Below are 56,318 nucleotides of genomic sequence, written 5' to 3'. Positions count from 1 at the left end.
GGCCGTGAAACCAAAGGTTTCACAGTACCCCCAACGGGATTTGAACCCGTGTTACCGCCGTGAAAGGGCGGCGTCCTAGGCCGCTAGACGATAGGGGCTAGTTCGCTGTATCGTGACCGGCTTTGTTTCCTCAGCCCGTCGCTCGAACAAGTAATACATTACGCGAGTTCAAACAGGCGCGCAAATCGAAAACCACCCATTCGGGGCATTTTGGGTCAAAAATTGGGTGCCTCGCACCACAAAATTCACGCAAAAGTAACCGGCAATACACATAAACAACCTAGCCAGAACCGATATTGCCGCAACAAGCGTCCGTACCAAAAATTTTTTGAACTTTTTTAAAAAAGACGGCAGGATAGCGCCGTCGGAGCCCTTTTCAGCCTGAAAAGGAGCTTCGGCGGGAGCTATCCTGCCTTGTCTTACAACCAGCCTACTCCTTGCGAGAGAAGCTGACTAGAGCGTGTTCACGCTGTGACTAGCCCCAGGTAACGCCAGCGTCGGGAGCCTGCTCAATGCGGGGGTCGTCAATCTGAGGAACAATCATGACCGGCACCTGGGTATTGTGCAGGATGCCCTGGGAGGTGGAGCCTAGCAGCATCCCGGCGATACCGCCGCGACCACGGGTACCGACCACGATCAGGTCGGCAGCCTTACCTGCTTCGAGCAGCACCTGCACGGGTGAGCCGTCAATGAGCTTGAATTCGATTTCCAGGTTGGGGAAGTAGCCACGGATCCACTCGGCAGCCTTACGCTGCAAATCGGCGATTTCGCGGTAGAGGGCCTCGAAATCTACGGCGGCGGGTGCCCAGTTCAGGGCACCGGTGTAGGGGGCTAGCGCGTTGACCAGGGTGAGTTTGACGCCGCGGCGGGAAGCTTCGTCGGCTGCCTGCATCATGGCAAGGCGAGCCTCATCGGAGCCGTCCGAACCAACAACGACCGACTTGCCGCTGCCCAGGATGCCGGGGTCAGCTTCAATCTTCTCAGCGTAGGAGTGGGGTACTGCAACGGTGGGGCAATGGGAGTGGGCAGGCAGAGAAGTGGAAACGGTACCCAGCAGACGGCCCAGGAAACCGCCGTGGGAGCGGGATCCAACCACCATCAGCTCGGCCTTCTTGGAGAGTTCGAGGAACACGGCGGTGGCGTCGCCGGTTTCGACAGTTGCGCGAAGTTCAACACTGGTTTCGCCCACGCGGGAATGGGCCTCGTCGAGAATCTGGGCCACACCGTCGGTCAGGGCCTGCTCGTCAACCATGGAGTAGCCTGCGTCGAAACCGGTACCGGTGAAGACGGGTAGAGAGTAGGCAGTGACCATGCGGACGGGCACCTTGCGGACTTCAGCCTCGTGTACGGCCCAGCGCAGGGCACCGTAGCTCTGTTCGGAACCGTCGATACCGACGATGATTTCGCCGGCTGCGTTGGCTACTTCTGCGATGTCGTTGCGGGCAGCTACTGCTTTTTCACCGAAGGTGAGAGCGCGTTCGGTCATGGTCATCCCCTTAGATTCATGATGACCCCGCTCTGCCAGCCGGGTTGCCGGCGCTGCTGCCGGGGCCTACTTCTAGTTTAGTCCTCGCCCGGTGAGTGGCGTGACTTATTTCGCATCATTACCGCACTTATTCATTTTTGAACTAGATAAGGTAAGGACGCCCCACCCCGCTCCCCTGCCCCGCGGCAGGGGGGGTGGGCGGCGGCGTCCTTGCTTACGCTAACCCAGGGGGCTAAACACAGCGCCGGAGGCGGTCACCGTCAGCACGCCCTGTTCGGTGTACAGCACCGATGCATCCCCTACCTGCTGCACCTCAGACACCGGGAAGCCAAAGGTATCTACAGCGCCGTGGGCATTGAAATAGTCCCCTGCCGGGGTGCCAGACTCAACAAAATGGGCGCCGGTAGCCTCAGACCAGAAGACGTTACCGCTAGCCAGACCCGGCTGGGCGAAGCTCTGGCGCACACCACTGCCTACCGGTTGCTCGTCGGTCACGGGAATCAGGTTGTACAGGGCAGAGCCCTCGCCCACCGTCACCGCGCCAAAACGCCACAGGTCATAGATAGCACCATGCACGGTGTGGATGCCAGTGACCTCGTTATAGAACACAGCCCCGTGGGTAAAATTCTGGCCCATGAAACCGGGTGATGTAGGTGTACCGGGAGCAATAAAGCCGTCATCGGTGGGAGCGCCCAGCCAGGTGTAGTCCTCAGGTACCCAGGGCAGGGTACCGCTGCTTGAGCTGGCCGCAATGGAAGGGCCGGTGGCCGCCGTTGGACTGGCCGATGCAGGGGCTAGCCCGGTGAGCGCGAGCGCCCCCAAGGCCACAGCGGCGGAGCCGTAACGGGCAAAAGTACGGAGTGAAGAGTTGTTCATGGTGGTTATACCTTCCTTTCTCCAGTACCTCCACACCATCACAGCCACCCCAGCCCGGGCAAGCAAAAACAGGCAGGTTTATCGAATTGTGAGCCAACTGTTACCGGGCTGTGACCGTACGCCCAGACTCTCAGCCAGCACCCACCTCTTCGTGGGAAAATAGGCATGTACGAGCAAGAATCGAGGTAGATTATGGCCGATACCCCGCAGACAAGCCCCTCGTGGAGCACCTGGGCCCGCCAACACACCACCCAGCCCACCGGCGTCCTTACACCCCGCTCAGTGCCTGAGCTGCAAAAGCAGGTTAAGGACGCCGCCGCGGCAGGTAGCAGAGTCAAGGTGGTGGGGCGGGGGCGCAGTGCGTCCGCTATTGGGCAGCCGGCAGGCACCCTGCTGACTCTGGAGCACCTGACCGGCCTGGTGCGGGTGAACCCAGACGAGCTCACCGCAACCTTCCTGGCGGGCACCACCGTGCGTGAAGCTAACCGCCTGCTGGGCTACTACAACCTGGCCTTTACCAACCTGGGGCGACTCGATGAGCAGACCCTGGCCGGGGCTATTTCAACCGGTTTTCACGGCACCGGTCTGACCTACGGTGTCTTCGCTACCCAGGTGGCTGAGCTCAAGCTGGTGGACGCGACCGGTGACCTGCTGGTCTGCTCCTCCCAGCAGAACCCGAAAATTTTCTCAGCGGCCCTGTGCGGGTTGGGGGCGCTAGGCATCATCGTGGAGCTGACCTTTAAAGTGGTGCCCCAGTTCCGCCTGCACGCGGCCGAACGCGGGCACACCTACCAGAGCATCGTGCACTCTTTTGAAGACCGCTCCCGCGGGGCTGACCACTACGAGTTCAGCTGGTTCCCGGGCTCAGGCGAGGTGCGCACCCGCAGGCTCACCCGCCTGGCCCTGCTGACCGACGGCTACATGCCCGCCAGCGCTGCCCTGAGCCAGGCCCGGCGCTACGGCGGTGATCATCTGCTTAACAACGGGGTGTTCTCGGCTCTTAGCTACGCTGGGTCCAAGGTGCCTGCGGTACAGCCGGTGCTGAATAAGGTGTCGAACTGGGGCAAGGGCAACCGGCGTTACGCCGACTACTCGGCCCGCGTCTTCACCATTCACCGCACCGTGCGGCAGAACAATATGGAATACGCATTCGATATGTCGCAGTTTGCCGACGTCATGCGCGATGTGCGCGCCCACCTGGCATCCTACCGCAGCCAGATGGCCTACCCCTTGGTCGTGCGCACCGCTGCCGCCGACGACATCTGGCTTTCCCAGGCCTACGGGCGCGAGACCTTCTATGTCTCAGCACGCGCCTACTGGCGCCAGCCCCACGCCGAACTGTTCGGTGTGCTTGAGGGGGTTTTCAAGGAGCACGGCGGACGCCCCCACTGGGGCCAGTACCACACCCAGGACGCGGACGCCCTCGCCCAGCTTTACCCCCGTTTCAACGACTTCGTGGAGCTGCGCGAAGAGCTAGACCCCGAGGGTCTCTTCCTCAACCCCTACCTGGACTGGGTGCTCATGCGGTAGGGGTAGCGGACGTCCGCCCTGGTCCGCGCTTCTGTAGGCCCGCTTTACCCAAGGGGACCTTAAAACCTAAAAGGGACTGCATATTATGCGGTCCCTTTTAAGTTTTGCGGTCCCCTTCTGCTGGAGACAGGGCCGGCGCAGTGAGATACTATTCGCCGCGTGAAATTGCGGTCATCTCGTCGCGGTCAACCACCTTGATGCGGGCGCGGGGCTCGCCGGCGGCGTCCTTGGCTTCTGCACCCAGGGCCTTTTCGTGGTCGTCCAGGCGGTGCCAGCCTTCCCAGGTGGTGTAGCGGACGCCCGCCTCGTCGAGGAAGGCCTCAATCGCTGCGGGGTCGGCGGCCTCGGCGGTGTAGAGGTTGTCGCGGTCTTCTAGCAGGTGGGTGACGGTTTCGAGGGCGTCTGACTTGGTGGAACCAATCAGGCCGACGGGGCCGCGCTTAATCCAGCCGGTAGCGTAGAGGCCGGGGACGGGCACATCGCTGTCGTCGATGACGCGACCCTCAACGTTGGTGATGACGCCACGTTCGCTGTCGTAGCCGACCTCGGGCAGTTCGGAACCGAAGTAGCCGATGGCACGGTAGACAGCCTGCACGGGGTAGTCGATGAATTCGCCGGTACCGGTAACGCCGCCGTTGCCGTTGAGCTCGGTGCGTTCCATCTTGATACCGGTGACCTTGCCGTGCTCACCGAGGATTTCGGCGGGTGACTGCAGGAAGTGCAGGTGCAGACGGCGGGAGGCGGTGCCGGGGTTTTCCTTCTGCTCTTCGAGCCAGCCGTTGAGGGTCTTCATCATGACCTTGGTCTGGGCGTTGGTTTCCATGGCTTCACGGGAGGCGTCGTCGAACTGGAAGTCTTCTTCGTAGAGCACGATGTCAACGTCACGGGAGTGGGCTAGTTCGCGCAGTTCGAGGGGGGTGAACTTAATCTGGGCGGGGCCGCGGCGGCCGAAGACGTGCACGTCGGTGACGGGTGAGGCCTTGAGACCTTCGTAGACGTTGTCGGGGATTTCAGTGACGAGCAGGTCGTCGGCGTGCTTGGAGAGCACGCGGGCGACGTCGAGGGCTACGTTGCCGTTGCCGAGCACGGCGATTTCTTTGGCTTCCAGCGGCCAGGTGCGGGGCACGTCGGGGTGGCCGTCGTACCAGGAGACGAAGTCGGACGCGCCGTAGGAGCCGGTGAGCTCAACGCCGGGGATGTCGAGGTCGGCGTCCTTGATGGCGCCGGTTGCGAAGATGATGGCGTCGTAGTGCTTGCGCAGGTCGGCCAGGGTGACGTCGGTGCCGTAGTTGACGTTGCCGAAGAAGCGGATGTCGCCGCGGTCGAGCACCTTGTGCAGGGCGTTGATGATGCCCTTGATGCGGGGGTGGTCGGGGGCTACGCCGTAGCGGATCAGGCCGAAGGGGGCGGGGTAGCGGTCGAAGATGTCGATGGCTACGGGCACGGCTCCGGTGCGGACTTCTTCGCTTTTGGTGAGGATGTCTGCGGCGTAGATACCTGCGGGGCCTGCACCGATGACGGCGACGCGCAGGGCGCGGGGGGCTTCGGTTGACACGGGTTTTCCTTTCGGCGCCGGGCGTAGGTGGGCACGGCGGGTTGGGACTTTGGTTCTGCTCTAGTCTACCGAGTTTGGGGCGGACGCCGTCGCCCCGGTTACAGAGTAAGTCCTGGAATTACCGGGGGTAGGGGCTGGTCGTAACAGAGGTAACAGATGCGGGCAGGGGTGCAGGGTGTTTTAGATGGCTCCGGCCTGGGACCAGCCAGCGTCTAGGCATTCTTGGGGAGCGGTGAAGATACTGGTTTTGTTTTTCTCGCTCTGGGCAAGCACTTCTGCCGGGATCTGGCTGTAGTGCTGCTGGTATTCTTCCTCGCTCATGTAGTCGCTGGCTAGTTCTTGCGCAGCGAACTCGGCGGGGTCGGCTAGAGTGCCTCCGAAGCACATGACGCCGGAGTAGAGCACGTAGACATTGCCGGTGTCGATGCCCCGCTGAATATCTTCGGTAGAGATGGTGGGGCCCTGGGTTGCTAGTTCTTCGGGGCTGGCGGTTGCTGTAGTGGCAGGTGGCGGCACAGTGGCGGTGCGGACGCTCGGGGTGGAGCTTGGTGCCTCAGCTGTAGTGGACGCGCCGCTGGAGCAGGCCGCCAGCAGCGGAATGAGTAGGGCAAGAGGAAGGGCTCGACGTTGCATGGTGCAATCTCCTTTGAATGCCAAGAATTGTAATCATTCCACCAGACACATCTGAAGTTTTCAAGAGGTAGAAGCACCTTCAGTACTTAAGTACTGACTTGTACTTAAAATCTTGACGCGCCACGTGCCTACGGATTATGAAAGATGGAGAAGCACCCCGTCTACAGGAAGGGAGAATCCAATGAAAGTCCTTGCCGCAGCCCTCCTTGCCGCCAGTTTTCTCTTCACATCAGCGGCCCCGAGCTACGCCCAAACAGAAATATATGCTCAGGAGACAACCCCTACTCCTATGCGGTTCTGCAAAATCCTCCAGCACATACCACCCTTCTGCAAGCAAGCACACCAGTGACCCAGCTACTACACACCCTACGGTCCCTGCCGACCGCACGTCCTTCCCGCGCAGTCCGGCTCACCACACTCATCCTTTCTCTAGCAATCGGCGCTACAGGCTTCTTCCAAGCCGTCAGCCATCCCGACAGCTACCTATCCCTGCATATCGTCTTCTTCGCGCTCATCACCCTCTGGGCGGCGCTCTACTACACCGCCTACCGGTACTCTGTATATGCCCTGTGCGCGCTCATGCTTCTCAGCTCGGCCTACTACGACCAGGAGTCCGCTCTGCTGGCCTTCTTCATTCTTGCCTGCACCTTTTTGTTCGTTCTTACCGGCCCCCTACCAGGTATTTTTCTCCTCGCCATCTCACACATAGCTGGAGAAATCATCACAGCTTACACCCTGCTGCGGCCCTTTAACCTGCTAACACTCAGCATCAGCCTTTTCCTCTTCATAGGCACCCCTCTAGCACTACGAATCTCCTGGGAGCAGAGAAGGACCCTGGCTCAGGAATACACCGACTACAAAGAACAGGTAGCTGAATCCAACCGCGCCCTAGCCCGCGAACTCCACGACACCGTAGCTCGGCACATCAGCGTCATCGGCCTCACCACCGGCCAAGGGCTCGATGCAATCACCCCCAGCGGCAAAGATGCCGCTCTGCACACCATCGAAGAACACACCCACAAAGCCCTCACAGACATGCGCCTGCTCATCCGTACCACCCGAGGCGACACCGACCCCACAGCCCTACCCCAGACGTCCGCCCCCACCATCGACCTCAGCCAAACCCTAGCCCAAGCCCGCAAAGACCTCACCGCCCACGGCTTCACCCTGCACGAAAACATCACCATCACCGAAGCCGACCTACCCGACGGAGTGCGCCCCACCTTCCACAAACTCATCCAAGAAATCTGCCACAACGCCAAAAAATACGCCCAACCAGGGTGCACCATCACCGTCACCGCCAAACCCAACCTCACCGGCGTCACCGTTACCACCTCCAACCCCACCGCCCCCAGCAACCCCAAAAAACACACCCGGGGCACCGGCTACGGGCTCGTCGGCATAGGTGAGCGCATCCGCGCCCTCGGCGGAACCATGCACTACGGAATAACAGACACAACCTGGAACCTCACCATCCACCTGCCCCTCGCCACCGCCTAGAAAGCACCCACCATGCACCAACCCACCGTAGCCCTCATCGAAGACGACCCCGACTTCAACGAACTCCTGGGCCTCTACATCAAAAACGACCCCGACCTCAACCTCATCGCTACAGGACGCAACGGGCAAGAGGCCATCACTATCGCCAACACCCTACGCCCCGAGGTCTTCCTTATGGACCTCAACATGCCCGTCATGGACGGCATAGAAGCCACCCAGCGCATCCTGGCAACCCACCCAGACGCTAAAATCATTGCCGTCACCACCTTCGATAGCTACAGCTACGTCAGCCAAGCCCTCGCCGCAGGCGTACACGGCTACCTCCTGAAAAACTCCCGCGCCAAAGAAATCAAACAAGCGGTCACAGCCGCAGTTGAGGGGCGGGCCATCATCGACCGGCGAGCCCTCGCCAGCCTGGTCATCTCCATGAACCTCACCCAACCACCCCAGGGCGACCCCTGGAGCGAACTCAACGCCACAGAACAGGCCATTACCAAACTCGTCTGCCTGGGGCACACTAATCAGGAAATCGCACAGGAACTGAACTACTCACTCTCAAACGTCAAAAACACGCTCTCACAGGTCTACAAAAAGATGGGCGTTACCACCCGCACCCAGCTCCTGGTGCACGCTGGGCACCACAACTTCCCGGTGCTGGATTAAATCTCTGATGTAATCAAAAGCTTCATCAGCATGTTCTTAGAACGCGCTGATGAAGCTTTCGATTACCTTGGGCGGGCTGGGGCCCGGCCGTCCGCCCGCTACCGCCGGTTAAGCCTTACGCCCCAGTGATTCCAGGCGCACCAGCACCGACTTATACACCGGAGTGTTCGAGCGCTTCGCCGCCGAATCCAACGGAACCAACACGTTACCCTCGGGCAGGTAGACAGTGCAGCAGCCGCGGGCGTGGTCGTACTCCACCACGCGGAAATTAGGGGCACGACGCTCGCCGTCCTCCCAGACCGACACAATATCCACCAGGGAGCCGTCCTCAAGACCCAGGGCGACGATGTCATCCCGGTGCATAAAGACCACGCGGCGTCCACCGCGCACGCCACGGTAGCGGTCGTCCAGCCCGTAAATCGTGGAATTGAACTGGTCATGCGAACGCACCGTCGACAGCAGCAGGTGCCCCTCGGGGACCTCCAGCACGTTGGTCTCGTTGACCGTCAGCCGGGCCTTGCCGGTTTCGGTGTTGAAGACGCGCTCACGCGGGCCGTTCGGCAGGTAGAAACCACCGGGCTTCTCGATACGCTCGTTGTAGCGCTCAAACCCGGGAATAGTGCCCTCAATAGCCTCACGAATCACGCCGTAGTCGTCGATCATGGGCTGCCAGAAGTCATCACCAAAGGTTTCGCGGCCCACCGAGCAGATAATCTCTACCTCGGACTTGAGATCGAGGTCGTCGTTAGCGGTGCGCTTGCCGATAGAAGCAGAGACGATACCGAAGGAGTTCTCCACGGTAATCTTCTGCGGGCCGGACGCCTGCACATCGCGGTCGGTACGAGCCAGGACGGGCAGAATCAGGGCCTTCTCGCCGGGGAAAGCGTGCGAACCGTTGGGTTTGGTCGAAAGATGGACGGTCATCTCCTGGCTGCTCATGGCCTTTTCGCAGGCGGTGGTATCGGAGGCAACGCGCACCAGGTTACCGCCCAAAGACATGAAGAACTGGTTCTTCCCGTCGCGCATCTGGCGCAGGGCGTCCACGGTGTCCAGGCCGTGCTCGCGGGGGACGGGGAAGCCGAAGTAGTCTTCAAGAGCCGCTAGGAAGGGCTCGGGCATCTTCTCCCAGATACCCACGGTGCGGTTGCCCTGCACGTTCGAGTGGCCGCGGAAGGGGGCTGAACCAGCCCCGGGCTTACCCATATTGCCGGTGAGGAAGAGGAAGTTCATCATCTCCCGCAGGGTACCCACCGATTCACGGTGCTGGGTGACACCCAGGGTCCACGAAACAATCGCGTTTTCAGAGGCCTCTACCAGATCGGCAACGCGCGCCACCTGGGCAGCCGAGATACCAGAGCCGCGTTCCAGCTCAGCGTCGTTCAGACCCAAAAGGTGCTCGCGTAGCTGCTCGAAGCCGTCCGTAAATTTCTCAATGAAAACGTGGTCAATGGCGTCGCGCCGAATCAGCTCTTTGTTGAGCTGCTGGAAGAAGGCGCGGTCGCCGTCCAGACGCACCTGCAGGTACTCGTCCGCCAGCTTCTCGGGCACAATCATGCCCACCGGCGACTGGGGTTCACGGAAGGCCATCAGACCGGTTTCGGGCATGGGGTTGAGCACCACCATCTTGCCGCCGTTTTCCTTCATCTTCTTGAAGCTGGTCAGCGAGCGCGGGTGGTTGGTGCCGGGGTTCTGACCTACAGAGATGAGCAGGTCGGTGGTTTCGAGGTCGCTCATGGTGATTGAGCCCTTGCCCAGGCCAGCGACCTCTTTGAGGGCGACGCCGGTGGACTCGTGGCAGAGGTTGCCACAGTCGGGCAGGTTGTTGGAGCCCAGACGGCGGGCCAGCAGCTGGAAGGCGTAGGCGGCCTCGTTGGAGGCCCGACCCGAGGTGTAGAAAACAGCCTTGGTGGGGTCGGTTTTCTTGAGCTGGTGGGCAATCAGCTCGAAGGCTCGCTCCCAGGTGACGGGGCGGTAGTGGTCATCCCCGCTAGAGCGGTCGTAGAGCAGGGGCTGGGTGATGCGGCCCTGCTTGCCCAGCCAGAAATCAGTTTTATCACGCAGCTCGGTGACCGAGTACTGCGCCCAGAAGTCAACTCCCGCGCGTTCGGGGGTGGTCTCCTCAGCGATGGCCTTGGCGCCGTTTTCGCAGAACTCCACCACGTTCTTATCCTTCTGGTGGGGTTCGGGCCAGGCGCAGCCGGGGCAATCAACGCCGCCGTGCTGGTTCATGTTAATCAGGGGCAGCAGGCCGCGGGCGGGGATAGCGTGTGCCATGGCGTGCAGTACACCACCGGGACCCGCCGCTACCTTAGTGCGGTGGCCAATCTTGGGATTGTCAAAGGCCGTAGCTTCTTCGCTCACGCGGCTGACAACAGGGACGTCTTCATGCTTGCTTACCGTGCTCATACACCCCAGTTTAGCGTGATGTGTGCCAGATTACTGAGCTAGCTGACCCGAGTACAGGTTAAAACGTCGTTCGCGGGCAAAAGCGACCAGGGTGAGGCCCGATTCCTTGGCAAGATCCACAGCCAGCGAGGACGGGGCAGAAACCGCCACAAGCGCCGAGAAACCGGCAAGTACTGCCTTCTGCACCAGCTCAAAGGACGCCCGGGAGCTGACCACCAGCGTCCGCCCCGGTAGGCCGGGGGCGGGGGGCTCCAGCCCGTCGTTCATGAGCAGGTGGCCCACTACCTTGTCCACGGCGTTGTGGCGGCCGATATCTTCGCGGGCAACCAACAGTTCACCGCCCGGCTCAAAGACGGCGGCGGCGTGAATACCGCCGGTTTTTTTGAAAATCACCTGGTGGTCGCGCAACCGGACAGGCAGTTCCAGCACCTGCTCAGGAGTAAGGGCGGTAGGAGGTATGGGGCGACTGGCCTTGCCCATAATGGAGTCAATCGAGGCCGACCCGCACACCCCGCAGGCCGAGTTAGTCACGGTCAGACGCAGGGGTGCAGCCTTCCCAAAGAGGGGTAGGACGCCGCCCGGCGGGCTGGGGTGCGTAGCTTCAGGGACTGCGCGGGTCAGGTCAAGCACGTTGTAGGTGTTGGCGCCGTCCGGCCCGGTCGCCCCCGCGCAGTAGCGGGCGGTACTAATCTCTGCGGCGCTCCTAATCAGCCCTTCGGCGTGCAGGAACCCGTGGGCCAGTTCAATATCATGCCCCGGGGTGCGCATGGTGGTGGTGACGGTCTGGCCATCCAGCTTGATTTCGAGGGGCTCCTCAGCGGTCAGGGCGTCGGCGCGGCGGTCAATAGAGAAAGTACCGTCGTCTTTGAGCACGTACCGGGTGGCCGGAGCAGTACGGTTGAGCCTACCCATCGGCCCGCTCTTTATATTCGTCAACCAGAATCTCGACCTGTTCCAAAGCCGAACGGACGCTCTCCACCTGCTCATCAGCGTCCTGCCCCGGGGCCTGAGCGGCAGCGTACCCCACCAAGAAAGCAGCCAAGGGCGCTGCCGGGCGCACCACCCCGTGCGCCACCTGTTTGGTCATGCCCAGAAGATGGGGCATAGCATTCTCCACCAGGGCAAGGTCAAGGTTCAGACGGGAAGAAAGCTCGGCTAGGAAATCGCGGGCAATCTCAAGGTCGCGGGGGTCTCTCTGACTCATAACGCTCCAACGGTGCAGCGGGGAAAAAATTTCAGTTTCAAACATACACCCGCCTGCGCCAAGAGCCTAGAGGGGCAGAAAAGTGACGCTAAGGCCGTCCTTCTCACCAAAGCGCTCCAGGTGGCGGCCCAGCACGCTCTCAAGGCGCTCACGCCCCTCAGCGGTTGCGGCGTAGGTCAACAGGACAAGACGCTCGACGCCGTCGACCTGCTGCACCAGCACATCGCCGTAGCCCCCGAAGTTACCGTCGCGGTTAAAGGTCAGACGGTGGCCGCCCTCAACCTCTTCAACCAGGATCTTGTGCCCAAAGTGGCTGGCCAGCTGCTTGGCATAGCGGGCGGGGCGGTCGGTGAGGACGACGGCGCGCGAGCGGGCAGTCAGAGTATCGATGGCGGGGTAGGACACTAAATCCACGGCAAGCCTTTCTTTAGGGTTAGGTTTACCTAAATTATACTCGGGGCACTGCCCGTGCACGCTTTCTTTTCGCAGTGTTGCTTCCTCCCATGGCGCCACCGCCTAGAACCATGCATACCCCGGCCTATAATTACACCCAGCAGGTGCCCTGCCACACACTCACACGCACACAATCTAGAGGTCTCTTATGCACCCCCGCCCAGAACTCAAGGTAAACCGCGCCCAGGCCATCACCCTCGCAGCATCAAGCCTAGCCATTTCAGCGCTCTCGACCACTCCGGCTTCAGCCAATATCCCGGTATCCGGCGGCATCTACTCCCTTTGGATAACCAACCCCGCCCGCTTCGGCCATCCCGTCGCCGCCGAGCAAGCCCTCAGCCCCGTCAGCGCCTACCAACCCTTTAGCAACGGCATCATCATCTGGGACGCGGCCTCCGGTTCCCATTTCTACCCCGGGAACCCCAACAACTTCGTCCGCACTGGCCCCGGCAACATGTTGCGCGATGCCAGCATACGACTAACCAGCTCAGATGCCCTGATTATCGGAGACTCCCAGGTGGGAGAACCCAACACCAACCACAGCTACTGGGTAGGCCAAGGCTTCACCCAGGCAGGCTACCGCCCCTACTTTTACAGCTGGGGTGGAATCGGTGTATACGCAGCCAACCAGTACCACCCCTCATACGTCGATAGCGTTATCAATAACGCTAGGGCCCTCCCCCTTGGCTCCCCCGGCATCGTCTATATTCAAGGATCTGGCAACGATCTGTGGACAGGCCGCAGCTACCAGGACACTGCCGAAGGTATGCGGGCAGTTATCAGAAAGCTGCGCGAACTCTACCCCACCAGCCTGATCATGCTCTCTGAGGTAGTTGGCCGCCGCATCTCCGAACAGACCAACCGTCACCAGCTATCAGAGCATCTTTCCGCAATGGGCAGGCAAGAAAATGTCAATGTAGTCCCTACCCGCTACTGGATTACCGATAAAGGTCTTGCCCACCTTCTGGCAGACTCCGTCCACCTCTCACCCACAGGCCACACTGCATTAGCTCCCCATCTAGCCGCCTGGATCCGCTGGTCCAACGGCACCGGCTTTGCCGATGTGCTCCCCACAGAAACCTTCTTTACTCAAATGAACTGGATGCGTACCAGCGGCATCTCCACCGGCTGGGAGGACGGCACCTACCGCCCCTACCAGTCAGCACTCCGCGGTGAAATCGCAGCCTTCTTCTACAGACTTGCAGGCTCCCCTGCCTTCACTCCCCCAGCAGTGAGCCCCTTCCGCGATGTGCCGACCACTCACGCCTTCTACCACCACATCACCTGGATGCAGGCCGCTGGCATCACCACAGGCTGGGCCGACGGAACCTTCCGCCCCCAGCAAACCGTCCTGCGTGCAGAAATCGCAGCTTTCTTCTATCGATTTAACGGTTCACCCGCTGCAAACTTGTCCGATATTTTTAAAGATGTGCCCGTCACCCACCCCTTCAACAGAGAGATAGCCTGGATGCACGCCAACGGCATCACCACAGGTTGGGCAGACGGCACCTACCGCCCGCAACAGCCCGTCCTGCGTGCAGAAATCGCAGCCTTCACCTACCGCAACGTCCACAGGAGTTAGCCCGCATGCTCAACAAGTTCCTCCGCAAGGACTCCCCCGCCCCACCTGCTCCAGCGCCTGCACCGGTAGAGCACAAAGAAGCGCCCGCGCCCGGCAAGCCCATCTATCTCATCTCCATGGCCGGCTACCCCAACTACGGCGACGAACTCATCACCCTGCGCTGGCTCCAGTACCTGGCAGCAACCCACCCCACCACCGAGGTCTGGCTCGATGTTCGCGAACCGGGCCATGCGACGTCCCTCTTCAAACACGCCCACCCCAAACTGCACGTCACCAACACCCTCTTCCGGGCAATTCACGAGCACCTCCACGGCGACCCCAGGACCCCGGCTGATAAGATTCGTGAGCTCGGCACACCCAACTACGACCTGGGCATCATCGACCTGCGGGAGGCAGGCACCCTGCACCTGCTCGGTGGCGGTTACATCAACTCCCTCTGGCCCGAAAACCAACTACTCGTAGACGCCATGCGCGCTACCCGTGATATCTCAGGAGCCCGCCTCTATGCCACAGGTCAGGGCCTCACCCCGCGCAACGACGAAACCTTCGAAGACTTCGATCACGTCAGCGTACGCGACTTACCCAGCGCAGAGGCACTCAGCCTAGAAACCGGCCTCGACGACGCCCTACTGCTCCCACCCGGTCAGTCACCCGCGTCCGCCCTTCAAACAGGACGCCCCGAAGAGCTCTACCTCTGCATACAAAATGACGCCCTCGAACCCGGGGCCCACGAGGCAATGCTCGCCTTCGCCCGCGCCCAAATCGAGCACTTCGGTATCCCCAAGGAACGCACCTACTATGTCGAAGCCATCCCCGGCAACGACTACGCAGGCTACGACGCCCTGCGCGACCTCGTAACCGACGATGGGTTCATTCCCTTCTCACGCTTCTGGCGTGAAAACTTCACCTACGGCCCCCACCAGGTATGGATCACCAGCCGCTTCCACCACCACCTCACCGGTGCCCTCCACGGGGCCCGCGGCATAGCCCTCAACGGGCAGCCCGGCTACTACGACGTCAAACACCAGTCGGTGCTCAATCTCGGCAGCAACTGGAAGCTCGTCAGCCCCCTCAGCGACCCGCAGAGCCCCCTTGACCTCACCGACCTCACGGCCCCCCCCCGAAGCTTCATCCACCACATCCGCGCCAAGCGGCAAGAAGCCCAGGAGCTCTACCCCAGCCGTCCGCTCTAAAAACAAAAGGACGCCCCGCCCTCCCTAGCAGGAGAAGCGGGGCGTTCGTGCCCTCCCCTTGCACAGCGTCACACCCGCCACTCTCGCCAGAAACTAGCCCACGGGCGTACACTAGACAGGTACATCAGCGCCGTCCGCACCAAAGACGGCGCACTTTCATTTCTGGGCCACACAAACCCACACGAGTATCTACGGATTTTCACGAATGTCTTCTGAGAACACCGCGGCTCACAAACCCGCACCCTCAGCGCCCACCAGCGCTATCGACCGCTACTTCAAAATCACCGAACGCGGCTCCACCCTCTCCACCGAAATCCGCGGCGGTCTAGCAACCTTCTTCGCCATGGCCTACATCGTGGTGCTCAACCCCCTCATCCTGGGCCTCGGCCCCGACGGCGCAGGCAACACCCTCGGCGTCGAGCGCGTTGCAGCGGCAACCGCACTGGTGGCGGGCGTCTTGACCATCATCATGGGCCTCTGGGCCAAGCAGCCCTTCGCCATGGCGGCGGGCCTGGGCGTCAACGCCCTGCTGTCCTCCACCATCGCAACCACCCCCAACCTGACCTGGCCCCAGATTATGGGCCTGGTCGTCTGGGCCGGTATCGTCATGGCCATCCTGGTACTCACCGGCTTCCGCCGCGCCGTCTTCGACGCCGTACCCGAATCGCTCAAGACCGCCATCGTTGTGGGCATCGGCCTCTTCATCTCCCTGATTGGCCTGGTCAACGCCGGTATCGTCCGCCGTATGCCCGATGCTGCTGGCACCACCGTCCCCGTCTCCTTCGGCGCGGGCGGCCACCTGCAGGGCTGGCCCATCTTCGTCTTCCTCTTCGGCCTCTTCCTCACCATCGCCCTCTTTATCCGCAACGTTCGCGGGGCGATTCTGATTGGTGTGGTTGCCTCAACCATCCTGGCGATCGTACTGGAAAAGGTCTGGCCCTCCGGCTCTTCCGTGGACTCCGCCACCGGCTGGTCCCTCATGATCCCCGGAATCCCCACCCAGTGGATCGGCCACCCCGACCTCTCCCTGCTGGGCTCCGTTGACATGGTCGGTGCCTTCTCCGGCTCCTCCCTGGGCACCCTGGGCGCAACCATGCTCATGTTCGCTATCCTGCTGGCAGTCTTCTTCGACGTCATGGGCACCTCCGTAGGCCTGGCCTCCGAAGCTGGCACCATCGACAAAGACGGCAAGATCGAAAACATCGACCGCGTCCTGCTGATTGACGCCGCCGGTTCCGTACTCGGTGGTGGCTCATCGTCCTCAGCCCACCAGATCTTTGTGGAATCCGCCACCGGTATCGGTGAAGGTGCCCGCACTGGCTTCGCCAACATCGTCACCGGCGCCCTCTTCCTGCTGGCTGTCTTCATCTCACCGCTGGTGTCCATCGTGCCCTTCGAGGCTGTCGCCCCCGCCCTGGTCGTCGTGGGCTTCCTAATGGTGCGCCAGGCCATTCACATCAACTGGACCGACTGGGGCCTGGGCATTCCCGCCTTCCTCACCATCATCATGATGCCCTTCACCTACTCCATTGCGGACGGTATCGGTGCCGGCTTCGTCGCCTTCACCTTCATCCGCCTGGCGCAGGGCCGCAGCAAGGAGGTGCACCCGATCATGTACATCGTCTCAGCTGCCTTCCTGGTCTTCTTCGGCATGGGCGTGATTGAGGGCTGGATGCACGCCTAAACCGCCTCCCTTCTTCTAAGTACCCCAGTTTGAGTGCAGTTACCCGGTTTTTACCTGGGGTAGCTGCACTCAAACTGGGGTATTTCTGTTAAGGGCGGACGGACGCAAGCAGGCCCCGAGGCACGGCAGGTTCGTGCAGGGCAGATTCGTGCAGAGCAGGCAGGCTCCCCGCTCACCTGTTTTAATGGAGACATGCTTGAACCCGATACCCGCTGCCCCTGCGGCACCGGCGAAACCTACGGCGCCTGTTGCGGCCGCTACCACACCCATTTTGCTCAGACCGGCGACCTGACAGCACCCACACCCGAGGCCCTCATGCGCTCCCGCTTCAGTGCCTTTGCAGTGGGCCTGCCCGACTACCTCCTAGCCAGCTGGCACCCCAGCACCCGGCCTGCGTCCTTGCACCTCGACGACAGCCTGCGCTGGTACCGACTCGACATTCTCAGCACGGCAGGTGGCCCCTTCGACAGCACCGGCGGGGTGGAGTTTGCCGCCTATTACCAGTCAGTGCCGGGCACGCCCGAGGACGAGCGGGTGCGCGGTGTGCAGACCGAAGTCTCCCGCTTCACCAAGGACGGCGGGGCCTGGTACTACGTGGATGGTGAGGTCAGCTAACCCCTGCAGACTTCTTCCCCCTATCCCTTTTCTCATGACCCTAGAGATTATCTCGGGGTAAAGAGAGAAGGAATAGGGCGATTACCTTATTGACCGGCGCGAAGTTGGGCGTCCAGCTGGGCTAGGTCGGCCTCTGGCTGGGCGTCGCGGCGCGGGGTAGCCGAGCGGGCGAAGTCGCGCACCCAGGCGTCGTCCTTGTACTGGGCGGGCACCCCACCACCTAGCAGGCGCTTGGTGATGGTGGCGGTGGCCAGGTCACCGGCCACCGGCAGGGGCGCGTGGGAGCCAGCGATGATGACGTTGCCCTTGCGTCGGCCCTTGAGCATGGCCGGGTCTGCCACGATGCAGGTGTGCTCAAAGACCCGAGCCATGGCGGCAGCCTCAGCGCGAGCCCCGGCTAGGGAGCGGTCATCGCCGCAGTTGATGATGTAGAGCCCGCCCGCAGTCAGCGAGCGCTCGGCCAGCTGGGTAAATTCGAGGGTGGTCAGTGGTTCTGGGGTGATGTAGCCGGCGAAGACGTCGCGGATGATGATGTCGCGCGATGCCGGGGCAAAACCTTCGGTGACGGCGCGGGCTTCGCCCACCCTGATTTTGAGGGTGGGGGCTTTGGGCAGGTCGAACCATTCGCGTACGTAGGCGGCAAGTTTGCCGTCGAGTTCGACCACGGTGTTGTGGGAGGCCGGGTAGACGTCGGCCAGGTAGCGGGCCATGGAGCAGGCCCCGCCGCCCAGGTGGGTGATGCGGAGCTTGGCCGGGTCGAGGTGGGCGTCGACGAAGGGTTCGATGACAGCCGCCAGCCAGCGCATGTATTCGAAGTCGAGTTCGCGGGGCTGGCCCAGCACGATATGGGAGGATTCCATGCCGTTGATTTCGAGTACCCAGCCGCCGGGGGTGTAGTCGTCTTCGATGAGTTCGGCGATGCCGGTGTCGATGGGGTAGGTGCCTTCAACGAGGGCTTCGGGGGTTTCTACCTGTTTTTTGGGGGTTCGTCTGCGTTTTGCCACCCCTCTAGCCTAGTGGGTGGGGCGGGCTCTGCGGGACTTGCTAGACTGACTTCCTCCCCTCCCTTACGGGAGAAGGGTCCAGGTATCACTACCAGGAGTTTCCTGTTTCATCAATGACAGCCCGCCCTTGAACCCCGCAAGGGGTTTCTTGGCAGGTCTTACACCATCTCCACAGGCGTACACCGCGAGCCCCGCGGCATGGATATTCTGTGCGGCGTTTATATCCCGATCATGCCGGGTGCCGCAGGCTTTGCACGTCCAAAAACGAGCACTAAGGGGTAGGTGCTCTCGCACTACACCGCAGGTGTTGCAGCGTTTAGAAGAGGGGAAGAACCTGTCGATAGCTACCACCTGTTTGCCGTACCACTCAGCCTTATATTCCAGTAGGGTGCGGAACTGGGCGAAGTTGTGGTCAAGGATTGACCGATTCAGCCCAGCCTTAGCGGCCCGGCCTTGACCCCGGGCTGCTTTGGTCATACCTAAGACGTTGAGGTCTTCGATGCAGATCACGTCATAGGTACGAACTAGGGTAGTGGTGGTTTGGTGCAGCCAGTCAGTTTTGGCGTCTCGGGCGGCAGCGTGGGCTCGGGAGAGCTTGAGTTTCGCTTTTTCCCAGTTCTTTGACCCTTTGACCTTGCGGGAGAGGGCACGCTGATAGCGGGTGACGCGCTTGTTCTTGGCGGGTAGATCATAGACGTCGGTGGGGTTGAGTCTTTGACCTGTTGAGAGCACCAGGGCGTCTTTGACGCCCAGGTCAATTCCTACGGTTTTACCCCTTGTAGGTAGGGGAGCTATTTCAGTTTCACACAAAGCTGAGATGAACCAGCGCCCTGCGCTATCACAAGTGACGGTGAGGCTAGAGGCGGCTTCCCAGGGGGCAGGGTTATCCCCTGCAGTAAGGGTAAGGGGTTCACTCATTTTGGCTAGGTAGATAGCCCCGTATTTGACCCTAAAGCCGCGCTGGGAGTAAGTCGCTGCAAGCCGTGATTTCCTACGGGTCTTACATTTAGGGTACTTGGCTCTGCCCTCGAAAAAGTTAGAGAAGGCGCTCTGCAAATGCCGTAGGGCTTGCTGCAGGGGAACGGATGAGACCTCGTTGAGAAAAGCTAGTTCAGGCTCTTTCTTCCAACTGGTCAATGCCTTGTCTGTTTGGGCGTAGCTCACGCGCTCACCCTGTTCATACCAGGTGTTGGTGCGGTAGTGTAGGGCTTTGTTATAGACCACTCGGACGCAACCGAAGGTACGCATCAGCTCTGCTGCTTGCGTTTCGGTGGGGTAGAAACGGCGTTTGTAGGCACGTTTCACAGTACGGGTAGTCATGTTCATGTTCTATCTGGTTAGTGTGTGAGTTTCTGGTGGTTGGGGGTGCGTTTCCTCCCCGCCCTCACGGACGGGGCCTCCACGCGCCATTCCAGGGTGAAAGGACGCGCGCCCGTGGGTTTTGTAGCTGATGGCAGGTACGTGGTGGCGCCGGTGGGCGCTGAGGACGCAGAGAAGTATGTTGACCTGCAGTTGCGGTGCCTGGCGGAGACCTATAACGGGCTGGTAGACCCGGGGTTTGGGGGCCGGCAGGCGGCTAACCGGGATGGCTGGCTGGAAGAGTTTGCTGAGAATATCGCAGCACCCGGTGCCCGCGCCTTTTTTGCCTACGAGAATCCGGCATGGACGCCTGCCGGTGGTCTGAGCTGCGCGGTGGGAGGCAAGATTGATTGGGACGCCCCGATCGGTTTTGCCTTATCCCGCCCCGGCCCCTTGGCTTGGGAGCTAGAAATCGGTCTGCCGCCGGTTGCTGAGGGTACCCGGGAGCTGACCCATCTTTATACCCTTGCCTCGACTCACGGCACAGGGTTGGGTGCGGCTCTTTTTGATGCTGTGCTTTACCCTGATGAGCCTGCCTACCTCTGGTACATCGTGGGTAATGAGCGGGCTCGGGAGTTTTATGGCCGCCGGGGCTTTAAGGACGAGGGGCTCCCCATTGACTGCGGTGGCGCCTGGACCCCCGCTCGAACAGCCCGTATGTACCGCGGGCTGACGCTGCCTTCGCAATAGAGGGGTTCAAGCTTTTCTCCAACCCTACAAAATACTTTACTTTGAAAGTATTATGTGAGAGGGTGGAAGCATGAGCACCACCAAACAGACCGAACACTCCACCCGCGGCTCCTACGTGCACGCCGGGGAAGAATACAATCGCGACACCACCTACATCGAAGACCGCATTGTTGCAGACTCCGCCGCTACTGCCCAGGTTGACCCCGACCACCAGCTCTGGCCGGTCAAGCCCGGCGCCTACCGCCTGGTAGCCGCTCGCGCCTGCCCCTGGGCTAACCGCACCCTGATCGTCCGCCGCCTGCTAGGTCTCGAGGACGCTCTTTCCGTTGGCTTACCCGGCCCCACCCACGACGCCCGCTCATGGACCTTCGACCTGGATCAGGACGGCAAGGACCCGGTACTGGGTATTGAACGTCTGCAGCAGGCCTACTTTGCCCGCTTCCCCGATTACCCCCGTGGTATTACTGTGCCCGCCATCGTCGATATCGAATCAGGTGGCGTTATCACCAATAACTTCCCGCAGATTACCGAGGACTTCTCCAAGGAGTGGAAGGCCTACCAGCGCGAGGGTGCCCCTGACCTCTGGCCCGCTGACCTCGAAGAGGAAATGCGGGCGGTGATGAAGCGTATCTACACCGAAATCAACAACGGGGTCTACCGCTGCGGTTTTGCCGGTTCCCAGGAGTCCTACGAGGCAGCCTACGACCGCCTCTGGGCGGCTCTGGATTGGGTTGAAGAGCGCCTGGCAACCCGTCGCTACCTCATGGGGGACCACATCACCGAGGCTGATGTGCGCCTCTTTACCACCCTGGTACGCTTTGACGCGGTCTACTACAGCCACTTCAAGTGCAACCGCCAGACCCTGGCCTCAATGCCTAACCTCTGGGGCTACGCCCGCGACCTCTTCCAGACCCCTGGCTTTGGCGACACCGTGGACTTCCAGCAGATTAAAGAACACTATTTTATTGTTCACGAGGACATCAACCCCACCGGCATCGTGCCGGTAGGCCCTGACCTATCCGGCTGGCTGACCCCGCACGGGCGTGAGGCGCTAGGTGGTTCCCCCTTCAATGCGGACGCTGGCGCCACCGCCCCTGCCCCGGTGCGAGAAGACGAGCGGGTAGCGTCCGGCCACAACCCCCTCTACCCGGCAGCTTAAGCACCTGCCGCTTCGTCCGCCTCGTAGCCTGGCTCCGCCCCGATACCTCACCCGGGTGGAGCCGAGCTAGCGGGCAAAAAGACTCTCACCCCCTCATCGATTGCTTCGTCACTGATGAGATCCCCCACCCCAGCTAGGTTGGTCAGGTTGCGCACCTGCTGCTGGGCAGTAGGCTCGTAGACCCGAATACCGCTATCGGGCAGGGGAGCAGATGGCTGCTCCCCCACAGCCGGCAGGGTGATGGTGGGGTTATAGAGCTGCACGCTACCAATTTCTACCTTGCGGAGCTGGGTATCGAGCCAGCGGTCCCCTTTCTGTATCACCTCGGTATCTAAGGTGCGCAAGGCTGAGTCGGCGTCCTGGTAGAGGTCAGAGGGGTTAATACTGGCGCTATTGATCAAGCAGTTGCCCAACCCTATTTTCTGAACCCCCGCGTGCACAGCGTTACCGACTCCCGCTATAGCCATCTGTTCCTGCTCGGTGCGAGTGATATCGGGCTTCTGGGCCGTACCGGCGGTAATCGTCGTTTTTACCACGCTGTAGCCACCCATCAAGCCCTGCAGCTCGGGTATTACCCGCTCCGTGCCGGGGTTTGCGCCCGCGATCTTCACGTAGTCCGCAGCCCCGTGAACCGAGGCGCCAGCAGGCCTGTGCTGCATCACGGTAGATGCATCGGGCGCGTAGTCAGGGCGGTCGCCCTGAAGGTAGGGGACGGGGTCACTCTTATACCGGGTATCAACGTGCGTGACCGAAGCCGGAACCTTAATCTCGTCCACCGGACTACCCTGGGTGATGAGCCCCTTGACCCGATAGCGGGAACCGAAGGACGTATTGGCCGCGAGCGCACCGGCAGTCAGCCCGCCCTGGCTAAACCCGGCGAGAATCACCCCGCTCCCCTCGGTGGCACCGGCCTGCTCTAGTGCTCGCTCTACCTGGGTCATCAGGGCCGTGTACTGGTCAGGGGTGAGGTCGGCCCCGTAACCAGAGATAGCACTACCAGCTGTGCCGGCCCAGGTGTTTGTGCCCCCGCGCCAGGGTTGCAAGAAATCCTCGCGCTCGCCGTCGCCGTCCGTCCCGGGAATGGTAACCAGGTACTGGGTTTCACCGGTTTCTGGGTTGTAGAGGGTTTGAACCATGACGTGGTCCCATGCCCCCTGGTAGTGGCCAGCTTCAAAGAGCTCATCGCCCCGGTTCTCTATGCCCTCCATGCGCTGGAAGTGCTCGGCGATTCCGCGGGCGCTCAGGGGTAGCTCCTGCCCGGTGCCGTTGGGTTCAAGCCGGGGAATGCTCTTACCGGGGTCTAGGTTATCGATGCGCAGGCTGGGGTTGAGCGCATCCGTCATATCGCGGGTAGCCCGCAGGTGCCCGGTCGTACCCGTTACCTGCACCAGCTTGTTAAGTCCCTTAGTCGTATCCTGCATGATCTTACGCCCATCGGGAGTAGTGCGAGCCAGTAAGAAGGCATCCTTAACGTAGGTTACCGCCTGCACTGCTCCCCGCTTAACAACCAGTTTGAACAAATCAACCCGGTAACCGAAGGCCGACTCCGTGCCACGCAGCACCGCCATGCCCAGGGTCTGAGCCTGATTCGTCTGGTTAATAACCCGATTCGCGAAGTCCTCCGCCTGCCGGTAGTTCTCAGCGGTGCCTTGCACGCCCCGGGCTAGGCCCCGCATACCCGCCACCAGGGTGGTGAGGGTTAGGGTGCTGGTACCCAAGGACGCCAGGGCGCGGCTGCCTGCCCCCGTCAGGTCGAGGGAGGCCAAAAGGGCCACACGCGCAGTGAGACCGCCCAGTTCCCGACTCACTTCTTCGTACCGCCCAGCCACGGCAGCAAGCTGGTGGGCTAGGGGCTCTAGCTCAGAGAACTCCACCGAGATACGGCCACCCGAAGGCCCTGCCCCCAGAGCACCAGAAACATATGCTGCGCCCACGCCTACCACCCCTCTCCTGCCAAAGTAGCACTCACGCGGGCAAGCAGAGGGTTGTCCATAGCCGAGGTGAGAGCCCCCTGCAGGGCAGGTAGGTTAGCCCGCTCGGCGTGCACAATAAAGTCATCGAAGTCGATATCGTCCAGCACCGCCATACCTGCTAAGGCGGCATCAAAAGCAGCCCCGGCAGCGCCGATAGCAGAAGCCACCAGCTCAAGCTCAGCAGCAACAGCCTCGCCAGCCAACCGCACCTCCTGAGCACTAGCTTCCAGCTTCCCCTGCAGAGCCCTAGCCGCACCCCCTTCTGCCTCTAAAGCACCCTGAAAAGCACGGCCAGCCACAGAATCCCACTGCACCTGCCCCGCAGCTAAAGCCTGCCCAGAGGCCTGCCCGACGGCGTCCGCCTGCCCCAAAACCTGCTGCGCCAGCGCAGCAGACCACTCCCGCACCCGCTGGGCCAAACCCAACGCACCCGCCGACGCGCTCGCACCCCCCTGACTCCCCAGGCCAACCCTGCCCGCAGCCGCAACAAGCTCATACACCGAAGGCATCGCTTTTCCTCCTCACTTCTTTCACGGGCGATTCCTTAGCCCACACCCTAAAAGCAGCACCCAGCCGAGCACCAGCGTCCGCTCTCCTGTGGATAAGCCCCACCCCGGCCGTCCGCGCCCATCACCCCAAAATTGGTGCAGCCGTGACGCACGATGACGCAGTGAGTTCACACCCCTTGACGGCAGCCACCCTCCCCGTAAAAGCCCATCTCACACCCCCGCTAAAACGTGCGCCACCCCACCAAGCCGTGAGAAACTAGAGTCATGTCTCATCGCGAAAACTGCACCACCCTGCCCTCTGGCCGTCGCTCCCTCACCGGCGCAGGCCTTGCCCTCGGCGCCCTCGACGGACGCTACAAGGCCGCCACCGAGCCCCTGGTCGACTACCTCTCAGAAGCCGCCCTCAACCGCGACCGCATCCACGTTGAGGTCGAATGGTTCATCTACCTCTGTGACCACCAGGTCCTGCCCGGCCTCGAACCCCTCACCGACGAGCAGCGCGCCGGCTTGCGCGCCATCGTCACCGACTTCACCGAAGAATCTGCCGCTGAACTGGCAGAAATCGAGGCCGTCACCGTGCACGACGTCAAGGCTGTCGAATACTTCATCGCCCGCCGCCTCGAGCCCCTTGGCCTGGGCTATCTGAAGCCCCTGGTCCACTTCGGCTGCACCAGCGAAGACATCAACAACCTCTCCTACGCCCTGGGTATCAAGGACGCCGTCATCAACGTCTGGCTGCCCGCCGCCCGCGGCCTGGTTGAGCAAATCATGAAGCTGGCCGAAGAGGCCCGCGACGTGCCCATGCTCTCTCGCACCCACGGTCAGCCCGCCACCCCCTCCACCCTGGGTAAAGAGCTAGCTGTCTTCGCCTACCGCCTGAACCGCCAGATCAAGCACGTTGAAAACGCCGAGTTCCTGGGCAAGATCAATGGTGCAACCGGTACCTACTCCGCCCACGTTGTATCTGTACCCACCGCTGACTGGCAGAAGATCTCTGAAGAGTTCGTCACCGGCCTGGGTCTGGACTGGAACCCCCTGACCACCCAGATTGAAAACCACGACTGGCAGGCTGAGCTCTACTCCTCCATCGCCCACTTCAACCAGGTGCTGCACAACCTCTGCACCGATGTGTGGAGCTATATCTCTATCCGCTTCTTCCGTCAGGTTCCCGTTGCGGGCGCAACCGGTTCATCCACCATGCCCCACAAGGTCAACCCCATCCGCTTCGAGAACGCCGAGGCCAACCTCGAAATCTCCAACGCCCTGCTGAACACCCTGGGCTCAACCCTGGTGCAGTCCCGCTGGCAGCGAGACCTGACCGACTCGTCCTCCCAGCGCAACATCGGTGTAGCCTTCGGCCACTCCGTGCTGGCTATCTCTAACGTGGTCAAGGGCCTGGAGCGCCTGGACATCGCCACCGACGTCATCGCCCAAGACCTCGACGAGAACTGGGAGGTCCTGGCCGAGGCTATCCAGATGGTCATGCGCGCCGAAGCAATCGCGGGCGTCCCCGGCATGGAGGACCCCTACGAGCGCCTCAAGGAGCTGACCCGCGGCCACCGCGTTGATGCAGCCCGCCTCAAGGAGTTCGTCGCCGAGCTCGGTCTGAGCGAGGACGCCGAAGCCCGGCTTTCCGAGCTCACCCCGGCAACCTACATCGGCCTGGCCCCCTCCCTGCTGGGGCACGCCACCCGCTAAGGTCGGGTCAGGCACAGGTATCAGCGCTCCTTGCCAGCTGTTACCTGTTCCTTCCGCTGAATACACAAACGCAGACCCCGTGCAGGCGTCATCTTCCACCTACGAAGACAGCATCTGCGCGGGGTTTCTTACAATAGACCTATGATCGAAACTTCCCGCCCCACAGACAGCTCACCTGAGCAGGTTCCCCTGGCTGTGCGCCGCCTGCGCAAGCTCTGTGCCCGCTACCCCGAAGCCACCCCCGCCACCCTGGCAGAGCGCCTGGGCGGAATCTTCGTGCGCGACTTCACCCTGGTCGGGTCAGCCCAGGCAGGTGCGCAGGAGCTGACGCCCAACGTCCTCGGCAGTGTCACCCGCAACCGGCGCGTTGCCGGGCTCACCCAGGCAGCCGCCCACCTGGGCGCGGTGCAGCAGGGCATGGCTACCTACAGCAGGGCCGCCAACAAAGGCATCACCACCACAGCCCATGTGGGCAGCGCCCAAGCAGTCAAGACCTACCTGCACGGCATGGCCCTGCTCTACGGGCTAAAAGTTGAAAGCAGCGACGAGGCCGCAGCAGCCGTTTTAGGGCAGGACGTCAACGAGCTACTCACCCAGGTCGAAAACATTCCCAGCACCGGAGTGCGCCAGGGGCAGCAGATGAATATTCTAGGGGCCGTGGCCGCCATCGGTCTGCGCAACCCCCAGACCCTGCTGCTGGTCAAGGCGGGCGAGCAGCTGGTCAAGGCAGGAGGCGCTGTTTTCGCTAGTCAGAAGATGCGCCGGGATTTTGCCCAGCAGCTCATTACCCAGGTGGAGCAGAACCTGGGAGCCGCCCCCGGGCAGCTACCTGCCAGCACCCGCGCGGTCTTAGACAGCGGTCAGGACGCTGGAACCCCGGGCGCGGGGGCAGGGCAGGGCAACAGCGGCTCGGTTCCTGCCACTGATGACGCTGACCTGCTAGAACTTTCTGCCGAAGAGGTCAGTGCCATTGAAGCACCCGAGCCCGTGGCGCCCTCTCCCCTCGATGAGCCTGAGCCCGTAGAGCCCTCCCAGCTTGAGGCCCCCGAGCCGGTGACCGCGTCTGTGCTTGAAGAACCGGCCCCGGTGGTGACCGAAACTCAGGTGCGACCCAGCACCGAGGCAGAGCTGGCAGCAGCCGACGGGGCAACCGCCAAGGGGGCCCGCCTAGCTGCCCGCGCGTTCGTCCACGCCCGTTCTCGTTTTAAGGGTTAAAAGTAGGGACCAGATTCTTACCGAATACCGTGTGGACGTTAGGTACATCGGTAGAAATCTGGTCCCTACTGTGAAGAGACGGGTGCGGACGCCTAGGGGCAGTTCGCGTGCCCGGGATAGAAGCTCCGCCTAAGAGTTGAAGGGCTGGGCGCAGGCTGCCATGGTGCCCTCGGTGTAACCCTTCGTGAACCAGCTGACACGCTGCTCTGATGAGCCGTGGGTCCACAGGTCGGGGTTAACCTCTTGACCCGAAGAACGCTGAATCGCGTCATCGCCAATGGCGCGGGCCGTATCAATCGCCTGCTGAATCTGGCTCTCGGTTAAGGGGTCGAGCAGGGCGTTTTCACCCTTATCAGCTTGGGAAGCCCAGACCCCGGCATAGCAGTCGGCCTGAACCTCAACCTGCACAGCACCCGAATCAGCACCCGGGTCCTGGTAGTTGGAGTACTTCAGGGTGCCCATGGTCTGCTGAATGTGGTGGGCGAACTCGTGGGCGGTCACGTACATGACCGCAAAATCGCCGTTGGAGCCACCCATAGCCTTGAGCTGGTCAAAGAAGGGAACCGACATATACACGGTCTGGTCAGCCGGGCAGTAGAAGGGGCCGGTCTGCGAGATATTGGCGGTACCGCAGCCGGTAGAAAGCTGACCTTCACCCAGCACCAGGTCGGGTGCGGTGTAGGAGATACCCGCCTCTGCTGGGAGCTTCTCTTCCCACACCATGTCCAGGCTCACGCCGGTCGCCAGAATACGGCAATCATCGTAACGGTTGGCGTCCTCATAGGTCTGGCAGTGATCAAAGTTCCCGGCACCGGTGACCTGGCCCTGCTGGGCTTTGGTGCCGTACATGGAGCTAGAGCCCCCGGTCAGACCGCCAAGGCCGCCCGAGGCAAAGAGGAAGATAGCACCAAGAACAAGCACACCGGGAATACCGAACTTCCGTGCCACGCTACCCATGAGCATCATCATGAGCGGGTTCGCACCACCGGCACCACCGGAGCGGCCGTTGCCGCCCGATGAGCCTCGCTGGGAGTAGTTGTTATTTAGGTTGTCGTTAAAACCCATGGCAGTTCTCTTTACTTCTCAAGCTGCGCGGTCTCACCCTGCGCACCCTCGGAAGTGTCGGCGTCCTCGCCCTTGCCACCCTCAAACTTGGGGGCCCGGTCGGAGTTAAGGGCATCGGGGAAGACAGCGGGCAGGGCACCGAAGGTCTGCTCGACCGACTTGACCACATTCTTACCCAGGGCCAGGTTGGCACCGCCACCCACCACAGCACCAATACCGAACGGCAGGGCACGGCCAAGCAGGGCGCCGGACTGGCGGGTCAAGAAGCGCTTAATGAACATATTGCGGATGGTGCGCTCGATACTGAACACCTTGCCGGAGTCCTTGGAACCCATCATCATGCCCCACTTGCGGGAGACACCGCCGGTCTTACCGGTATGGGCCAGGATTGAGTTCATGAGCACGGAGCCGTCCTCACCCAGCATGATGGCCATGACCATGAGACGGGATTTTTCGGGGTCATCTACGTGCACGCCGTGCAGCTCAGCCATAGCCTGCGCGTAGATAGCGGTGCGCTCCAGGTAGCCGCCAACCGCCAGGGCAGACAGACCAACGGACGCCGCAGTACCCAGACCCGGCACGAAGGCGGTTGCGCCCACGGCGCCGCCACCAACGGTCACATCGCGCAGGTAGGCCTTTTCGAGGCGCTTGGCAATCTGGTCGGGGGTCTCGTTAGGGTGCTTCTCACGCATCTTCTTGAGCATGGAAACAATCAGGGGGCGCTGAACCTTCAGCACAGTATCGACAGTGCGGGTAACCGCGGGCTTGGGCTGACCGTTAGCGTCGAAAGCGCTAGATGCGTTGAAGTTGAACATAGCTTTTAGTTTACCGGCAAATAGCTGTAAACACAGTGTGCTTGCTATTGTGTACGCCCTAGGCGTGGCGGGCTGCGGTAGCTCACGGTGGCAACTGTGGCGCCCAATGGGCCGCCGTGATCCTGCTCGGGGCTGCCTTCGCCGGCATGAACGGGGCCTTCTACCACCCCATTGAGCTGCTCCCCCTGGGGCTGGCAGTCTCAGTGGAGTTTATCGGCCCGCTGGTTCTGGCAGCTGTGCTCTCCCGCCGACCTATCGACGCCCTCTGGATTGGACTAGCCACCGTGGGCAGACTCATCGACGGGGCTGGCGGCCCTGCGCCGCCTGCCCAACAACGTCTTCTCTATTCTGCTCAGCCTAGAACCCGGCATCGCGGCTATCGGCGGCTGGCTGTTGCTCCCCCAAGACACCGGCGCCCTGCGCTGGACGGCAATTCTACTGCTGACGGTAGCCTCCATGGGCATCACCATCACCTCCCACCCCAAGCGGGCAGCGGGCGAGCCCGCTCCTGTCACCAGCACTATTGCTCAGGTAGACGCGCCCTAGCCCAGTTTCCCCAGGAGTTCCACCAGCTCGTCGGTTCCCAAGGCGGACGCCGGGTGCGGCCCGGCACCAACCAGGCCGGTGACGGCGTCCTGGGGGAGCGCCACGTGCGAGCCCACCAGAATGAGGTTGCCCGCGTAGCGTCCGCTCAGCATGGTGGTGTCGGCCAGGCACCAGACGTGCTCAAAGACCTCTAATAGGGTTCGGGCCTGGGCCGCGAAGAAGCTCAGCCCGGCGTCGTCCCCCACGTTGACCGCCAGGAGCCCGCCCGCACTCTCACTACTGGCAGGAGCCAGGGAGTCACGCAGGTCGGTGTAAAACTCGGCGGTGGTCAGGTGGGGCGGGGCCTCCCAGCCCGAGAAAATATCGAGGACGACCAGGTCAAGTCCGCCAGGGGCACCCAGCTCATCTTTTAGGCTGGGAGCAGCCGCGGCGGCGTCCTCAATCAAAATCTGGCAGTTGGTCCCCGCGGGCAGGGGTAGCTGCTCCATCACGAAACCGGGTAGCTCCCGCTCAATATCGACGGCCAGCTGGGCAGAACCGGGGCGGGTGGCCTGAATGTAGCGCACCAGGGTCAGCGCCCCAGCCCCCAGGTGGGCGGTGGTGATCGGTTCGCCCGGTACCCCCTGAAGGTCGACCAGGTTGCCGATGCGGCGCAGGTACTCGTAGAAGATGAAGTCGGGGTGGGCCAGGTCCACGTGGGACTGCTCCGCCCCACCGATTTCAAGGATACGGCCGGTCTCAGAGAAGCCGTCGGGGGCAACAGAGGCGCTCAGGCCAGAGAAGGACAGCTGAATAGTGCGTGACATGCTCTCTAGCCTAGCGCCTGTTACCTAGTGCAGGTGCCGCAGGTCTTCATCGGCGGCCAGGGAACGCGGCTCCATCTGGAAGGTGGAGTGCTTAATAGAGACCTCAAAATGCTCGGCCACACAGCTTTGCAGATTCTTGAGAATCTCCACCGAGTGGCCGGTGGTGAAGCACTCGTCGTCCAGCACGATGTGGGCGGTGAGCACCGGCAGGTCGGAGGAAATCTGGGTGGCGTGCAGGTCGTGCACGGCAACCACGTGGGGCTGGCCTTCGAGGTGGCGGCGTACCTCGTCGAGGTCGAGCCCGCGCGGGGTTGATTCCAGCAGCACCGAGGCGGTTTCGCGGAAGAGCTTGACGGTGCGCGGGATAATCAGCAGACCGATGAGCACAGCCACTAGGGCGTCGGCCTGGTAGAAGCCGGTACGCCAGATAATAAGGGCCGAGATAATAACCGCCACCGACCCCAGGGCGTCATTGAGCACTTCCAGGAAGGCGGCCCGCATGTTGAAGTTGGTGCGGTCGCCGCCCACCAACACCGCAATCATCACAATGTTGCCCACCAGGCCAATGACGCCGAAAATCAGCACTTCACGGCCGGGTATGGGGGCAGGTTCCAGCAGGCGCTGCACCGCCTCGTAGAGCACAAAGAGCCCAACCCCGAGCAGCACAGCGGCCTGGAACATGGCTGAGAGCACCTCAACCCGGCGGAACCCCCAGGTGTGGCGCGAGGACGCCGGCAGGCGGGCCAGACGCGCGGCGGCCAGGGCAACACTGACCCCCAGGGCATCGGTGAAAACGTGGACCGTGTCAAAGAGCAGGGCCAGAGAACCGGTCAGCCAGGCTCCGGTCAACTGGAAGGCAACCAGTGACCAGGCAATAACCACCACAATGATAAGGCGGCGCTCGTTAGCCCCGCCACCGTGGGAATGCCCGTGGGCATGGCTGTGGGAGTGGCCCATGGTGTGCCCTTCTAGTAGATGCCGAACCCCTTATAGGAGCCAACCGGCTGGGTGATATCAGAGTCAACATGATCAACCCTACCAGCGGTATCGCCGCCGGTCAGTTCGGCAAGGAGCTGCTCACAGGCGTCCGCACTGCCCTGGGCGATGATCTCAACCGACCCGTCGTCCATATTTTTGGCGTAGCCCACCATCCCCAGGGGCTTAGCGATACCGGCTACCCACCAGCGGAAACCCACGCCCTGCACGTGCCCGTAGGCGGTGGCCATAAGCTGGGCCTCGGCCGGTTCGGCGGGGGCTTTATCGGTGAAGATATCAAAGAAACCCATGTCAGGTGATCTTTCTCTAGTAGTCCAGCTTGGCGTTGGCCAGAACGGGCAGGGCGGAGCGGGCGCGGTCTACCTCAGAGAGGTCAAGGTCAACCACCAGAATTTCGGGGGCTTCACCCGCCTCAGCCAGGGTCACGCCGAAGGGAGAAACCGCCCGGGAATAGCCCACGCCGGTTGGCTGGGTGATATCTGCCCGCGGGTCAGCGCTCGTGGGGGAAGCCTGGTCAACAGCCAGCACAAACATGTTGGAATCCAGGGCGCGAGCGCTGGTCAGAATCTGCCACTGGCTCACCTTGCCCTCTCCCCCAGCCCAGGACGCCGCCACCACCGTCGCCTTCGCCCCGGCGCGGGAGTAGTCGGCAAAGAGCTTGGGGAAGCGCACGTCGTAGCAGGTAGCCAGACCGATTTTGGTGCCGTCCACGGTGATGGTCACCAGTTGCTCACCGGCCTTGACCCCCTCAGATTCTTTAAACCCAAAGGCGTCGTAGAGGTGCATCTTGGTGTAGACAGTCTCTGCCCCGTTCTGGTCGAAGCAGTAGAGGTTGTTGTAGACCCGCAGGTTCCATTCGTCAGCTAGCTGCACCGGGGCGAAGCCGCCCACCACCACGGTCACGTAGTTCTCGCGCGCGATGTTAGCGAGGGCGGTGCGGAAGGTCAGCTCGTGCTGGGCCGCATCGTCATACAGCCGACCGCCAAAGCTGAGCATGGCCGCCTCGGGGAAGACCACCAGGCGGGCACCGCGCTCTGCCGCGAGCGCCGTGTATTCACGAATCGTCTCGATGTTGCGGGCAACGTCTTTGGTACTGAGCATCTGGGCGAGAGCTATCTTCATACCTTCAACTCTAGAGGGCGCAGCTGGCGGTGACCAGGTTAACGCGCTTAGAGCCCGGCTGCCTGTTTGAAGGCCGCCACCATGTCGGCGGTGCTGGTGGCGGAGTCGACGTTCTCAAGTTTGGTGCCCTCCACCACGAAGCTGGGGGTTCCCTTCACACCTGCGGCGACGCCGTCCTGATACTCCTGCTCAATCAGGGCAAGAGCCTCTTCGCTCGGCAGATCGGATTCGAAGCGGGCACGGTCCAGGCCCAGCGCCTCAGCATAATCTCCCATGAGGGTGGCAAACTGGGCGGTATCGGTGATTTCCTTCCAGTCAGCCTGGTGGGTGTAGAGGTGGTCAGCCATCGCCACATAGGCCCCCTGGGCCTCAGCAGCCTGCACAGCCTGGGCGGCGGGAACCGCGTTGGCGTGCATCGACAGCGGGAAGTGGCGCACCGTCACGTTCATGGTGCCCTCTAACTCGGCAGCGGCCTCACGGTACTTGGGGTCAGCCTTAGCGCAATAGGGGCACTGCAAATCGGTGTAGAGGGTCACCGTGGGGGCGCCGTCGGTCACCGCGTTGAGCTGATAGCCAGCATCGGTGCGGACGCCCGCCGCACCTTCCTCGCTTGCGGCAGCAGAAGCGCTACCGGCAGTCTCGCTAGAACCACCACAGGCCACCAGCCCCAGCAGGGGCAGGGCGCTCACAAGGGCCCGGCGGGTAAGTTTCACAGACATAAGACTCTTTCTCTCAGACGATACTTCTGACCCCAGCCTAACCACCCGCCCGCGTACCCTGCGGGCACAAACTGTCAGCAAGCGTCCGCCCCTCATGAGATACCACACAAACGCACGCCGCGCCGCCCCTAAAGCCCACCCAAAGGAATAAACTCAGAAGTAAACATACGGTAGCCCCACAGCCACCGTAACCCACAAAAACACAGCCACAAGGATGTAGACCCAGATGACCAACGGCATGTACATTTCCGCAATGAACCAGGGCACAGGCAAGTCCCTCATCGCCATCGGCCTGCTCGACTCCCTACTCAAAGAAACCGACCGCGTCGGCTTCTTCCGCCCCGTCTTCACCGGTGAAATCGAGTCCCAGGACCCCCTCATCCGTCTGCTCCGCACCAAATACAACCTCAGCGACGCCCAGGCCCGCGGAGGTGTCTCCCTCGAACGCTGCCGCGAACTGCTCGCATCCGGCGACCACGAAGAAATGTCATCCATCGCCGTCTCCGTCTACTCCGAGATGGCCAAGCACTGCGACGCCATCATCGTCGACGGCACCGACCTGCTCTCCCACAACGCAGCAACCGTAGAATTCGACCTCAACGCCCAGTTCGCCAAAGACCTCGGCACCCCCGTCATCGCCGTCGTCGGCGCCCAAGAATCCACCGTCTCAGACGTCGTCAACGCCGTTGACGTCGCCCGCACCGAACTGCACGGCGCCAAGGTAGACGTGCTGGCCGTCATGGTCAACCGCGCCCGCCCCGAACTGCGCGAAGAAATCCTCAAGAACGTCAAGCGCGGCCCCTCCAACCGCCCCGTCTACGTCCTGCCCGAACTGCCCGAAATCTCACTGCCCACCGTCGCCGAAGTGGTCTACAACCTCGGCCTCAACCACGAGGGCATGAGCCAGGACTTCCTCGACCGCGACATCCACGACATCAAAATCGCGGCCATGACCGTCTCCAACTTCCTCTCCCAGTTCACCGACGGCGACTTCGTCATCGTCCCCGGCGACCGCTCCGACATCATGGTCGCAACCCTCGCGTCCGCCCTCTCCCCCACCTTCCCCGCCCCCTCCGGCATGCTGCTCACCGGCGGCCTCGCCGCAGAACTCAAGGGCGACACCGCCATCGGCCAGCTCGTCGAAAAGGCCCCCTTCCCCGTCTTCTCCACCCAGCTCGACACCTTCAAAGCCGGCCGAGCCGTCTCCATGGTGCGCGGCCAGCTCGCCCTCGGCCAGCCCCGCAAAATCGCAACCGCCCTCGGCGAATGGTTCCGCAACGTCGACGAAAAGGAACTCTTCGAGCGCCTCGAACTCGAACGCCCCGCCACCATGACCCCCCTGCGCTTCCTGCACAACCTCATCGAAAAGGCCCGCAGCGACCGCCGCTCCATCGTGCTGCCCGAAGGCTACGACCCCCGTATCCTGCGCGCCGCATCCATCATCGTCCGCCGCGACTTCTGCGACCTCACCCTCATCGGCAACCCCGAAAAAATCGCAGAAATCTGCCAGCGCGAATCCATCGACCTACCCATCGCAGAAGACGGCAAGCGCGGCGTCACCATCATCGACCTCGACAACAACGACTACACCGAGGACTTCGCCAAAACCTACGCCGAACTGCGCGCCCACAAGGGCATGACCCTCGAAGGCGCCCAGAACCGCATGATGGACCCCTCCTACTTCGGCACCATGCTCGTCCACAAGGGCATCGTCGACGGCATGGTCTCCGGCGCAGTGAACACCACCGCCAACACCATCCGCCCCTCCCTGGAATTCATCAAGACCCGCGAAGGCGTCAAGGTCGTCTCATCCGTCTTCCTCATGCTCATGGAAGACCGCGTGCTCGTCTTCGGCGACTGCGCAGTGAACCCCAACCCCAACTCCGAGCAGCTCGCCGACATCGCCAAGGCTTCAGCAGAGACCGCCCGCCAGTTCGGCGTTGACCCCAAGGTCGCCATGCTCTCCTACTCCACCGGCACCTCCGGCTCTGGCACCGACGTCGAACTCGTCGTCGAAGCCACCGAGAAGCTACGTGAGGCCAACCCCGACTTCGCCTTTGAGGGCCCCATCCAGTTCGACGCGGCCTCCAATATGTCGATCGCCTCCTCCAAGCTCCCCGGCTCAGAGGTCGCAGGCCAGGCAACCGTGTTCATCTTCCCCGACCTGAACACCGGCAACAACACCTACAAGGCTGTGCAGCAGACCTCCGGCGCTGTAGCCGTCGGCCCCGTCCTGCAGGGCCTGCGCAAGCCCGTCAACGACCTCTCCCGCGGCGCTACCGTCGATGACATCATCAACACCGTAGCTATCACCGCGATTCAGGCCCAGACCCTCTAAATTAAAGGAAAACACTTTCATGCTCGTACTCGTTATTAACTGCGGTTCCTCATCTGTGAAGTACCAGGTGCGTGACACCGCCGCTGCCGGTGAAGAGAACCAGGTCATCGCTAAGGGCCTGGTCGAGAACATCGGCTCCGCAGAGATTCCCACCCACACCGAAGCCCTCGACATCATGGCTCAGGCCCTGGTTGAGCCCCTGCACGGTAAGACCATCGACGCTATCGGCCACCGCATCGTTCAGGGCGGCGACGTCTTCTCAGAGCCCGTGCTGGTCACCGACGAGGTCATCGCCAAGATTGATGAGCTCTCCCCTCTGGCTCCCCTGCACAACCCCGCCCATGTGCTGGGCCTGAAGGCTGCCCAGGAAACCTACCCCGGCGTCCCCATGGTTGCCGTCTTCGACACCGCCTTCCACGGCACCATGCCCGAGCACGTCTACCGCTACGCTGTGCCCGAAGAACTGGTGGAGAAGTACGGCGTGCGCCGCTACGGCTTCCATGGCACCAGCCACGACTACGTCACCGGCATTGCCGCTGACTTCCTGGGCCTGGACCGCTCCGACTTCAACGGCGTGATTGCCCACCTGGGTAACGGCGCGTCCGTCACCGCTGTTGAGGGCGGTCAGTGCCTGGACACCTCCATGGGCTACACCCCCCTGGCTGGCCTGGTCATGGGTACCCGCTCCGGCGACATCGACCCCTCCGTGCTGACCTCCATCATGATGCGCGACCCCGAAATGACCCCCGCCAAGATGGACTCCCTGCTGAACAAGGAGTCCGGCCTGCTCGCTATCGCTGGCAACAACGACATGCGCGCCGTAGTTGAGGCTATGGAAGCTGGGGACGAGCGCGCCAAGCTGGCCCTGGACATGACCTCCTACCGCCTGGCTAAGTACATTGGCGCCTACCATGTAGCTGTTGGTGGCGCTAAGGCCCTGGTCTTTACCGCAGGTATTGGTGAGAACTCTCACCAGTTCCGCAAGCTGGCTGTTGAGCGACTGGGTGCCCTGGGCATCAAGCTGGACGACGACGCCAACAAGGTACGCGGCGACGAGCCCCGCCTCATCTCCACCGAAGACTCAGCCATCCCCGTACTGGTAGTACCCACCAACGAAGAAAAGGCTATCGCTGAGGCTACCGAGGCCCTGGTTGCCTAAGTTTTAGGGCTTCGCCACTGTAGGGCGGGGTTTCTTTCGAGCTACGGTTCTTTACTGTGTTTCGAAGGAAACCCCGCTTTTCGTTTCTATCCAGGTAGCAAATCCAGGTAGCAAGACCCACCAGGCTAGGGGCACCCCCGAGGAAACCCTTGAACAATCTATCAACTTTTTTCAGATAACTTCTTGACCAAATCCTCACCTTAGCATTAATGTCAGAAGCACAAGAACTCACTCTTGATCCCCAAGTCTCAGCCAAAGACGGCTGACCAAGCACTCAAGGAAATCCCCCATGAAAACCAAACCTTTCGGGCAGTTTTTTATTTTATTTTTTCGCGATTACATTGTCTATCACAAATAGTTCAACAATGCTTCAAGCTCAAGAAGTTTCATTCCAAGAATTTTCTATACTCACAGATTCAGAGATAAACACTGAAGAGAACATTGATAGCGAATATCTAATCAACTCAGGGCTTACGCCCGAACAGTCTGAAATAATTCTTCATGCAGAAAATGAGTAACAGTATGATGCAGGAATTCAGTCGATACACTCATTTTTTGAAAACGATACAAGACATAAAAATATTCAGCCGATCCCACCAATACTATATGACACCCCTAAAAACTTAAATTCCGGCCATGAAATTCAAGCAAACGCCCCAGTCTCCCACTACTGGATCAACAGAGAAGGGAGAACAATAAATCTTAGAAGAAACATTAAAACAAAGATCGAAAGTAAGCACAATTTAACATGGAGAGTCCCCCGGGCTGTCACGAACTACTACAGCAAGAAATACTATGTAAATGGCCAAAAAATATACCTATGAGGCGAAGGTTCACCATATTCGCTGCACAGGCTGGTTTTTCTGGAGAAAATGTAGAATCATCGATACAGTTACAGTGTTGACTAGCTTTGATTTCAGAACCAATACGTCCGATGGGAAACATTTTGGAGTCACTACAACCTATTGTAAAAATCGTGGCGATTTATGCCCAGATTTTGCAAAGAAAGCACTTAACATATGACTGAATCCATAGCAAAGTTGCTAGTTTGTTTAGCAAAGATAGAATATTCGCAGCCAAGACACTGTATTCAGTCCATAAAGATTGACCCCGAGTCATCTGCAGCTAATATAAAGTTCAAAAATTCTAAAAGTATCCATTTAAATAAAAGTTGCGCCGTTCAAAGTGTATACCAAATGTTTCATCATGAATTTGGAGAAGACCTTTGCGAACCTTCCCAGATACAACCCGATATAACTGATGATCCTCAACAAACCTGGCCCAACCTTCTTGATGATCTCGGTTCCTACTACAATGTTTTTTCTGAAGAATCACCTTCCCTCCCTATCCAGCTACTCCACCTCAGCAACCATCATAGCCAGGCACTTATAACCCTGATCCGCGGTAGCGTCACATACAGATTCAGTTACGACTACAGTGGGTACCCAGCCGCCCTACCTGTTTCCCTGACTTATCTCATCTTGAACCCCGATACAGACCCCTTTGAACCAGAACTCAACAGAATACTAAAATAACAAAGGAGGCATTCCTGCCTATTTGCTAGTGTGGGTATCAGAAGATAGCACACCACCTAGCAGGAACAGGCATGAGCGAGAACACACCCGGCGACAACCAACCCGGCAACCAGCCACCCCACCCCGGCGCAGCCCGCCCACAGGCGTCCGCGCACATCAACGAGCAGGGCCTCACCCAGCCCCTACCCAACGACCTCAGCGACGGCTGGCTACCCGAAGACACGCGCCAGCGGCCCCTCTCGCCCCTGCCCGCGCCCAAGCTCTTCGGCTTCCAATCCCTGCTGCCCTTCAAGTTCCTCAATGCACTGCGCCACCCCGCAGAACTGCCCCTGGTCGTCATGGCCTACGCGCTCACCATCATGCTCTACGTGGGCGGCGGTATCTACCTCATCTACTCACTCTTCAGCAGCGTGCTAGGGGACGACTTCGTCAACTACCAAATCAGTAACCTGGTCGGCCAACTCATCGCCATCGCCATTTACCTGCCCCTAGGTATCTTCTTCGTCCGCGGTGCCATGTACGGCCAGCTGCGCCTCAGCGGGGTGCGCATTACCCCCACCCAGTTCCCCGAGGCCTACCAGATGGTTGTTGAAGCCGCCCACGCCGCCGGCCTGCGCCGCGTACCCGACGCCTACGTCGTACTCGGCAACGGCCAAATCAACGCCTTCGCCTCAGGCCACGGGCACCGCCGCTTCATCGCCATCTACTCCGACCTCTTCGAAATCGGTGGCGCAGCCCGCAACCCCGAAGCCCTGCGCTTCATCATCGGGCACGAGGTAGGGCATATCGCCGCCGGCCACGTCAGCTACTTCCGCCTGATTTTCACCAGCTTCTTCATGCAGATTCCGATTCTCGGCAACCTGCTCTCCCGCACCCAGGAATACACCGCCGATAACTTCGGCTACCGCTACGCCCCCGACGGCGCCGAAACCACCACCACCGTACTCGCCGCCGGTAAGTACCTGATGAACGACGTGAACTTCCACGAACTAGCCAACCGGGCCGTCTACGAGCGCGGCTTCTTCACCTGGTTCGCGAACATCGGGTCCACCCACCCACCGGTGACCTGGCGCGCCCACGCTCTGCGCGACCGCACCGAACCCGGCCGCCTGATCTGGCGACCCAAGAACAACCCGCCCTACCCGCTGTCCATGATTCCAGCGGCGGAACCTGCCGAAGCCTGGGCCGACCCCCTACAGGCCACCGACCACCTGGCCACCTACCCCGAACGCGCCGACAACCAGCACTGGGGTTCAGTCAACACAACCTACCGCCGCCCTGCCCAGTACCGCGACCGCACCGTGGGCGACATGCTCTACACCGGCTGGGTACCCCCGCACTACCGCCAGCGCACCCCCTGGAACGGCTTCGGAGCCCCCTCACCGCAGGAACCCCAGCAGGCACCGGGCCAGTCACCTGAGCAGCAGGGTCAGGACGCCGGGAGCGGCCCAGGTGCTACGCCTCGGGAAGGCGAGCGCCCGGCGTCCGCCCCTGTCAACCCGCCCACTGACCAGGGCTAACCCTCGACATGAAAACCCCACCCCAACCTATTGCCCACATCACAGGCATAGGTTAGGGTGGGGTTTATTATCCCTCAAGGAAGAAGGTGAGCCCCGTGGGTTTTCTCTACGCTATCGCAGGCATTGTTGCCCTGATTCTAGCCGCGCGCGGCGGCGCTAAGTGGTACGCAAACGAGCAAAAACAAGACTAAGGAAGGACGCAATAATGCAAACCCCCACCAAACGTCAGGCTCTTCTCTGGTCAGTTGCTGCACTCATGAGCATCAACTTCATCTGCGCCATTATCTTTGCTGCGGGAGGCCGTACTAACGACGGCATAATCATATTCGCCATCGGTTGCGCGGTTGCAGGTTGCCTGGGAAGTCTCATAGCCACCTTTTATCGCTCCCCTGAAGAGTAGCCAACAACCTTACAAAAATCGACCGCCGCATATTTGGCACCCAAACCCAAGAGTAGAATGGGCTAAATGGCCCTACCCCAGAAATTGCGCTCCTGGCGCCCTGACCCGCTGATTACCCTGATTCTGCTCGCCGTTGCCCTGGCGATTATCTTCCCAGCGCGCGGGGACTTCGCCGAGGGGTTCAGCGTAGCTACCAAAATCGCTATCGGCCTGCTCTTCTTCCTCTACGGTGCCCGGCTCTCACCCCAAGAAGCCCTGCAGGGCCTGAAAAACTGGCGGCTCCACAGCACCATTCTGGGCTTTACCTACCTCATCTTCCCGCTCATCGGCCTAGCCCTCTACCCTGTGCAGGGCATTATCGGCCGGGAGCTCTACCTGGGTCTGCTCTTTATGACCCTGGTGCCATCCACCGTGCAGTCCTCGGTAGCTTTCACCTCTATCGCCAAGGGCAATGTGGCTGGGGCAATTGTTAGCGCGAGTGCCTCGAATATCGTGGGTGTGATAGCCACTCCCCTGCTGGTCATGCTGCTGATGCAAAGCGATCAGCTCACCATCTCAGGCTCCGTTTTTGGTGATATCGCGCTCCAGCTACTGCTACCCTTCGTGCTGGGTCAGCTCCTGCGCCGCTGGGTGGGCGATATAGCTAAGAACAAGCTCACCAAGCACGTTGACCGTCTCTCCATTGCCATGGTGGTCTACGCGGCTTTTTCAGACGGCATTGTGCAGGGCATCTGGACCCGCATTAGCCCCTGGCAGATTCTGCTCCTGGTTCTTCTGTCCATTGCCCTGGTTGAGTTCCTACTCTGGCTCAGCGGGGTTGTCTCAAAGAAACTGGGCTTTAGCTACGGCGACCGGGTGGCGGTGCAGTTCTGCGGTTCGAAGAAGTCCCTGGCAACCGGCCTGCCCATGGCAGCGGTAATTTTCGGGGGCGGAGCCGTGGGTGCCCTCATTCTGCCGCTCATGATTTTCCACCAGGTTCAGCTCATGATTTGCGCCGCCAAGGCTGCCCGCTGGGGTAGGCAGACCCAAGCTTCATAGCGAAAATCATGGCGACTATCATAGTGAAAATAGCCATGATGGTTAGCAATGACGGCCGATTTTCACCATGACGACGCCGGGTTCAGCTCCCGCAGAATATCAACGAGGAGGCGGACGGCGGCGTCCTGCTCCGAACTTGCCCGAAGCACCGCAAAAACCCGGCGGCGGCCCAGCAGCTCACTCACCCACAGGTTCCATGCACCAGGGGGCACTCTCAGCCCAGGCAAGAGAATCGAGCGGTTGCGGCGGCACCATAGCTGCTGGGGCCACCAGCACGATGGGGTCTTCCCAGAGCTCCCGCCGCGCCAGGGTGACGGGCAGCTGCACCGGGCGTCCTTCGTATCCTTCGGGGATAACCAGGTCAAACTGGTGCCGGGCAAGCTCGGCAATGGACCGCTGGGGTTCCAACTGGGTGAGCTCCAGGCTCAGGTGCGGGGCGCGCTCTTCAAGCAGTTCGAAGACCCGCGGCACCATGTAGCGGGCTGCCGAGTTGAAGGCCGCCGCTCCCCTGATCTTTGACCTCATCACCGTGGCAGGTGGCCTCTACCTGATCTACCTGGGTATCAAATTCCTGCTCATCCTCAGGCGGGTGATGAGCACCGAGATTCCGAGTACGCGAGGAAAATAAATCTCGGTGCGAATCTGGCGAGCCTGCGAGCCAGCTAGCGAACCGGCGAGAGGGTCGCAGGCAGAGGTATACCTACCTGCTCAACACCTTTTTCTACAGCCCCAGCGCCTCCACCGCCCGGATCAGAGAGATATGGGCCAGGGCCTGGGGGAAGTTGCCGGTGAGGCGCTGCTGCTCAAAGTCGTACTCGGAGCTCATGAGCCCCAGGTCATTGGCGCAGTCCAGTACGGTGTCGAGGAGGGCGCGTCCGTCCGCCTCCCGTCCGGAGCGAATGTACTGCTCAGCCAGCCAGAGGGAGGAGATGAAGTGGGGGTTATCCTGACCCTCAAAGCCGTCTTGGGAGTCGGAGTTGTCGTAGCGGTAAATCATGCCCGAGGAGTGGCGGATGGTCGCTTCGATACGTTCAACGGTTGCCAGCATGCGGGGGTCATCCCAGTCGACCAGCCCAATTTGGGGTAGTTGCAGCAGGGAGGCATCCACGGCGGTACCGCCGTAGGTGGAGACGAAGCAGCCCAGGTCGGCATTGAAGCCGCGGCTCAGGATTTCATCTGCAACGGCGTCGCGGCAGTGTTCCCAGGTAGCGGCGTCCCCGTCGAGCCCGAAGTCGCGCACAGCTGAAACACCGGCGTCGAAGGCTGCCCAGAGCATAGCCTGGGAGTGGGTGTAGATGGCAGGTTCCCCGAAGGTCTCCCACATGGAGCGGTCGGTGCCGCCGATACGTTCAGTGGCGGCGTTGAGCAGGGCCTTCTGGATGGGCCAGGAGAGGTGGTCTTCTGCTACGCCCGCTTCGCGCAGGTTAGCGAAAGTGACGAGCACCTGGCCCAGGGCGTCCCCCTGGAACTGGTCGCCCGAGCCGTTGCCGCTTCTCACCGGCTGGGACCCCTCGTAGCCGGGCAGGGCGAGGCGGCGCTCGATGTCGTCCTTTTCGCCGGCCAGACCGTAGACCGCGTGGATGCGGCGCGGGTTGTTGGCTAGGGCTCGCAGAATCCAGTTACGCAGCTGGGCGGTCTCACGCTCGTGGCCGTGGGTGAGGGTTACGTCCATGGCCATGGCGACATCGCGTAGCCAGGTGAAACGGAAGTCGTAGTTGCGTTTACCGCCGATGACTTCGGGCAGGGAGGTGGTCACAGAGGCAACCAGGGCGCCGGTTTCACGGGAAATCAGGGCGCGCAGGACCAGCAGGGAGCGTAGGCGGGCTTCCCGGTAGCGGGCGTTGGCTTCTTCGCGGTGGTCCTCGGCGCTGGGGGCAACAACCTGGCTCGCAGCTGTTTGGGCTAGCTCATGGTAGGTAGCTTCATCGACCTCGGGGGCGGAGGTGTTGGAGCCGGTTTCCAGCAGAATTGATGAGGTCTTGGTTTCAACCTCGCGCACCGCCGAAATAGTAGCGGGCGCTTGCTCTGCCTGCTCAGATGTGCGGACGCCGGTGGGCACCTGCCCACCCTCGGGCAGGTGGGCGGGGGCGGCGTCCTGCCCCTCAGCCTCTGGCAGGGAATCTGCGGGGCTGTAGAGATCGGACCACTCCTGCCACTGCTCCTGGGTGTAGGTCAGGGCCGTGGGGTAGTCCACCGGGGCAGGCGGATTATGGTTAGAGGCAAAGTAAGACAGGGTGAAAGTGTAACTCTGACCAGCAGAAACAGTGAAGGTTTCGGCCTTAGATTCGGGGTCACCCTCGGGCAGGGAATCGCCCCTGAAGACCAGGGCGTGGGGGCCGGCCATACCCACCAGCATGTCGGCGGACGAGTCGGGGGTGCCAGCGGCGTCCACCCCCTCGTAGCGGGTAACCCAGGGAATCGTCTTGCCGTAATCAAAGCGTAGGGCAAGCTCGTGGTACATGGTGACCTCACCGGTCAGGCCCTCCACGTTGCGCACAATGGTGGTGCCGCCCGAAAGCGGCATAAACTCGGTGACGCGCACCGACGCGTCGCCCACAAACCAGACGGTTTGCAGAATAAAGGTGTTCTCGCGGTAGGAACGCTCTGTGCGGATCTCCTCCACCGGGGCGGGGTTGACCGATTCGAGGGGAGCCAGCAACCAGCGTCCGTGCTCCCGCTCCCCCAGAAGGGCGGCAAAGACCGCGCGGGAGTCAAAGCGCGGGGCGCAGAACCAGTCAATGGAACCGGTGCGGGAAACCAGCGCGCCGGTATTCATGTCTGAGAGCAGGGCGTAATCCTCGATGAAAGAAGCCATAGAACCAGTCTAACAGGGCGCTTAGTATCGTCCGGCAGTGCTGAAGGTAATCGAAAGTTTCATAAGTGCGTTCTTTTTCCGCACCTATGAAAATTTTGGTTACGTTCAAGAAACAACCCCCTTGTGGACATACCCCCAGGGGGTATATGTTAAAGATATGAGCGAAGAACACTGCGCAAGCCACCAGGACAACCCGCACGAGGGGCACCAGCACGGCTACACCGCCGACAAGGACGCCTACCTCAAGCGCCTGCGCCGCATCGAGGGGCAGGTACGCGGAATCCAGCGCATGGTCGACGAGGACATCTACTGCATCGACATCCTCACCCAAGTCTCTGCCATCAACAAGGCCCTGCACAGCGTCTCCATCCAGCTACTAGAAGACCACGTTCGGCACTGCGTCGTCGACGCCGCCACCCAGGCAGAAGCCACCGGCGACACCGCCCCCCTCGACGACAAAATCAGCGAGGCCATGGCAGCTATCACCCGTCTCGTCAAGAGCTAGAACCCCAAACCCGGCAGGGAGCCAACCAGTTCCCGCCACCCCAAGTACGGGCGTCCGCGCCCCTTACCTCATAAGGAGAAACCCCATGTCAGCAACCATCGTCAAGGCAACCGGTCTCACCTGCAACCACTGCGCCATGAGCGTGCGCGAAGAAATTGAAGAGATTGAGAACGTCACCGGCGTAGAGGTCGATGTGGTCAAGGGCGGCGAATCCACCGTCACCATCAACCACACCGGCGACTTGGATACCGCCGCCGTCTCAGCCGCCATCGAAGAGGCCGGCTTCACCCCCGTCGGCTAATCACCGATACAGGGGCGGACGTGCGTCTCTGCCAACTCATTTTTCTCGGGCTTTGGAGGGCGGCTTTGCCCAGCGACCCTCTTGCTCCTCGCCTGGGGGCTCGTCGCAATTCACGCCAGCCCCGGAGCCAGCTGGGCGCCAGCCGCCCTCCGTCGCCCGCAGGTGCGGGCGCGCGTCGGCAGCCAACTGGCTGGGGCTGGCATGAATCGCGCGCGAGCTTGCGAGCCCGCGAGATGGTTAGTTGGCAGAGACGCGCGTCCGCCCCCCAAGCACCTATAAGCACCAAACACCACAAACTAAGTGAAAGAAGGCATCATGCCAACCCAACCTACCGCTGAGGTTTTCACCGGTGACACCCGCATCGTGAATCTGAACGTGGGAGGCATGACCTGCGCGTCCTGCGTGGGTCGGGTAGAACGCAAGCTCAAGAAAATTGGGGTGGAGCCCTCGGTCAACCTGCCGCTCGAAACTGCCCGTGTGGTTACCCCTGCTTCTATCACCGATGAGCAGCTGATTGAGACCATTGAGAAGGCCGGGTATACGGCTAGTCTCAAGCAGGACGCCGTGGAACAGGCGGACGAGGCGGAACAGGATTCGCTCGCCCCGCGACTGTGGGTAGCAACTGTTTTTACCCTGCCGGTCTTTCTGATATCCATGTTTGCTAACTTCCAGTTCCCCCACTGGGGCTGGGTGGTTGCAGCCCTGACCCTGCCGGTGGCCACCTGGGCGGCTATGCCCTTCCACCGCCCGGCCTGGACTAACCTGCGGCACGGCTCTTTCACCATGGACACCCTCATTTCTCTGGGTGTGGTTGCCTCCTACGCTTTTTCGCTCTGGCAGCTGGCCATGGACCCGGCCATGACCGCCCATGCCGGGCACGGGGCGTCCGCAGGCGGGCACGGCATGGACCACATGCTCTACTTCGATGCCGCCGCCATGATTACCCTCTTCCTACTGGCTGGGCGCACCATTGAACACCGTACCGCCCAGCGGTCCTCCCAGGCCCTGCGGGCCCTGCTGAATCTGGGGGCTAAATCGGCCACGGTGCTGCAGGGCGAGCAGAAGGTTCAGATTCCCGTCAAGGACCTGCTACCCGGCGATATCTTTCTGGTGCGCCCCGGTGAGAAAATCGCGGTGGACGGCGAGGTCCTTGAAGGACGCTCTGCTGTGGATACTTCCCTGCTGACCGGTGAGTCTGTGCCGGTTGAGGTGGAAGTTGGGGACGCTGTCGTCGGGGCGACCGTCAACACGTCCGGTTCCCTGACGGTGCGGGCAACCCGGGTGGGGGTCGATACCGTGCTGGCTCAGATGAGCCGTACCGTGGCTGAGGCCCAATCGACTAAGGCTCCTATCGCCCGCCTGGCTGACCGGGTTTCTGCGGTTTTCGTTCCGATTGTCATCGGGCTGGCCCTGGCTACCCTGGCAGGCTGGTTGTTGCTGACAGGCGACCTCAACGCCGCCTTTACCGCAGCCGTGTCGGTGCTGGTCATCGCCTGCCCCTGCGCCCTGGGTCTGGCTACCCCTACGGCCCTACTGGCGGGCACCTCGCGCGGTTCCCAGCTGGGTATTCTGATTCGTTCAGCCCAGGTGCTCGAGTCCACCAAGCACCTGCGCACCGTGGTGCTCGATAAGACCGGCACCGTCACCACCGGTGCCTTCACCCTGGCTGCGGTAACTCCCCTTGCGGGCTTTGAAGCCCAGGACGCGAGGCGCCTGCTGGCCCTGGCAGGTGCAGCTGAGAGCCGCTCTGAGCACCCCCTTGCCCGGGCTATCACCCAGGCAGCCCAGGCTACTGGAGCGGATTCCTCCCTGCCTGAAATCACCGCCTTTGAGTCAGCTCCCGGCGGGGGTGTGCGAGCCACCCTGCTGGAAGAGGTTTCCTCGGGTGAAATCCGAGAAATCACGGCTCTAGTGGGTCAGACCAGCTTCTTGGCTGCCGAAGGTATCGAGCTGAGCGAAGCCCAAACCCACGCCCTACTGGCCGGGCAGGAAGCCGGGCACACCACCGTTGTCCTTGCTCTCAATGGGCAGCCCGCGGCCCTGCTGGCCCTGCAAGATACCCCCAAGCCGGGGGCGTCCGAAGCCCTGGCAGAACTCACGGGTCTGGGGCTCACCCCGGTTCTACTGACCGGGGACGCCGAACCCGTCGCCCGTGCGGTAGCTGCCCGGGTGGGCATTGACCCCGCAAATGTTTATGCGGGAGTTAGCCCCTCCGACAAGCTGGCCACCATCACCCACCTGCAAGAGGGCGGAGTAGGGGTCGCCATGGTAGGCGACGGTGTGAATGACGCGGCCGCCCTGGCCAAGGCCGATGTGGGCGTGGCCATGGGGTCGGGCACCGACGTGGCTATGGAAGCTGCCGACATGACCATTGTGCGCAGCAACTTGAGCTCACTGCCGACAGCCATTCGACTCTCGCGGGCAACCCTGCGACTCATTAAGAGCAACCTCTTCTGGGCCTTTGCCTACAATACGGTGGCCATTCCGGTGGCAGCAGCCGGCCTGCTCAACCCCATGATTGCAGCAGCAGCCATGGCCTTCTCATCGGTCTTCGTGGTGCTCAACTCCACCCGCCTGCTCCGCTTTACCTAACACCCCAACCAACGCCTTAGGAGGCATCCATGAAAACCCTGCCCACCCGCGTCCTCGCCCTCGCTGCCGCATCTATGCTGGCTCTGACTGCCTGCGGATCCAACGAGTCAACTGCTAAAAGCGAGGCTGAGACTCTGGTCTCGTCGGATGCCGCAGCCCACGCTGATCACGCCAACCACCCGGCCGACGGCGGGCCCGCACCTGACGGTATCGCCGAAGCATCAGACCCCACCTACCCGGTTGGTACCGAGGTGGTTCTCACCGCTGACCACATGAGTAGTATGGACGGGGCTGCCGCCACCATCGTGGGCGCCTACCAGACCTATACCTACTCGGTGAACTACACACCCACCGACGGGTCTGACCCCGTCACCGACCACAAGTGGGTTGTGCAGGAAGAACTGGCGGACGCCGGGAGTGAGCGCCTTGCCGACGGCACCCCCGTAACCATCGAGGCCGAGCACATGACCGGTATGAAGGGAGCTGAGGGGACGGTTGAATCGTCCACCGATGAGACCGTTTATATGGTGGACTTCACCGCCGGTAGCATGACCATGAAGAACCATAAGTGGGTCACTGAATCCGAGATTGAGGGAGTCAAGTAACTCCTCATTCTCAAGGGGACCGCAAAACTTCAAAAGGACCGCATAATATGCGGTCCTTTTTTGGAAATGAGGTCCCCTTGCTCGGGGCAGGAAGGGGCTAGAGGGCGGGCTTAATATCGCGGACGATCGCCTCCAGCTGGCGCAGGTTGAAGTCCACTCCCAGCATGTTGGGGATTGTCACCAGCAGGGTGTCTGCCTCGGCCACGGCCTCGTCCTGGGCCAGCTCTTCAGCAATTTTGTCGGGCTCGCCGATGTAGCTCTTGCCGAAGCGGGAGACGGCGCCGTCCAGAATACCGACCTGGTCCTGGCCCTCAGCCTGGGCGCGCAGGCCGAAGTAGTAGTTACTCTGCTCGTCAATAATCGGAATAATCGAGCGCGATACCGAGGTGCGCGGGGCGCCCTCGTGCCCGGCGTCCGCCCATGCCTGCTTGAAGATACGCAGCTGCTCGGCCTGCAGCTGGTCGAAGGGCACGCCGGTGTCTTCCAGCAGCAGGGTGGAGGACATCAGGTTCATGCCCTGCTCGCCGGTCCAGCGGGCTGTCTCGCGGGTGCCAGCACCCCACCAGATACGGCGGGGCAGGCCGGGTGACTGGGGCGTGATGGGGTCAAGCTGGGTGGGGTCAGAAACGCTCGGGGCAATGCCCTTCCCGGCGATGGCCCCGCGGAAGAGGGCGGTGTGACGGCGGGCCATGTCGGCCTCATCCTCGCCCTCAGCAGGCAGGTAACCGAAGTGGGCAAAGCCCTTGTAGACGGTTTCGGGTGACCCGCGGGAGATACCCAGCTGTAGGCGCTCGTTGCCGGCGATGAGATCGACCATGGCGGCCTGTTCTGCCATGTAGAGCGGGTTTTCGTAGCGCATGTCGATGACGCCGGTGCCCAGCTCGATGGTGGACGTGCGGGCCCCGGCGGCGGCCAGCAAGGGGAAGGGGGACATCTGCTGCTGGGCGAAGTGGTGGACGCGGTAGAAGGCCCCGTCTAGCCCGATGTCTTCGGCGCCGACGGCCAGGTCGATTGCCTGGTGGAGCATGTCAGCGCCCGTGCGGGTTTTGGAGCCGGGGTAGTCGCCGTAGTGGCCGAAGGAGAGGAAGCCTATTTTGGGTGCCATGATTGTATGCCTTTCAGGTTGATTTCCCTTACAGGAATTACTTTACCAGGAAAGCATTACAGGCGATAGGGAGATGCCATCGAAAAAGTGCAAGTGCCCGTCACTTTGCATACGGCAGTTGCACTTTTCGACAGGCTAGCTAGCCAGCACTCTCGCCCGGTAAGCCGAGGGCGATTCACCGTATTCAGCCTTAAAAGCCTTACTCACATGCGAGGGATCAAACATGGTTGAGGAGGGTGTAGCCAGCCCTGAGGATATCGATAACGCCATGGTGCTGGGCTACAAGTTCCCCATTGGCCCCCTGGCCCTGACCGATGTGGTGGGGCTGGACGTCCGCCTCAGCATTGCTGAGTATCTTGAGTCGCAGCTGGGTGAGCGGTTTGCCCCGCCGCAGCTCATGCGCGACATGGTGGCCCGCGGGGAGCTGGGCCGTAAGAGCGGCAAGGGTTTCTATGACTACAGCTAGGTCAAATTATCACCAGTGCCGCACCAGTAGGGTTTTAGGGCCTACTAGTGCGGCACGTTCTTAATGTTTATACAGTAGATAGCAAATACCTACTCGCTACGCTGCCTACGGTAGATGATTGCCAGGCCCAGCCCTGTTACCACGCAGCCAACGACAGCAACCAAAGCTATGGAGCTTGCTCCAGTATGAGCTAGACGAGATGAAGAGGTAGCAGACTCTGTACGAGACGACGGGGTTGTTGCGGTTGTTTTTACACCACCGGTCTGCGCTGCGGCCGGTGACGGCTGTAGAGCTATCACGGACGCAGAATCTGCAGGTGCAGTCTGATTCGGCGTAGAAAGAGGCTCTGCAGGAACAGGGGTAGTTTCTACTTCTTCAGGATCTGCAGGAGCGGGGGTGGCCTCTTCCGAAGCATCCGGTGTAGGCGTAGGCTCCTCAGGGGCGGGGGTAGGAGCAGGTTCCTCTGGGGTACCCGGAGTAGGGGCAGGTTCTTTAGGAAGAGGGGTCGGCACTATATCCCGAGGAATATTTGGCTCAACCTCATCGTCCGGTGTCGTAGCTCGAACATAACGTTCAAGACGCACCAGATGGGTGATTTCCCTGTAGGTTTCTGAATCTTCAACCACGGTAGGCAGAATAAGATCACGTGTGGCCGTTTCTAGCAGCAAGGGAACGTTCTGGTTACTATTTTTGGTGTTTGCAATGGACATCTCATAGACCAGGTTGAAGCTCTCATCAAGCCAGTGAACCTTACCTGTGTCTGCATCGAGAACAATAAAGTGCTCACCGTCAAAAGTCATACCTGAGATACTCGAAATGCCGTGGGGTAACTGGCTTGCTTCATAGACAAGGTCAAAATCTTGGCCATTCGCTTTGAGGATTCGAACTTTAGATCTTTCTCCGTAGTTCTGGTTCCATTGCATCAGGTAGTCGCCTGCTACCTTGATTGAGCGCATGTCTGCCCCGGTACCGTCAGTCGGGATGGTCTGAGTGATTTCCTGCACCCCCTGTGGGGAAAACTGTAGGAGGTAGCCTCGCATGATGGGGGTACCGCTGGAGTATTGGGCGGTACTTGCTGGAGCCCACACAAACGAACCGTTAGCCAGGGGCTCAAGAACACGACCAGGACGAAGGAAGGAGTAGGTTTCCCCATAATAGTTTGATCGATAGACAGCATCTTGGACAGAGGCTGTTTTTAAGGTAGGTGAAATCTCAAGCGGATCTGGAAGATTTTGTTGCGTTACGGTACCTTCTTGGTCAATGAAGGTGAAGTTACCGCTACCTTTCCCGTCGAGGGCCAGCAGCCCTAGAGCTTTGCTGTGGGGGTTATAACCAAGTGCCATCACTGTAAGTCCGCTTGTATCAACCGATGCGATGGTCTCCACGAGAACCAGCTTATTTTCACCGTTGAGTCTATACTTCTCAATGGATTGCTGGTCTTGGTTGTAGATATATAGAGCTCCGGTAGCTGTATCTGCTGCTGCCGCTAGGTAGCCGTTAACCGGTAGTTCAGTTGTTACAGAGAGCGGCTCCAAGGTCCTAGCATCGATGACAGTGGCGGCAGGAACGGCCGGGTCATAGGTGTTTACCCCCAGATGAACCAGTTTTCCACCCATATCGTACAGTTTATGGACCTTGTCGTATTCAAATCCGGTATTCCAAGATTCTTTGACTGTGAACGGAGAAGCATCAACATCTAGCACGGGGCCGCTATAAGTAATTTCTAGGGCATCTAGAGCTGTACCCGGGTCATAGAAGTTTGAGAAGGCGTGTGCGCCGTCCTCGGTGAGGTTGGCGCCAATATTTTTCCAGGTAACGGTTCCGTTGCTGTGATCAGTTTGACTTGCCCCGCGTAGATCCAGGGTTGCCATTTTGACTTCGTGGGGGCCTTCAATTTTGCCGCTGGAGTAGTTGCGAGTTCGTACTGTGTAGGTAAGCGATGATTCTCCGTTAGCGTCGAGAATGATCTTGGGGTTCGAGAAGGTGAGGTCGAGTTTACAGGTGTCTGTATTATTGCGGTCTTCGCAGTACTCTGCAAATTGGACTTTTCCCGCGGCCTTGATTTCAAGGTGTTGCTCGTTGCCCTGTGCCTCTTGTACGGGGAAGGAGTAGGTGCCGTTGTGTTCGCTGGCTCCTTCGCTGAGTGCGTAGTGTCCGCCAAGATAGCTGACGAAGGAGGGTCGGATGCCCCAGTTCAGTGAGAGGTTTGTTTGCTGTTCTTCTGAGGTCGCTAAGGTGGTGAGCACAGGTGCGGTATCCGGGTAGGCGAAAGTTGCCTGGGGTGCGCCTGCGATGAGGGGAAAGGCTATAGCCGCAAGGGCAAGGTTCTTGGTCACTATGGTGTGTGTAGGCATGGATCACTCCATCTCTAAAATTAATTAGGATAACCTAACCATAGTGAGAGTGTTAGCTAATAGCAAGCATGTAGTCGATTTAAATCATAAAAATATGACTTAATTTTTTCCAGCCACACCACACCACACCACACCACCCCCTCCGGAAGGTGCCATCTGAATCAAAAACCCACGTAGTCCGCGGGTTTTTTCGAGCTAGATGGTAGTACCTACTTGATGAAGTTGGTTATGCGCAGGGTGTACAGGTGCACCCCTGTGTCCTCGTGGGTGATGATGACCTCGTGGGTGGTCAGGGAACGGCCCAGGTGAATGGCGGTTGCCCTCCACCGGCGTGGTGGCCACGACCCGCTCGGCGGACTCTTCGAGCACCTGCTCGCCCATGAGCGTCCTTTCCGCCCTGTTCCCCAAGGGGTGCAAGGCTTTTCCTCACCTGTGATGTGAACTATAGTTTATACCAATAACTGAACGCTCGGTCATTTATTTCCGGGCTTCCCAACAGTAAGGATTTCTCAATGACGAGCACCCCCGCACCGGTCCCCAGCTTCATCAAGGGCTCCCCCAATAAGCTCACTGCCCTGACCGGGGTGTAGCACCCCGGGGCGGACGCCGCAACCGTCGCCCGCGCCCAGGTAGAGTCGGGCGAGGGGGTGCTCCCCTCCGCAAGTCCCTAGCCGAGCTAGCCATCGGCGACCAGTTCGCTTCTGACCTGTAGGTATTCAAAAAAAATAATTTACAAAAAGTCTTGCTTGCCCAAATATTGAAATGATAGAATTTTTCTACAATTATCGTTCTTGACCCCCAAGTCTCAGTCAAAGATGACTGGCCAAGCACTCAAGGAGACTATCCCATGAAATTTACATCATTCAACAAAGCTCTTACCCCAGCTTGTATTGCAACTATTGCGCTTCCCACAGTATCATTTGCGAGCACAAATACCACCACATCTTCAACCTTGCCGTTCATGTCAAGCGAACAATCCATAATTCATGCGGAATATTATGTCGTTGCCGAGGCGAGTAAAGATTCTCTATCAAACATTACCCCTCCAAATTATAAAATCCTCCATGAAGAATTTACTCCCGAAGAAATTCTGGCTCTTAACGAAATAGCGACAGAAAGTGATATCAACCAAATAGTTTCCATGATAGATGCTACTCGCTCTGTTGATTATGAATCCCCAGGGGCAGCCTTCAACCCCAGGCCGACACTCGAAGCATTTGCTAGCTAGCAACCCAATGGATGCACTGCTTCCCCTGATTCTATTGGAAGGCAAATTTTAGGCCAGCCTGCAATAATCATGATGCTTGCTATGCCAGTTTTAGCCCAGTAAGCCGTGCTGACTGCGACCTCTTTTTTCATAGCCAACTTTACACAGAGTGTAATCGCGTCTACACAGGAATTAAGCGCACCGCATGCCACAGGATTGCAGATACATACTACAATTTTGTTAGAGCATTCGGATGGAAATTTTACAAGGGCACAGGAGCTGGGTAAATTTGAAAACTCGTAAAATATTACTATCTATATTTTTTATATGCCTATTAGCAGGAATCTGTGGCTACATTTGGATATTTATAGAGGCTGATATCCTGGGGTCTTCTGACCCAAACATAGGCGCCGCAGGTCTTACTCTCATGGGCTTCCTCATGGCCGCAATAACCGGAATTTTATGGCTTATAGCATTTTTCGTATCAAAGGCTAAGTCAAAAAATAAACCACATGAAGTAGGCAGATGAGCCAGCTAGCACCCCAGCTTAGCCAGTAGCCGGTCGTGGTAGAAAGGCGGGTAGCAGCCTGCTTCTACCACGGCCTGCATGGCGGCACGATCACCCATAGCGGCCGCAAAGGCCTGCCCCATAGTCACCGCATGATTGGGGGCAGGCAGAAAAGTAATAGTATCCCCGGCCGTGACGGTGCCGGGCTGGATAACGCGCAAGTAGGCGCCGGCCTCCTGACGCTCAGTAAAGGTCTTTACCCAGCCTTTTTGACCCAGCCAGTCGGCAAAGGTGCGGCAAGGCTGGCGCGGCACCGACACCTCAAGCACGGCCGTGCCCACCGCCAGGCGCTGGTTGATAAGAACCCGGCTCCAGGTAATACCCTCGGTGGTCAGGTTCTCACCGAACTGCCCGTCAGCCAAGGGGGCACCTAAGCGCTCGGCCCAGTAATCCAATTCTTCCCGGGCAAAGGCATAAACCGCCTTGTCAGCACCGCCGTGGTGCTTGGCATCTCCCACAAAATCCCCGCTCACACCAGAGCCGTTGCCATAGCCGGGCGCCGGGGCAAAAACCTCCAGCGAATCTACCGGCTGCTTATTAATGCCGGTCGTTCCCTTACCTGTAGGGCTGGGCATTTCTGCCCCGCGATTAGTGGAGCGGACGCGCGCCCCCACCGGGCTTAGGCCAGGAAAGGTAAGTGCGGAGTGAGTTTCAGTCATAGGTCTACGATACCCTGCACCGCATCTAGGGGCGGGGGCCTGCCGCAATTCCCCGAAAGGCCATATCGACGACCGTATCGGCCAGGGCCTCAACGTCGCCGCCGCGGGCCGGGTCGTACCAGACCGCCAGGGAGTTAATCATGCCGAAAATCAAGCGGGCCAGGGTGCGGGCGTCCGCGCTCTGCCGCACCTGCTCAGCCTGCTGGGCAGCATCCACCAGGGCCGCCAGGCGGCCGGTCAGGGCCCGGCGCTTATCGAGAGCAGCCTGCTGGGCCGGGGAATTACCGCGCAAACGCAGCAGTAGGGTCACATAGGGTAGGTGCTCAGCCAGCACAAACACGGTCTGGCGCACCACAAATTCAAGCCGCTCGCGGGCGTCCGCCTCTAAACTCTCGCCAGCCTCAAACACCTCGTCAAGGGCGTCGAGAGCACGGTCGAGGGCGATGCGTAAAATCTCTTCTTTGCTGGCCACGTGGTGGTAGATAGCGCTCTTGGTCAGCCCCAGGCGCTTGGCGAGCATGTCCATGCTGGTGGCGTCGTAGCCGTGCTCGTTGAAGACCTCTACGGCCAGGCGCAGCACCTCTTGGCGGTCATAGCCGGGGCGGCCGCGCTTGGCGGGCTGGGACTGAGTGCTCAACAGCATCTTCCTCTCACACACGGGTAGGGAGCCCCCTACATGCTAACAAACCTGCCCGCAGGCGAGTAGGTTTATTCGTTGCCCTTGGGCTTGTTGCGGTAGTCGTAGATACGGCGGATCTTGCCGACGGAGCGGGGCAGGACGTCCGGGTCCAGCACCTCGATACGGCAGGTAGAACCAATCTTGGTCTTGATATCGTGCAGCAGACGCTTACCGGCCTCTTCGGCGGCTTCTAGGGTGAACTCTTCGCGGCGTTAGATGCGCACAGTCATCTCATCCATGCGGCCGGGGCAGCCTAGATCGAGCACGGTGTCATCGAAGGGGTCGATAATTTCGCGGCGCATTTCTTGGGTCCAGGGCTCAGCACCCAGCACAGCGGTCTTGAGAGAGGTTTCCTTGGGGTCAATGCCCAGCTTGCGGAAGGCGTCGGCGATGGTCAGCAGGTAGGTGGGGGTGGAGAGAATCGCATCGGGCTCAAAGTCGCGAATGAGCTGAACCTGCTTTTCGGTCTGGCCGCCAGACATAGGAATGACGGCCGCACCCAGATGTTCAGCACCGTAGTGGGCACCCAGGCCGCCGGTGAAGAGGCCGTAGCCGTAGGCGTTGTGTACCTTGTAGGCGGGCACGTTTTCGTAGGCGTAGTGCAGGGTCCAGCGCAGGCGCTCGAACTGGAGGGCCTCAATCTGGTCGCGACTCATCAGCTCCTCGGGGTCCGGAGCGCCGGGGTCTGCGGCTCGAGGGGCCGGGGTGTAGGGGTTTTCTACGCTGCAAGAGGGGGCCTTGTAGGTACTCATGCCTGGTGTCCTTCCGTGGCTGTTGGGGGCTTGATGGAGCGGCCACGACCGCGGAACTCGGCGATGAGTTTGTCTCCGCAGGTGGCGGTCACATCAACGATGCTGTTGCGCCCGTACTGTGCTGTGAGGTTCGCTTCTGCTCGTAGGGTTTGCCCTTCGTAGGCTGAGGCGATGTAGTTAACGTCGACGCCTGCCGCCCCACAGTGATGCTCTGGGCGGTGAGCACGCGAATGCCCATCCAGTCGCTGGCGTGATTGCGTTCAAGCATGGGGTGGGTTACGCTCACTGTGCCTCCAAAGTATTTAGTGACCATTTGGTCAGTTATTCACTCAACCCAACTGTGCCACACTTTGATGAGACGCGCAACACTTTAGCGGTGCTTAAAATCAGCCTCCCGTTTCTCAACGAAGGCAGCCATGCCCTCTTTCTGGTCCTCGGTTGCAAAAAGAGCGTGGAAGGTGCGGCGCTCAAAAGCAACCCCCTGGGTCAGGGTGGTCTCAAAGGCGGCATTAACAGCCTCCTTGCAGACCTGGGCCACAAACTTAGACTTAGAGGCAATTACCTCCGCCATCTCAAGGGCAGTGGGGAGGATGTCTGCGTCCTGCTCCACCAGGCGCGATACCAGCCCTGCCCGCTCGGCTTCGTCCGCCCCCATAAAGCGCCC

The 56,318-nt window shown here is 60.6% G+C and carries 51 protein-coding genes, 1 tRNA gene and 4 pseudogenes (1 of these 56 only partly in view); 26 read left to right on the top strand and 30 right to left on the bottom strand.

All coding sequences use genetic code 11. From position 1 onward, the window contains the following. Nucleotides 1-25 precede the first annotated feature (25 nt). The 3 genes from QM007_RS00910 to QM007_RS00900 form a co-directional block, all read right to left on the bottom strand. A tRNA-Glu gene (locus QM007_RS00910) sits at nucleotides 26-98 on the bottom strand. A 377-nt stretch (nucleotides 99-475) separates the two neighbouring features. Next, on the bottom strand, nucleotides 476-1,486 hold the full coding sequence (locus QM007_RS00905; RefSeq protein WP_283490152.1) for a universal stress protein: 1,011 nt from the start codon (nucleotides 1,484-1,486) through the stop codon (nucleotides 476-478). Nucleotides 1,487-1,705: 219 nt separating this feature from the next. After that, nucleotides 1,706-2,362, bottom strand: a complete 657-nt coding sequence (locus QM007_RS00900; RefSeq protein ID WP_283490151.1) for an LGFP repeat-containing protein — start codon at nucleotides 2,360-2,362, stop codon at nucleotides 1,706-1,708. Nucleotides 2,363-2,554: 192 nt separating this feature from the next. Here QM007_RS00900 and QM007_RS00895 point away from each other — a divergent pair, with 192 nt between their 5' ends. Beyond that, nucleotides 2,555-3,892: a D-arabinono-1,4-lactone oxidase gene (locus QM007_RS00895; protein ID WP_283490150.1), complete on the top strand. Its 1,338-nt coding sequence runs from the start codon at nucleotides 2,555-2,557 to the stop codon at nucleotides 3,890-3,892. Nucleotides 3,893-4,040: 148 nt separating this feature from the next. Here QM007_RS00895 and QM007_RS00890 read toward each other — a convergent pair whose 3' ends face one another. Then, complete coding sequence (locus tag QM007_RS00890) at nucleotides 4,041-5,447, bottom strand: FAD-dependent oxidoreductase (protein WP_283490149.1); 1,407 nt, start codon at nucleotides 5,445-5,447, stop codon at nucleotides 4,041-4,043. 180 nt (nucleotides 5,448-5,627) lie between these two features. Beyond that, the gene (locus QM007_RS00885) at nucleotides 5,628-6,080 is read right to left on the bottom strand and encodes a hypothetical protein (RefSeq protein WP_283490148.1); all 453 of its coding nucleotides are present in this window, start codon (nucleotides 6,078-6,080) and stop codon (nucleotides 5,628-5,630) included. 345 nt (nucleotides 6,081-6,425) lie between these two features. On the opposite strand from QM007_RS00885, the gene QM007_RS00880 reads away from it, so the two are divergent. Both QM007_RS00880 and QM007_RS00875 read left to right on the top strand, forming a co-directional pair. Further along, nucleotides 6,426-7,580: a sensor histidine kinase gene (locus QM007_RS00880; RefSeq protein WP_283490147.1), complete on the top strand. Its 1,155-nt coding sequence runs from the start codon at nucleotides 6,426-6,428 to the stop codon at nucleotides 7,578-7,580. Nucleotides 7,581-7,592: 12 nt separating this feature from the next. Then, nucleotides 7,593-8,243, top strand: a complete 651-nt coding sequence (locus tag QM007_RS00875; RefSeq protein ID WP_283490146.1) for a response regulator transcription factor — start codon at nucleotides 7,593-7,595, stop codon at nucleotides 8,241-8,243. A gap of 108 nt (nucleotides 8,244-8,351) precedes the next feature. Here the strand turns inward: QM007_RS00875 and QM007_RS00870 are convergent, their stop codons facing one another. The 4 genes from QM007_RS00870 to QM007_RS00855 form a co-directional block, all read right to left on the bottom strand. Continuing rightward, a complete protein-coding gene (locus QM007_RS00870) occupies nucleotides 8,352-10,649 on the bottom strand; it encodes an FdhF/YdeP family oxidoreductase (protein WP_283490145.1) in 2,298 nt (765 codons plus the stop codon). 30 nt (nucleotides 10,650-10,679) lie between these two features. Continuing rightward, complete coding sequence (fdhD, locus tag QM007_RS00865) at nucleotides 10,680-11,561, bottom strand: formate dehydrogenase accessory sulfurtransferase FdhD (RefSeq protein WP_283490144.1); 882 nt, start codon at nucleotides 11,559-11,561, stop codon at nucleotides 10,680-10,682. Continuing rightward, entirely contained in the window at nucleotides 11,554-11,853 is a 300-nt protein-coding gene (locus tag QM007_RS00860; RefSeq protein ID WP_283490143.1) for a DUF6457 domain-containing protein, read from the bottom strand. The genes fdhD and QM007_RS00860 overlap by 8 nt, the downstream gene beginning before the upstream one ends. Before the next feature lie 66 nt (nucleotides 11,854-11,919). Further along, a complete protein-coding gene (locus QM007_RS00855) occupies nucleotides 11,920-12,267 on the bottom strand; it encodes a DUF2218 domain-containing protein (protein ID WP_283490142.1) in 348 nt (115 codons plus the stop codon). Nucleotides 12,268-12,454: 187 nt separating this feature from the next. On the opposite strand from QM007_RS00855, the gene QM007_RS00850 reads away from it, so the two are divergent. The 4 genes from QM007_RS00850 (at nucleotide 12,455) to QM007_RS00835 (ending at nucleotide 17,380) form a co-directional block, all read left to right on the top strand. Continuing rightward, nucleotides 12,455-13,888, top strand: a complete 1,434-nt coding sequence (locus QM007_RS00850; RefSeq protein ID WP_283490141.1) for an S-layer homology domain-containing protein — start codon at nucleotides 12,455-12,457, stop codon at nucleotides 13,886-13,888. 5 nt (nucleotides 13,889-13,893) lie between these two features. Further along, on the top strand, nucleotides 13,894-15,081 hold the full coding sequence (locus QM007_RS00845) for a polysaccharide pyruvyl transferase family protein (RefSeq protein ID WP_283490140.1): 1,188 nt from the start codon (nucleotides 13,894-13,896) through the stop codon (nucleotides 15,079-15,081). 205 nt (nucleotides 15,082-15,286) lie between these two features. Further along, a complete protein-coding gene (locus QM007_RS00840; RefSeq protein WP_283490139.1) occupies nucleotides 15,287-16,765 on the top strand; it encodes an NCS2 family permease in 1,479 nt (492 codons plus the stop codon). A gap of 192 nt (nucleotides 16,766-16,957) precedes the next feature. After that, nucleotides 16,958-17,380, top strand: coding sequence for a YchJ family protein (locus QM007_RS00835; RefSeq protein WP_283490138.1), 423 nt, complete (start codon nucleotides 16,958-16,960; stop codon nucleotides 17,378-17,380). 86 nt (nucleotides 17,381-17,466) lie between these two features. On the opposite strand, the gene QM007_RS00830 is transcribed toward QM007_RS00835, so the two are convergent. Then, nucleotides 17,467-18,384, bottom strand: coding sequence for a spermidine synthase (locus tag QM007_RS00830; protein WP_283490137.1), 918 nt, complete (start codon nucleotides 18,382-18,384; stop codon nucleotides 17,467-17,469). 63 nt (nucleotides 18,385-18,447) lie between these two features. Then, on the bottom strand, nucleotides 18,448-19,704 hold the full coding sequence (locus QM007_RS00825; protein WP_283490136.1) for an RNA-guided endonuclease InsQ/TnpB family protein: 1,257 nt from the start codon (nucleotides 19,702-19,704) through the stop codon (nucleotides 18,448-18,450). 114 nt (nucleotides 19,705-19,818) lie between these two features. On the opposite strand from QM007_RS00825, the gene QM007_RS00820 reads away from it, so the two are divergent. Continuing rightward, nucleotides 19,819-20,433: a GNAT family N-acetyltransferase gene (locus QM007_RS00820; protein WP_283490135.1), complete on the top strand. Its 615-nt coding sequence runs from the start codon at nucleotides 19,819-19,821 to the stop codon at nucleotides 20,431-20,433. 70 nt (nucleotides 20,434-20,503) lie between these two features. After that, nucleotides 20,504-21,592, top strand: a complete 1,089-nt coding sequence (locus QM007_RS00815) for a glutathione S-transferase family protein (RefSeq protein WP_283490134.1) — start codon at nucleotides 20,504-20,506, stop codon at nucleotides 21,590-21,592. 47 nt (nucleotides 21,593-21,639) lie between these two features. Here the strand turns inward: QM007_RS00815 and QM007_RS00810 are convergent, their stop codons facing one another. Beyond that, a complete protein-coding gene (locus QM007_RS00810; protein ID WP_283490133.1) occupies nucleotides 21,640-23,526 on the bottom strand; it encodes a lipase family protein in 1,887 nt (628 codons plus the stop codon). Between the two features lie 2 nt (nucleotides 23,527-23,528). Continuing rightward, nucleotides 23,529-24,074 carry a hypothetical protein gene (locus QM007_RS00805; RefSeq protein ID WP_283490132.1) on the bottom strand — a complete coding sequence of 182 codons (546 nt, stop codon included), beginning with the start codon at nucleotides 24,072-24,074 and terminating at the stop codon, nucleotides 23,529-23,531. Between the two features lie 264 nt (nucleotides 24,075-24,338). On the opposite strand from QM007_RS00805, the gene purB reads away from it, so the two are divergent. Then, complete coding sequence (gene purB, locus QM007_RS00800; RefSeq protein ID WP_283490131.1) at nucleotides 24,339-25,772, top strand: adenylosuccinate lyase; 1,434 nt, start codon at nucleotides 24,339-24,341, stop codon at nucleotides 25,770-25,772. A 141-nt stretch (nucleotides 25,773-25,913) separates the two neighbouring features. Continuing rightward, complete coding sequence (locus tag QM007_RS00795; protein WP_283490130.1) at nucleotides 25,914-26,987, top strand: hypothetical protein; 1,074 nt, start codon at nucleotides 25,914-25,916, stop codon at nucleotides 26,985-26,987. A 129-nt stretch (nucleotides 26,988-27,116) separates the two neighbouring features. On the opposite strand, the gene ypfJ is transcribed toward QM007_RS00795, so the two are convergent. Beyond that, entirely contained in the window at nucleotides 27,117-28,052 is a 936-nt protein-coding gene (gene ypfJ, locus QM007_RS00790; protein WP_283490129.1) for a KPN_02809 family neutral zinc metallopeptidase, read from the bottom strand. A gap of 11 nt (nucleotides 28,053-28,063) precedes the next feature. After that, entirely contained in the window at nucleotides 28,064-28,867 is an 804-nt protein-coding gene (locus tag QM007_RS00785) for a di- and tripeptidase (RefSeq protein WP_283490128.1), read from the bottom strand. Nucleotides 28,868-29,260: 393 nt separating this feature from the next. Here QM007_RS00785 and QM007_RS00780 point away from each other — a divergent pair, with 393 nt between their 5' ends. Next, a complete protein-coding gene (locus tag QM007_RS00780) occupies nucleotides 29,261-29,413 on the top strand; it encodes a hypothetical protein (RefSeq protein WP_283490127.1) in 153 nt (50 codons plus the stop codon). On the opposite strand, the gene QM007_RS00775 is transcribed toward QM007_RS00780, so the two are convergent. From QM007_RS00775 to QM007_RS00755, 5 genes are read right to left on the bottom strand one after another with little or no spacing between them, the layout of a single operon-like run. Next, complete coding sequence (locus QM007_RS00775; protein WP_283490126.1) at nucleotides 29,410-30,219, bottom strand: spermidine synthase; 810 nt, start codon at nucleotides 30,217-30,219, stop codon at nucleotides 29,410-29,412. The genes QM007_RS00780 and QM007_RS00775 overlap by 4 nt on opposite strands. A gap of 24 nt (nucleotides 30,220-30,243) precedes the next feature. Next, a complete protein-coding gene (locus QM007_RS00770) occupies nucleotides 30,244-31,176 on the bottom strand; it encodes a cation diffusion facilitator family transporter (RefSeq protein WP_283490125.1) in 933 nt (310 codons plus the stop codon). Nucleotides 31,177-31,187: 11 nt separating this feature from the next. Beyond that, nucleotides 31,188-31,505, bottom strand: coding sequence for an acylphosphatase (locus QM007_RS00765; protein ID WP_283490124.1), 318 nt, complete (start codon nucleotides 31,503-31,505; stop codon nucleotides 31,188-31,190). Nucleotides 31,506-31,521: 16 nt separating this feature from the next. Then, nucleotides 31,522-32,337 carry a carbon-nitrogen hydrolase family protein gene (locus QM007_RS00760; RefSeq protein WP_283490123.1) on the bottom strand — a complete coding sequence of 272 codons (816 nt, stop codon included), beginning with the start codon at nucleotides 32,335-32,337 and terminating at the stop codon, nucleotides 31,522-31,524. A gap of 47 nt (nucleotides 32,338-32,384) precedes the next feature. Further along, nucleotides 32,385-33,056: a DsbA family protein gene (locus QM007_RS00755; RefSeq protein WP_283490122.1), complete on the bottom strand. Its 672-nt coding sequence runs from the start codon at nucleotides 33,054-33,056 to the stop codon at nucleotides 32,385-32,387. Nucleotides 33,057-33,282: 226 nt separating this feature from the next. On the opposite strand from QM007_RS00755, the gene pta reads away from it, so the two are divergent. From pta to QM007_RS00725, 6 genes are all read left to right on the top strand, one after another. Continuing rightward, on the top strand, nucleotides 33,283-35,394 hold the full coding sequence (gene pta, locus QM007_RS00750) for a phosphate acetyltransferase (RefSeq protein WP_283490121.1): 2,112 nt from the start codon (nucleotides 33,283-33,285) through the stop codon (nucleotides 35,392-35,394). 19 nt (nucleotides 35,395-35,413) lie between these two features. Continuing rightward, nucleotides 35,414-36,553 carry an acetate/propionate family kinase gene (locus tag QM007_RS00745; RefSeq protein ID WP_283490120.1) on the top strand — a complete coding sequence of 380 codons (1,140 nt, stop codon included), beginning with the start codon at nucleotides 35,414-35,416 and terminating at the stop codon, nucleotides 36,551-36,553. A 1,019-nt stretch (nucleotides 36,554-37,572) separates the two neighbouring features. Further along, nucleotides 37,573-38,088 (top strand): hypothetical protein, encoded by a 516-nt coding sequence (locus QM007_RS00740; protein WP_283490119.1) that lies wholly within the window; start codon nucleotides 37,573-37,575, stop codon nucleotides 38,086-38,088. Nucleotides 38,089-38,159: 71 nt separating this feature from the next. Continuing rightward, nucleotides 38,160-39,608 (top strand): M48 family metallopeptidase, encoded by a 1,449-nt coding sequence (locus tag QM007_RS00735; protein WP_283490118.1) that lies wholly within the window; start codon nucleotides 38,160-38,162, stop codon nucleotides 39,606-39,608. 205 nt (nucleotides 39,609-39,813) lie between these two features. Next, nucleotides 39,814-40,008 carry a hypothetical protein gene (locus QM007_RS00730; protein WP_283490117.1) on the top strand — a complete coding sequence of 65 codons (195 nt, stop codon included), beginning with the start codon at nucleotides 39,814-39,816 and terminating at the stop codon, nucleotides 40,006-40,008. 66 nt (nucleotides 40,009-40,074) lie between these two features. Further along, nucleotides 40,075-41,046 carry a bile acid:sodium symporter family protein gene (locus QM007_RS00725; RefSeq protein ID WP_283490116.1) on the top strand — a complete coding sequence of 324 codons (972 nt, stop codon included), beginning with the start codon at nucleotides 40,075-40,077 and terminating at the stop codon, nucleotides 41,044-41,046. 62 nt (nucleotides 41,047-41,108) lie between these two features. On the opposite strand, the gene QM007_RS00720 is transcribed toward QM007_RS00725, so the two are convergent. The 3 genes from QM007_RS00720 to QM007_RS00710 form a co-directional block, all read right to left on the bottom strand. Further along, the gene (locus QM007_RS00720) at nucleotides 41,109-41,231 is read right to left on the bottom strand and encodes a hypothetical protein (RefSeq protein ID WP_283490115.1); all 123 of its coding nucleotides are present in this window, start codon (nucleotides 41,229-41,231) and stop codon (nucleotides 41,109-41,111) included. Further along, entirely contained in the window at nucleotides 41,224-41,571 is a 348-nt protein-coding gene (locus QM007_RS00715; protein ID WP_283490967.1) for a LysR substrate-binding domain-containing protein, read from the bottom strand. Before QM007_RS00715 ends, QM007_RS00720 begins: the two co-directional genes overlap by 8 nt. Before the next feature lie 196 nt (nucleotides 41,572-41,767). Further along, a complete protein-coding gene (locus QM007_RS00710) occupies nucleotides 41,768-43,861 on the bottom strand; it encodes a glycoside hydrolase family 15 protein (RefSeq protein WP_283490114.1) in 2,094 nt (697 codons plus the stop codon). A 157-nt stretch (nucleotides 43,862-44,018) separates the two neighbouring features. On the opposite strand from QM007_RS00710, the gene QM007_RS00705 reads away from it, so the two are divergent. The 4 genes from QM007_RS00705 (at nucleotide 44,019) to QM007_RS00690 (ending at nucleotide 47,864) form a co-directional block, all read left to right on the top strand. After that, entirely contained in the window at nucleotides 44,019-44,366 is a 348-nt protein-coding gene (locus QM007_RS00705; RefSeq protein ID WP_283490113.1) for a metal-sensitive transcriptional regulator, read from the top strand. 85 nt (nucleotides 44,367-44,451) lie between these two features. Continuing rightward, nucleotides 44,452-44,667 carry a heavy-metal-associated domain-containing protein gene (locus tag QM007_RS00700; RefSeq protein WP_283490112.1) on the top strand — a complete coding sequence of 72 codons (216 nt, stop codon included), beginning with the start codon at nucleotides 44,452-44,454 and terminating at the stop codon, nucleotides 44,665-44,667. 315 nt (nucleotides 44,668-44,982) lie between these two features. Further along, entirely contained in the window at nucleotides 44,983-47,259 is a 2,277-nt protein-coding gene (locus QM007_RS00695; protein ID WP_283490111.1) for a heavy metal translocating P-type ATPase, read from the top strand. 29 nt (nucleotides 47,260-47,288) lie between these two features. Beyond that, nucleotides 47,289-47,864 carry a YdhK family protein gene (locus tag QM007_RS00690; RefSeq protein ID WP_283490110.1) on the top strand — a complete coding sequence of 192 codons (576 nt, stop codon included), beginning with the start codon at nucleotides 47,289-47,291 and terminating at the stop codon, nucleotides 47,862-47,864. A gap of 97 nt (nucleotides 47,865-47,961) precedes the next feature. Here QM007_RS00690 and QM007_RS00685 read toward each other — a convergent pair whose 3' ends face one another. Next, nucleotides 47,962-48,969: an LLM class flavin-dependent oxidoreductase gene (locus QM007_RS00685; RefSeq protein WP_283490109.1), complete on the bottom strand. Its 1,008-nt coding sequence runs from the start codon at nucleotides 48,967-48,969 to the stop codon at nucleotides 47,962-47,964. Nucleotides 48,970-49,104: 135 nt separating this feature from the next. Beyond that, nucleotides 49,105-49,188, bottom strand: a pseudogene (locus QM007_RS00680) (AraC family transcriptional regulator); the annotation flags it as partial. On the opposite strand from QM007_RS00680, the pseudogene QM007_RS00675 reads away from it, so the two are divergent. Beyond that, nucleotides 49,187-49,435, top strand: a pseudogene (locus QM007_RS00675) (3-hydroxyacyl-CoA dehydrogenase family protein); the annotation flags it as partial. The pseudogenes QM007_RS00680 and QM007_RS00675 overlap by 2 nt on opposite strands. Nucleotides 49,436-49,524: 89 nt before the next feature. Here the strand turns inward: QM007_RS00675 and QM007_RS00670 are convergent. Then, nucleotides 49,525-51,681 (bottom strand): HtaA domain-containing protein, encoded by a 2,157-nt coding sequence (locus QM007_RS00670; protein WP_283490107.1) that lies wholly within the window; start codon nucleotides 51,679-51,681, stop codon nucleotides 49,525-49,527. 955 nt (nucleotides 51,682-52,636) lie between these two features. Here QM007_RS00670 and QM007_RS00665 point away from each other — a divergent pair. From QM007_RS00665 to QM007_RS00660, 3 genes and pseudogenes are all read left to right on the top strand, one after another. After that, complete coding sequence (locus QM007_RS00665) at nucleotides 52,637-53,017, top strand: hypothetical protein (RefSeq protein ID WP_283490106.1); 381 nt, start codon at nucleotides 52,637-52,639, stop codon at nucleotides 53,015-53,017. Nucleotides 53,018-53,112: 95 nt separating this feature from the next. Continuing rightward, nucleotides 53,113-53,283, top strand: a pseudogene (locus QM007_RS11065) (phospholipase A2 family protein); the annotation flags it as partial. Continuing rightward, nucleotides 53,250-53,525 (top strand): hypothetical protein, encoded by a 276-nt coding sequence (locus QM007_RS00660; RefSeq protein ID WP_283490105.1) that lies wholly within the window; start codon nucleotides 53,250-53,252, stop codon nucleotides 53,523-53,525. The pseudogene QM007_RS11065 and the gene QM007_RS00660, both read left to right, overlap by 34 nt. A 5-nt stretch (nucleotides 53,526-53,530) precedes the next feature. On the opposite strand, the gene QM007_RS00655 is transcribed toward QM007_RS00660, so the two are convergent. From QM007_RS00655 to QM007_RS00640, 4 genes and pseudogenes are all read right to left on the bottom strand, one after another. Next, complete coding sequence (locus QM007_RS00655; RefSeq protein WP_283490104.1) at nucleotides 53,531-54,223, bottom strand: MOSC domain-containing protein; 693 nt, start codon at nucleotides 54,221-54,223, stop codon at nucleotides 53,531-53,533. A 25-nt stretch (nucleotides 54,224-54,248) separates the two neighbouring features. After that, complete coding sequence (locus QM007_RS00650) at nucleotides 54,249-54,866, bottom strand: TetR/AcrR family transcriptional regulator (protein WP_349361490.1); 618 nt, start codon at nucleotides 54,864-54,866, stop codon at nucleotides 54,249-54,251. Between the two features lie 65 nt (nucleotides 54,867-54,931). After that, a pseudogene (locus tag QM007_RS00645) lies at nucleotides 54,932-55,654 on the bottom strand (phenylacetate--CoA ligase family protein). A gap of 370 nt (nucleotides 55,655-56,024) precedes the next feature. Further along, nucleotides 56,025-56,318, bottom strand: the final stretch of a protein-coding gene (locus QM007_RS00640; RefSeq protein ID WP_283490102.1) for an enoyl-CoA hydratase. The gene runs 489 nt beyond the window's last position; only the last 294 of its 783 coding nucleotides appear in the window; the start codon falls outside the window, past its right edge; its stop codon occupies nucleotides 56,025-56,027.

Origin of the sequence: Rothia sp. SD9660Na, assembly GCF_030064065.1 — a bacterium.
Taxonomy (GTDB): domain Bacteria; phylum Actinomycetota; class Actinomycetes; order Actinomycetales; family Micrococcaceae; genus Rothia.
The sequence above is the reverse complement of the archived record's forward strand: the minus strand, read 5'-3'. Positions and strand labels throughout refer to the sequence as shown.

Bases quoted from the DNA above. Each gene is read 5' to 3' on its own strand.
- QM007_RS00650 (WP_349361490.1), bottom strand. From the start codon at position 54,866: ATGCTGTTGAGCACTCAGTCCCAGCCCGCCAAGCGCGGCCGCCCCGGC.
- QM007_RS00655 (WP_283490104.1), bottom strand. From the start codon at position 54,223: ATGACTGAAACTCACTCCGCACTTACCTTTCCTGGCCTAAGCCCGGTG.
- QM007_RS00905 (WP_283490152.1), bottom strand. From the start codon at position 1,486: ATGACCGAACGCGCTCTCACCTTCGGTGAAAAAGCAGTAGCTGCCCGC.
- QM007_RS00665 (WP_283490106.1), top strand. From the start codon at position 52,637: ATGAAATTTACATCATTCAACAAAGCTCTTACCCCAGCTTGTATTGCA.
- QM007_RS00710 (WP_283490114.1), bottom strand. From the start codon at position 43,861: ATGGCTTCTTTCATCGAGGATTACGCCCTGCTCTCAGACATGAATACC.
- QM007_RS00770 (WP_283490125.1), bottom strand. From the start codon at position 31,176: ATGGGCCACTCCCACAGCCATGCCCACGGGCATTCCCACGGTGGCGGG.
- ypfJ (WP_283490129.1), bottom strand. From the start codon at position 28,052: ATGGGTTTTAACGACAACCTAAATAACAACTACTCCCAGCGAGGCTCA.
- QM007_RS00900 (WP_283490151.1), bottom strand. From the start codon at position 2,362: ATGAACAACTCTTCACTCCGTACTTTTGCCCGTTACGGCTCCGCCGCT.
- QM007_RS00805 (WP_283490132.1), bottom strand. From the start codon at position 24,074: ATGCCTTCGGTGTATGAGCTTGTTGCGGCTGCGGGCAGGGTTGGCCTG.
- QM007_RS00845 (WP_283490140.1), top strand. From the start codon at position 13,894: ATGCTCAACAAGTTCCTCCGCAAGGACTCCCCCGCCCCACCTGCTCCA.
- QM007_RS00775 (WP_283490126.1), bottom strand. From the start codon at position 30,219: ATGTCACGCACTATTCAGCTGTCCTTCTCTGGCCTGAGCGCCTCTGTT.
- purB (WP_283490131.1), top strand. From the start codon at position 24,339: ATGTCTCATCGCGAAAACTGCACCACCCTGCCCTCTGGCCGTCGCTCC.
- QM007_RS00835 (WP_283490138.1), top strand. From the start codon at position 16,958: ATGCTTGAACCCGATACCCGCTGCCCCTGCGGCACCGGCGAAACCTAC.
- QM007_RS00725 (WP_283490116.1), top strand. From the start codon at position 40,075: ATGGCCCTACCCCAGAAATTGCGCTCCTGGCGCCCTGACCCGCTGATT.
- fdhD (WP_283490144.1), bottom strand. From the start codon at position 11,561: ATGGGTAGGCTCAACCGTACTGCTCCGGCCACCCGGTACGTGCTCAAA.
- QM007_RS00660 (WP_283490105.1), top strand. From the start codon at position 53,250: ATGGAAATTTTACAAGGGCACAGGAGCTGGGTAAATTTGAAAACTCGT.
- QM007_RS00885 (WP_283490148.1), bottom strand. From the start codon at position 6,080: ATGCAACGTCGAGCCCTTCCTCTTGCCCTACTCATTCCGCTGCTGGCG.
- QM007_RS00730 (WP_283490117.1), top strand. From the start codon at position 39,814: ATGCAAACCCCCACCAAACGTCAGGCTCTTCTCTGGTCAGTTGCTGCA.
- QM007_RS00745 (WP_283490120.1), top strand. From the start codon at position 35,414: ATGCTCGTACTCGTTATTAACTGCGGTTCCTCATCTGTGAAGTACCAG.
- QM007_RS00785 (WP_283490128.1), bottom strand. From the start codon at position 28,867: ATGTTCAACTTCAACGCATCTAGCGCTTTCGACGCTAACGGTCAGCCC.
- QM007_RS00715 (WP_283490967.1), bottom strand. From the start codon at position 41,571: ATGAGGTCAAAGATCAGGGGAGCGGCGGCCTTCAACTCGGCAGCCCGC.
- QM007_RS00870 (WP_283490145.1), bottom strand. From the start codon at position 10,649: ATGAGCACGGTAAGCAAGCATGAAGACGTCCCTGTTGTCAGCCGCGTG.
- QM007_RS00860 (WP_283490143.1), bottom strand. From the start codon at position 11,853: ATGAGTCAGAGAGACCCCCGCGACCTTGAGATTGCCCGCGATTTCCTA.
- QM007_RS00705 (WP_283490113.1), top strand. From the start codon at position 44,019: ATGAGCGAAGAACACTGCGCAAGCCACCAGGACAACCCGCACGAGGGG.
- QM007_RS00815 (WP_283490134.1), top strand. From the start codon at position 20,504: ATGAGCACCACCAAACAGACCGAACACTCCACCCGCGGCTCCTACGTG.
- QM007_RS00685 (WP_283490109.1), bottom strand. From the start codon at position 48,969: ATGGCACCCAAAATAGGCTTCCTCTCCTTCGGCCACTACGGCGACTAC.
- QM007_RS00700 (WP_283490112.1), top strand. From the start codon at position 44,452: ATGTCAGCAACCATCGTCAAGGCAACCGGTCTCACCTGCAACCACTGC.
- pta (WP_283490121.1), top strand. From the start codon at position 33,283: ATGACCAACGGCATGTACATTTCCGCAATGAACCAGGGCACAGGCAAG.
- QM007_RS00755 (WP_283490122.1), bottom strand. From the start codon at position 33,056: ATGTCTGTGAAACTTACCCGCCGGGCCCTTGTGAGCGCCCTGCCCCTG.
- QM007_RS00695 (WP_283490111.1), top strand. From the start codon at position 44,983: ATGCCAACCCAACCTACCGCTGAGGTTTTCACCGGTGACACCCGCATC.
- QM007_RS00735 (WP_283490118.1), top strand. From the start codon at position 38,160: ATGAGCGAGAACACACCCGGCGACAACCAACCCGGCAACCAGCCACCC.
- QM007_RS00840 (WP_283490139.1), top strand. From the start codon at position 15,287: ATGTCTTCTGAGAACACCGCGGCTCACAAACCCGCACCCTCAGCGCCC.
- QM007_RS00740 (WP_283490119.1), top strand. From the start codon at position 37,573: ATGACTGAATCCATAGCAAAGTTGCTAGTTTGTTTAGCAAAGATAGAA.
- QM007_RS00875 (WP_283490146.1), top strand. From the start codon at position 7,593: ATGCACCAACCCACCGTAGCCCTCATCGAAGACGACCCCGACTTCAAC.
- QM007_RS00895 (WP_283490150.1), top strand. From the start codon at position 2,555: ATGGCCGATACCCCGCAGACAAGCCCCTCGTGGAGCACCTGGGCCCGC.
- QM007_RS00690 (WP_283490110.1), top strand. From the start codon at position 47,289: ATGAAAACCCTGCCCACCCGCGTCCTCGCCCTCGCTGCCGCATCTATG.
- QM007_RS00825 (WP_283490136.1), bottom strand. From the start codon at position 19,704: ATGACTACCCGTACTGTGAAACGTGCCTACAAACGCCGTTTCTACCCC.
- QM007_RS00760 (WP_283490123.1), bottom strand. From the start codon at position 32,337: ATGAAGATAGCTCTCGCCCAGATGCTCAGTACCAAAGACGTTGCCCGC.
- QM007_RS00850 (WP_283490141.1), top strand. From the start codon at position 12,455: ATGCACCCCCGCCCAGAACTCAAGGTAAACCGCGCCCAGGCCATCACC.
- QM007_RS00765 (WP_283490124.1), bottom strand. From the start codon at position 31,505: ATGGGTTTCTTTGATATCTTCACCGATAAAGCCCCCGCCGAACCGGCC.
- QM007_RS00795 (WP_283490130.1), top strand. From the start codon at position 25,914: ATGATCGAAACTTCCCGCCCCACAGACAGCTCACCTGAGCAGGTTCCC.